A 57,671-nucleotide genomic window follows, 5' to 3' on the forward strand; every position below is an offset into this window, starting at 1 on the left:
CGGCGAACCATGTCGCGAACGCTTGCGCGCTTCGTATTGCGAGTCATTTGCACCCGACCGCACATACGATGGCCGAGACACCCGCCACTGCACCAACGATTCCGCCAAGCGCAAACGTTTCCACCGAATTGGCGCAGGCTTGAAGATTAAGTATGCAAAAGAGCATCGCGATGTAAAGGCAGCGCCGCAAGATTTTTCTCCCTCGAACGTCGTGGCTGCGGTTTGGACTGGCTGAGATTCCGCGGTGCCTGACGTGGCTTCCCGTAGTAGACCTGATATGTGATTGAAGGAGCCGATACAGCGCAACTCCATGCACGCGTAGAGAGATTAGAGCGCTTTGAGGACGAGCATTTGGGCAATTACGGGCGGTAGATGCCATCTGCTTACCAGACATTACCTTACCGGAAATGCGAACGCGACGAGGCCGCCGGCGCTCGTTTCGCGCCCGGCACGTGTCAGATATCGGGTGTGTTTCAACGCCGGAGAGGCATGAAGTTTTGGCTGTGCAGAGTCACGCTGAAATTGCCGCGACTCACTAGTGTGCTTGAGTAACCCGCGACAGTCCGCGACCACGCACGAGGACCATGCAAGGGCTCACGACTCGCCCTGCGTTGCTTACACGAAGGGGCCGGTCTGATTTAACCAAAGGTCGTTTAGTTGCGGCAGGTTCCACTGCCTGGGGTCTTCAATAGCGACTATCCGGTCCGCGCCTTTCAGTTTCTTCAGGTCTACTATGGCCGGAAAAACAGGTTGATTCGACTTGCATGAGAAGAACGTCTTGACGATCGGCGTCAGAATGGAGCCGTTGCCCTGGTCGATCACCACGGCAAGGAAGCCGGATTCCAGCCTGACCAGCGCACCCACAGGATAGATGCCGATCATATTGATGAATGCGGCGAGAATGGCCTTGTCGAACTGCCCATCCCACGACGCCATGCTGCGAAGCGCGTGGGTAGGATGCCAGGATGATTTATAGGGCCGCTCGGATGTAACGGCGTCGTACACGTCACAGACCGCGCCCATCCGGGCAAGCAGAGGAATGGCCTTGTCCTTGAGTCCATGCGGATACCCGCCGCCATTGACCTTTTCGTGGTGGTGCAGCGCGACCTCCAGCACCCCGGCACTGACATCGGCGGACTGCAGCATTTGCCAGCCGTCGAACGAGTGTTTCTTGGCGACCTCGAACTCCTCCACACTCAATTTCCCGGGCTTGTTAAGCACGGCGAGCGGCATCAGCGCCTTGCCGACGTCGTGCAACAACCCGGCCGTACCGGCCTCCAGGACGCCCTGCTCGTCAAGACCGAGTTCGCGTGCGAGTGCGGACATCAGCGCGCACACGGCGACGGAATGCATATACGTATAGCCATCGTGGTGCTTGAGGCGCGCCACGCTCGTCAACGCGTACGGGTTGCGCATGACCGATGCCGCAATGCTCTGGACCAGCGGCATCATGCTTTCTCCCGACACCGCCCTTCCCATGCGGGCTTGCTGAAACACCACCTTCATTTCATTGGACGCCGACTCGAACAGACGCCTCGCGTGCCCGATTTCCTCGCTGACCGGTCTTCTCGGCAGTTGTGTCCGTGTTGTGACGAGCAGATGACCGCCGTCGGTCTGCGAAGCGGTGCTGCCTGAATCGAACAAGCCGTTCGACTCGACCGGGGAATCGTCAGCGCACCCCAGGCCTCTGTCCGTATCGATCACAATCGATGCAATTCCGCTGGCGACGATCTTTTCGATATCGATAGCGGTGAGCAAAAACGAATTCTTCCAGAACGGGTGATCGAGCCAGCGCCGATCCAGACTGTGCAGGAACATGCCAGGACGCAATGATGCTGCTGCGACCGTTTTCAACATAAGCCAACTCCGATGAGCCATGTTTTGGAACCAGCGTGGGGAGAAGCGACGCTACCGTCAGCTTCGGCCCACACTCACGCGCTCCACCAATGCACTGATCAGATCCTTTGATTTCTTTCACCGGCAGCTTGTTTGCCCGGGCAAACGGTTGCGACCGTGAGGTTCAATCCGGGGCATTGGCCTTGAGCGCCGTACCCTTGATGATAATGACACTCTGCGCGCCCCGCTTCATGCTCAGGATCCCCGTTGCATTGTCAGCGCAGAGGCTTGCCGCACATGCCTGATACCGCCAAACCTGTCTTTCGGCACGAATGATCGCGCGCAACAGCATGTGAGCATTGGAGAATGACCGCAATATTTCCCGGACTCCTTACCTGAGCTTACAGCCCGTTCAATATAGGGGGCGAGCCTTCATTCCTTTAGCCGTAGCGTACTTGCGTGCTAGCGTAACTCAGGCAGCTTGAAAAAAAACCACATTGATCAGTTGTTTGCGCACTCTTTGGACAGCAGCGCGGTCAATCCGGAATATTTGGTAAGCACTGACCGAACCCCAGTTCTTTTCTTTGCATTCCAGACATCGAATCCAGCCGAGTATGGGTGAAAGATCCATTCTTACAGCGATAACGATGACCCTCTTCAAGACCACCCTGATCTCCCTGATTCTAATGAGCGGTCCGCTCGCAGCCCACGCCACCAGCTTCAATTGCAACATTGGCCGCTCAGCGACTGAACAGATGATCTGCCACGACCCGGATTTATCGAAGCTCGACGACGAACTCGGAAAGCTCTATTGGAAAGCGCGCCGCGCGGTGCCGGACGAACGTTCATTCCGTGCCGACAGCGACGCCAAATGGATGTGGCGCGAAACCCATTGCGCGGACCAGGCGTGCCTCACAACGTGGTATTCCGGCCGCATCGGAGAGCTTCAGCAACTGATCGATGACCTGCAACCCATCTCCAGGCCCTCGCCCGTTCGCACTGCCCCTGAGCGTACGTTGCAGGAGCCCGCGATTGCGATAGGTCAATGCACCGTTGCGCAGCCGGGCATGGTTTCGCTTGATAACTGCAGGTCGCTGATCAAATCCAATATGCACTGGAAATACGACGTGCATGGAGGCGACTGGTTCTGCGGAGTCGCCGTGCTGGATGCATCGAAACTGCCTGCGGTCACGCTGCAATGAGCGGCCGGGCTTCCGTCCGGCCTTGACCCGGCGGCGGCCAATGGGCCGCCCGGACGCTGCGTGTCAGCCGGGCTTGTTATGTAAAAATTTCAATAATCGCAGGGGTCGATCCCGTCAATCCAGGCCTCGGCCTAGCGCCGCTGGGCTCCCCAGAACCCGTGCATGCCACCGCCAGATCGCGAAGGTCCGCCATGAAAACCGGACCCCATCGGCGCGCCGACGTGCACATGGCTCATTTGATGAAAATGGTCGGCGTGGAAATGGTGATGGAAGCGATCGACGAAGATAAAGCTCACACCCGCGCCAATGAAAAGCGGCGGCCCCCAATACCATTGATCCGGATACGGGTAGTACCCGACCGGGTACACAAGAACGCTGTCGTCAGGGCTCTCGACAATCTGCCACGTCCCATCACTCTGCAGGCATGCCCGTTCCACGACTTGCTGCGTCGAGCCATCAATATCGGCCTGTCCCAATACGGCGCGGCAAGGGGTTCCGGAGTCAACGTCCGCACCAACGGGGTCGTCGTAAGCTTGTGCAAACGCGGGAGCCGCAAAACTCATCACGGCGAGCACTATTCCCAACCGAATTCCCAACTGAAGTAACTGGCGCATCATCGTCTCCTGCGCGAACGCCAAGCGCATCCGTGCCAACAGGCAAGGCCGCGCGCGCTCGCGCCGCTTAGGGCGTACTACATGGATTAAACGATTGAAGCCCTGAAAATATTCCGGCGCCGCGCGCAACGAGCCGCAAGCGGGCGGCGGTAAACGAAGCGTTTGCGGGGGTCTAACACCGCTAACGGACTGGCGCGGCTTTATCGTGGAAATCCTTAGAGCGGCCGAACTTGGTATGCGCTTGATTTGGCATAAGCTTAATGTCAGGCAACCCTCGTTGAGCCGGCGTCATCCTGTTCGCCGACGCCGCTCCTATCGTGATGGAACGCTATCCGTCCCGCTTGTTTCACCCGGATGCCGTGCACGCGCTTTCCGGCACAGCGAGCCTCCTGTTGCGCAAAGCTGTCTCCTTTTTCGCAGGGCTGATGCTCTGCGGCGCGGCAGCAGCCACCCCTGTCGTCGTGGTCATTCCGCTTGACGGTGCAGTCGGTCCGGCCAGCGCCGACTTCGTCGTTCGCGCGCTTACCCGTGCGGCTGAGCAACGCGCTCAACTGGCCGTGCTCGAGATCGACACGCCCGGCGGACTCGACCAGTCGATGCGCTCGATCATCAAGGCCATTCTCGCTTCGCCCGTTCCCGTCGCAGCGTTCATTGCTCCGGGAGGCGCACGAGCGGCCAGCGCGGGCACGTATATCGTCTATGCAAGCCATATTGCGGCCATGGCGCCCGGCACCAACCTGGGTGCCGCCACACCCATTCGTATTGGCGCGGGCGGCGCCACGGAGCCTGAGCCAGGCCCGGCGAAGACAGACCAGGGCGCATCAGCGGCCGCCGGCTTGAACCCGGGATCGACCGAGACCACCAAGCAAGTGCAGGACGCAGCGGCCTACATACGCGGCCTCGCGCAACTGCGTGGCCGCAACGTGCAGTGGGCGGAACGCGCCGTGCGTGAAGCGGTCAGCCTGTCGGCCAGCGAAGCGCTCGCACAGAACGTGATCGACCTGAACGCGTCCGACGTGCCCGACCTGCTCGCGAAACTGAACGGCCGGCATGTGCACACGATCGCGGGCGATCGTGTGCTCGCTACGTCCGGCTCTGTCGTGGTGACGATCGCCCCCGACTGGCGCAGCCGCTTTCTCGCGACCATCACCGACCCAAGCGTCGCACTCATTCTCATCACGCTCGGCATGTACGGACTGTTCTTCGAGTTCGCGAATCCCGGCCTCGCATTGCCCGGTGTTGCCGGCGCGATCAGCCTGATGCTGGGCCTGTTTGCATTGCAACTGCTGCCCGTCGACTATGCCGGACTGGGGTTGGTCCTTCTCGGCATCGCCTTTCTCGTCGCGGAGATTTTCTTGCCCACGTTCGGCACGCTCGGCTTCGGCGGCATTGTCGCTTTTGCTATGGGCGCGCTCATGCTGTTTCGTACCGATACCCCCGGCTACGGCATTCCGGTACCGCTGGTGATCGGCCTGACCCTCGCCACCGCGCTGTTCGTGTTCGTCGTCTCGAGCATCGCGTTGCGGGCACGCCGGCGGCCGGTCGTGAGCGGCTCGGAAGCGTTGCTTGGCAGCATTGGCGAGATGCTGGAGGACGTGGCGCCAAGCGACAGCGGCTGGGCTCGCGTGCATGGTGAGCGGTGGCGTGTGCGCTGCCAGGAAGATCACGCAGACCGCCCCGACCACGCGGACCACGCAGCCCCTGCACTGCTCGCACGCGGGGAGCGGGTGCGAGTGCTTGGGCGTCACGGGCTCACGCTGAGCGTGGCGCGGCTGGACGACGTAAAACAAGGAGAAAAATGATGGTCGGATTCACGTTTGGTTTTAGCGGCGTCTTGCTGGCGCTGGTCATCCTCATCCTGTTCTCGGCAATACGGATCTTTCGCGAATACGAGCGCGGCGTGGTCTTCATGCTTGGCCGCTTCTGGAAGGTCAAGGGGCCAGGTCTTGTCCTCATCATTCCGGCGGTGCAGCAAGTGGTGAGAATGGACCTGCGCACCGTGGTCTTCGACGTCCCGCCGCAAGACGTGATCACTCGCGACAACGTGTCCGTGAAGGTGAACGCGGTGGTCTACTTTCGCGTGGTCGATCCTGAGAAGGCCGTTATCCAGGTGGCCCGTTTCTTCGAAGCAACCAGCCAGTTGTCACAGACAACCCTGCGCGCGATTCTCGGCAAGCATGAGCTCGATGAACTGCTGGCGGAGCGCGAACGCCTGAACATGGACATTCAAAAGGTGCTCGATGCGCAGACCGATGCATGGGGCATCAAGGTGTCGAATGTCGAGATCAAGGACGTCGACCTGAACGAAACCATGGTGCGCGCGATTGCCCGCCAGGCCGAAGCCGAGCGCGAGCGGCGCGCGAAGATCATTCATGCAGAGGGCGAACTGCAGGCATCGGAAAAGCTGCTGCAGGCGGCGCAAATGCTTGCGCAAGCGCCGCAAGCCATGCAACTGCGCTATCTGCAAACACTGACGACCATAGCGGGCGACAAGAACTCGACCATCGTTTTCCCGATGCCCATCGATCTGATCAGTTCGCTGCTTGAACGGCTAAAGGGCTCTGCGCAAAGCGGATCGTAGCCCTTGGACAAATCACGGGAATCATGCGCCAAGCACATTAATTAAAAAAATAAATGAATTTGACGCCTGATTCCTCGAGCGGTAGATTCGGGTTCACGCTAATTGCGGTTTTTAACTATGCTTGTCCGGTGAGCGCAAGGATGCTCAGCCGGATGCCCCTTTCATTTTCATCTCACTGACATTCGTCGATGCTCGCTCAATCACCCCGCCCGCGCGTTCCCGGCAGCCCACTCATCAGATTCGCGGTGGTCACCGTTCTTACCGGGATCGGCGCCGGCTTGGGCGGCATGACGCTGGCCTTGCTCCTGCATTTTCTTCAGCATGTCGCGTACGGCTACAGCATCACGCATCTGGTCGGAAACGAGAGTTTCTATGAGGGTGTCGAGGCTGCATCGGCTGGCCGCCGGATCGCCGTGCTGGGGCTCTGCGGTCTCATTGCAGGCTGCGGCTGGTTCGTCATCTATCGTTATGGGCGGCCACTGGTCAGCATCAAGAAAGCGGTTGCATCCGACGACCCGCGCATGCCTCCCGTCACCACGACCGCGCATGCGGTGCTCCAGATCATTACCGTCGCGCTTGGCTCGCCGCTCGGCCGCGAAGTCGCGCCTCGCGAGATCGGCTCGCTGCTTGCAGGGTGGCTGGCGCATTACGCCGGGCTCACCGTCGAGCAAACCCGCCTGATGGTGGCCTGTGGCGCAGGCGCCGGTCTTGCCGCCGTGTACAACGTTCCGTTTGGCGGAGCGATCTTTGTACTCGAAGTATTGCTGCGGTCGTTCGAGATGCGCGTCGTGATTCCCGCGCTGGTCACCTCGGTCATCGCGGCCGTGGTCGCGTGGCTTGGCCTTGGCGATGAATCGCAATACGTCGTGCCGCACTTCGGGCTGAGCGCAAACCTCGTGACATGGTCCATTGTCACGGGTCCTCTGTTCGGCATGGCCGCGTTCGCGTTTGTCCAGTTGACGACAAAGGCCCGCGCGGCAGCACCGAAAGGATGGGCCCTGCCGCTTCTCTCGCTCGTCAACTTCCTGATCATCGGCTTGCTTGCGGTGTGGTTTCCGCAAATCCTCGGCAACGGCAGGACACCTGCGCAACTGGGCTTCAGCAATGAGTTGACCATTGGCCTTGCAGCAACGCTGTTGGTCATCAAGGTGGCCATCACCACCAGCAGCCTGCGCGCGGGCGCCCAGGGCGGCTTGCTTACCCCCGGCATGTCTAACGGCGCGCTGCTGGCCATTGTGCTGGGCGGCACCTGGACGTTGATGTGGCCGGGTACGCCCATGGGTGCTTTCGCCGTTGTCGGAGCCACGGCCTTTCTCGCTTCATCGATGAAAATGCCGATCACCGCGCTCGTCCTCATGGTCGAATTCACGCGCGTCGATCACGATTTCCTCGTGCCCATGTTGTGCGCGGTGGCCGGATCAATTGCGATCAACCGCTTGCTTGAAGTCCGGATGCAAGCCAGCGCGCGAGCTTCCAGGCCTGGCGCCGAGATCAAGGGCGCCGCCATATCGTGAGGCTGGGGGGCTTGATCTGCAGCGGTCCACGAACGCGCAGGATCGTTGTTTAAAGCTGTTCCCGATTCATACCAATGCTTAAGCACGTTCCCGCTCAAGGCGTCCGCAACAATTGAGTAAGGAATCGAGATATGGGGAAAGACCTGTTTCGGACGGAACCGCTTATGCTTGGTTACGTCGTCACCGGGTCCCCCTTCTCCCTGGTGGCGACGCTCCGGAAGCTTTAACCCGCGCCTTCGAGAGGGGCGCGGGTTTTTTTTTGCGTGTCGTTCGCGCGACTAGTGCGAAACCGTTCCTATGTCGCTAATCTTGGCGTTTGCGGATCGCGGTTGAACGGCCTGCTTGATCAGCAACGCAATGCAGGCGATCACGCCGGGCACCGCCACTACAGCGAAGATGTTTTCGAAACTGAAGTGCTGCCGGGTCAGTTCAGCGACCAGGAACGAACCTGCGATGCCACCAAACCGTCCGATGCCGAGCATCCATGCAACGCCGGTGCCGCGCCCCTGCGTCGGATAGAACGCAGCCGCCAGTGCGGGCATGGATGACTGCGCCGTGTTCATCAGCACACCCGCCGCAAAGACGACGACGATCAGCAAGCTGATATTGCCGACCGCGTGACTAATGCAATACACGCTGATAGCGGCCAATGCATAGCATGCGCCAATGATGCGGTTCGGATTGAAGCGGTCCATCAACACGCCGCACAGTACCGCGCCCACACCGCCAAGCGGGAACAGCGCGGAAATCAGCGTGGCGCGCTGCGCACTCAGACCCGCCTCTTTAAGCAGGATCGGCATCCAGTTGATCGATGCATAGAAGATAACCAGTCCCATGAAATAGGTCAGCCAAAGCATCACCGACCCGACGATGTACTCGCGTGACAGCACTAGCCGGATCCCGCTTTTCCCCGGCACGGCCTGAGCCTGTTCCGTCATCACGAACGAAGTCGCGTCGACGGCGCTCCGGCCAATGCGGCTGAGCGTTGCGCGAATCTTGTCGACCGGATGCGCATGAGCGACCCGGTAACGCACCGACTCCGGAAGCGCGATGAGCAGCAAGACCGCCAGCAGCAGCGGAGTCGTGCCGCCGAGAACCAGAACGCTGCGCCATCCGAAAGCGGGAATCATCCACGCCGCGAGAAAACCGCCGAACGCGGCTCCGAGCGGGAAGCCGCAGAACATCAGGTTGATCAGGGTTGCGCGTCGGCGATCAGGGCAGAACTCGCTCATGATCGTCACCGCATTCGGCATGGCTGCGCCCAGTCCGAGACCGGTGATGAAGCGCAGTATCGTCAGGTGCGTGAGGTCTCCGGAGAAAGCGGAAACCAGGCAGGCAACACCGAAGATCACAACCGATGCAATCAGAAGAACGCGCCGTCCCAGGCGGTCGGAAAGCGGACCGGCGAGGAGCGCACCGAACGCCAGCCCGAACAACGCGGCGCTAAGCACCGGAGCAAGTGCAGGCCGGCTGATATTCCACTCGGTGATCAGCGACGGGGCGATGAACCCGATAGCGGCTGTGTCGAATCCGTCCAGCAGGACGATGACAAAACACATTGCGAAAATCAGCCATTGAAACCCGCCGAACGGGTGTTCATTGATGAAGGTCTGAACGTCGACTGACGAACTCCTGCGCATGTCTCTTCCTTTTTTTGTTACGTTGTCTCGGAGCATGCCGGACGACGCGGGGTTGCTGACTGCTTGAACGCTTACTACAAACGATAACCGGCACTGACGAGGATTGGGTGAACGGCAAGGCCGTCGGACACGCTGCAGGTCTGCCGAGCCGCACTCAGTTTAGTCCGGTGCATCCGAGCCTGAAAGTTCGCACTAACGCTGAAAACACCCCTGCTTGAGGAGCGGCGCGGTCCTTGCCGCTTGCTCCGCGTTCCCTCTTCTATTCCCGCTTGGAACGCATGACGGATGCCTGCCATCAAACCGGTCTGGTTTTGTCCGGCAGCAGGCGTAGTGCCCCCGCCCGAGCTAAGGGAGTATCGCGCCTGCGAGCTGTTGCTCAGATACGAACCCTGCAAATACACCGCCGTGGCCCTGGAGAGCGAATACGTGCCGTGCAGCGTGCCCATGGTGGCGCGGGTATCCTGCTCAGCGTTGGTGGTACGGAAGACCTCGCCGTCGAGCGTGAACGCCAGGGTGATCTGATAGGCCGCGCGAGATAGAACAGGTTCGAATGCACGTTAGGCGTGGCAGGCGTTGCGGTATCGACATGCCTGCCTACCCAACCGCCACCGATCTTCACGCCGAAAACATTCGCCCATCCGTTCAATTGCATGCGCGTGCCTTTATCCGCACCGCTGGTCAGCGGGAACGGTGCGGCACCGTCGAAGGAGTTGGCGGGGATACTAGTGGCGGTGTGTTGGCGTCGCCTATGCGGGGCAACCCCTAAACACAGGCGCGTTTGTCCGGCCGGTCGGCTTTGAGCCGCGTGGCATAACGCTTCTCAAGCACTATCCGGGATTTATATAGTGCGTATCGCCACGTGAGGGTTCTGTTGAAGCGCGGACAGTGAGGTCCGGCGGGAAGCTGCGAAGAAGGACGCTTGACGATAGCGCCAGGCGCCATGTTTCCCGGACGGGACCGGAAGGTGACGTTATGTCTGTTGTGGACCTTGCGGTCGTCACCCGCGCTGCCGCATGGCCCCTGGTCATCTGAGCGCGTCGGCGTGGATTTCACTATAGTGCACACAATGAACGGCGGATTCGGGGTTTGCGTCCGCTTGACGCCGGGATTTTCGAACCCGCGCCCTGATGCGCCTTCGTCTGCGACAGCCGCTGTATCCGCCAACGCGCCGCCTGGCTCCCTTGCCAGTGCAGAAGCCTCACGCTGCAACGGGCGTCCTGACGGATGTCGAAATAGTCAGCGCGGGCAATGTCGATTTATCAGGGCGCCGTTCGTCATGCAGGTAGGACCGCAATCCGGCAATGCGCCTTTGGGTGCGCCGCATCACGCCCCCATTTTTATTCGCGCGTAATACCGCACGGCGCACACATGACCCGGCAGGTTTCGACTACCATGCCGCCACTCTTTATTACCGGTAAATGATGACACGACGCTTTCTTCAACTTGCCATTGTGCTGGGCCTGATCACCGCGGTGGGCCCATTCGCCATCGACATGTACCTGCCCGCGCTGCCTTCCATAGGAGGGGCGCTGCACGCCACTCCGGCCGAGGTGCAGATGAGCCTCATGGTGTTTTTCATCACGCTCGGGGTCTGCCAGCTCGTATACGGGCCGCTCTCGGATATCTTCGGCCGCAAGATGCCGATCTACGTCGGCCTCGCGATTTTCACGATCGGCAGCGTGGGCTGCGCCTTCGCGCCGGACGTGCATGTACTGATCGGTTTTCGTGTGCTCCAGGCGTTGGGTGCGTGCGCCGGCATGGTCGTTCCGCGCGCCATCGTGCGTGACCTTTACACCGGTCACGACGCCACCCGCCTCATGTCGCTGCTTATGCTCGTTGTGAGCGTGTCTCCGCTCCTGGCGCCGCTGACCGGCAGCTTCATCATTGCGGCGTTCGGCTGGCGCGGCGTCTTCTGGGCGCTGACCGTGGCGGGCGGACTTGCGCTCGTGCTTGCGGCTACGCAGTTGAAGGAGACGCGGGAAGTCCATCACCGCGCCGGCAGCTCGTGGGCAAGTGCGTTCGCGGGATATCGAAAATTACTTAGTGATCCGATGTTCCTTGGGCTCACGTTTGTCGGTGCATTCGGCGTCTCGTCGTTTTTTATCTATCTGGCAAGCGCCTCGTTCGTGATCATCAACCACTATGGCTTGTCGCCCACCCTGTTCAGCTTGTGCTTCGCGCTTAACGCGGCGGCGTTTTTCGGCTTCAGCCAGTTGACTGCCCGCCTCACTGCCAGGTACGGCCTGCCGCGCGTCATTCGCGTGGCGGTTACAGGCTTCGCGATTGCAATGAGCATCGTAGCCGTGCTGTTTCTGGCGGGCGCCGACAGCCTCGCGCTGATGATGGTCTTCCTGTTTATCGGCTATGGCTTCCTGGGGCTGGTATTACCGACTGCCGCAGTGTTGTCGCTTGAAAGTCATGGGGCAATTGCGGGTACGGCTTCGGCGCTGATGGGTGCATTGCAGTTTGTAATCGGCGCTGCGGTGATGGCCGTGTCCGGTCTCTTCGCCGATGGTGCACCCAAGCCGATGATGGTCGCAATCGCACTCTCCGCGTTGCTGGCGTTTGCCATCGCCCGCCTCACGCTGCGCACCGAAAACGTGCAACTGCCTGCGGCCGCAGAGTAACGAACCCGCATGGGATCGAGGGGCAAATGCATTGCGCAGGCCCTCATGCCACCTTCACGGTGCGGTGCCCTGACGTCAAGGGGCCTTGCAAAGAATCGCCGTCATCACTGGCGTGACTTCGTGAACAATAGCGTCGCTGCCTATTTGATGCAGGCGGTCCCTGACGTCGTCGGACGCGCCTGTCACCACTACGCCGTAGGCCCAGTCCGCAACGGGATCTCCCTTGCCCGGCTTGAAGAGCGGATCATCCTTCTCATAGCCGAGCACCACAAAGACCGGGAAATCGAACGCCGTCAGCTTCACGCCATGGGCGGGCCGGAACGCGTTGATTGAATTCTTCTCGACGTGCATGGGCTTCTGCTGTATCTCACCGCTCTGCATCAGCGAGCTGATAAACACATGACCCGTCGATTTGCAATTGAGCTGCTCTTCTACCGCGCTTGCATGTGCAGACGTCGACAAACACCCGAAGGACGCAAGCGCGACCACGGCGACAACTCGAATAAGCTTACTGACCTGCCTGGGGACCCGCATGGTTGGCCTCTGTTTTTTCGATGTTGCATCAGCCGCGACGAACTTCCTGGTCGCGGAGTTTTACTCTACCTGCACCGGCAAATTGTTGCCGGATTGCCAGATGTCCCTGAGCCCCTTCAAACAATCGCCGTCGGCACGTCCAAACCTCCGCTTGCAGAGTCACCCCCATTGCGGACGTTATTGCCAGATGTGTCCGTTCTCTTTCGAACTTTCAAAGATTCTTACCGGCCCTGTTTCGAGGTTTTCCACTAACTCCGAAGCGAGGCCCGCACACACGGCTACCGTCAAAAATGTGCCTTTACATTTTCGATTTTGTTCACTAGCATTCGAATTCGAACATTATCAGTTCGATAGATTTTCTTAATTGACATGAGTGAATGACGTGAATCAAGGCGCAATAGCTGATCTCTCACCAATGATGCGGGTATTCAGCCACGCCGGCATGATGTGCGTTTCTCGCGGGTCCACCATGCCAGTGTTCTTTTGCGAACAAGGCGAGTTCGATGAACCACGCCTTCATCCCGCCCTTTTGGCGGCCTTTACCCGAACTGCATCAAACGGTTAGCCGGATTTAACGCCGCAATCAAAACGTAATTTTCGCAGAAGCACCGTCTCACCGAAGCCGCAGTCAAAACAAGAAGTCAGCAACGCCGCGAGGCATCATGCAAGAAGCGGCGATCCATTTAAAAACCAGTGGAGAAGACACAATGCAGGAGCAATATATCCTCGCGCTCGACCAGGGCACGACGAGTTCACGCGCAATGGTGTTCGATCGCCAAGGTAACGTAGTGTCGGTGGCACAGAAGGAATTTGGCCAGATCTATCCTCAGCCGGGCTGGGTCGAGCACGACCCGCAGGAAATCTGGTCGACCCAGGCCGGCGTCGCTGCCGAAGCCGTCACCCGCGCAGGGTTGAACGGCGCGTCGATCGCCGCCATCGGCATTACCAACCAGCGCGAAACCACCATTGTGTGGGACCGCGAAACCGGTCAGCCGATCTATAACGCCATTGTCTGGCAAGACCGCCGTACCGCCGACTTCTGCGACCAGTTGAAGGCGCAGGGGCTGGAAGAAAAGGTTCGCGCCAAGACGGGCCTGCCTATCGACTCCTACTTTTCCGCGACCAAGATCCGCTGGATCCTCGACAACGTGGAAGGGGCGCGCGAGAAAGCCAAACAAGGACGCCTTGCGTTCGGTACGGTCGATAGCTGGCTGGTGTGGAACTTCACGAAGCACGGCCTGCATATCACCGACGTCACCAACGCGTCGCGCACCATGCTCTTCAATATCCACACCCTCAAATGGGACGACGAACTGCTCGACGCGCTCGACATTCCGCGCAGCATGCTGCCTGAAGTGCGTGCTTCGTCGGAGGTGTACGGCCCGACCAAGACCACGGTCTTCGCCTCCAAGATTCCGCTTGCCGGCATTGCAGGCGACCAGCATGCCGCCCTCTTCGGCCAGATGTGCACGAAGTCCGGCATGGTGAAAAACACCTACGGCACCGGTTGTTTCCTTGTGATGAACACGGGCGACAAGCCGATCGAATCGAGCAACAACCTGGTCACCACCATTGCATGGCAGATCGGGGACCAGGTCAACTATGCGCTGGAAGGCAGCATCTTCATTGGCGGCGCTGTCGTTCAATGGATCCGCGACGGGCTTGGCATCATCAAGAGTGCGAATGAAATTGAAGCGCTTGCACGCAGCGTGCCGCATAGCGATGGCGTGTATATGGTGCCCGCCTTTGCTGGCCTGGGCGCACCGCACTGGAATGCACGTGCGCGCGGCACGCTGTTCGGCGTGACACGTGGCACGACCTCCGCTCATATTGCGCGGGCGGCGCTGGAGAGCATCGCTTTTCAATCAATCGATGTACTGAAGGCCATGGAAGCCGACTCCGGCATCCGCATTGGCGAATTGCGCGTGGACGGCGGTGCGGTCGCCAACAACCTGTTGATGCAATTCCAGGCCGACATGCTGGGCGTGGACGTGGTGCGTCCGCAGATCAGCGAAACCACTGCATTGGGCGCGGCGTATCTGGCCGGGCTGGCAGTCGGTTACTGGAAAGACGTGAATGAACTGCAGAGCCAATGGAAGCTGGACCGTCGTTTCTCGCCGGATATTGCGGCCGACGAGGTCAAGCGCCAGATGCACGGCTGGCAACGTGCGGTGAATGCCGCCAAAGCGTGGGCCGACGCCACCTGAGCTCTGCCTGAGCTCTACCGGAGTGCCACCTGAACATCAGGTTGAACCTGAGTTCAGCGTGCACCTCGGTCGCGTCTGTTCGGGTGCCTTCTGCCGTCGCTCAGTTCCTCTTTTAAGGATTCCTAATGTCATCAACTATTGCAAAACCTGCTGGCAGGCAATTTGTCGGCGAACTCATCTCCGAGGCTATCGCCGTTCTTATCATCATTGCGTTTGGAGATTCGGTGGCGTGCATGTACGTGCTGTACGATCCCAGCCCGTATGTGAACGCTTACTGGGGTGTCTGCATGTCGTGGGGCCTGGCCGTGACGCTGGCCATCTATGTCACAGGCTCCATTTCGGGCACTCATGCCAACCCCGCGGTGACACTGGCCCTTGCGCTATTCCGCGGTTTCTCGTGGAAGAAAGTGTTGCCCTACTGGGCAGCGCAGCTCATTGGCGGCATATTGGGCGCCGTCATTGTTTATGCGCTGTTCGGGCCGGTGATCGACCATTACAACGCGATTCATCACCTGTCGCGGGCCGACGGCGGCGCAGCGGGCGTGTTCTTTACGCATCCGGGCCTGGCCATCACCCCGATGCACGCGTTCTCCGATGAAGTCATCCTGACCGCGTTCCTTCTGTTCGGGATTTTCGCGATTACCGAGCAATTCAACGAAATGGCACCCCAGGCAAACGCGGGTGCGCTAATGATCGGGTTCCTGGTGGCAATACTTGGGTCATCAATGGGTTACCTGGAAGCCTGGGCAATGAATCCGGCTCGTGATCTCGGCCCGCGTCTGTTTGCGTATTTTGCAGGCTGGGATTCATCCGCGCTGCCTTCGCCGGACAACTACTGGTGGATTCCGGTGGCGGCCCCGTTGATAGGCGGCGTGATTGGCGGCGGCGCTTACCAACTGCTGATCCACCCCTTCCTGCCGGCGCGCGTGCGTGCATTGCAAGCGGAAGCCAATGGCGAGGTTTGCGAGCAAGGCCAGCGCACCTGATGCGTTGTTGACAGGCTAAGCTGGAGCCAGGTTTGTGCAGCCGCTAAGCGCCGGACGTTGATTGGTCCGGTACTTAGCGGTTCAGTACTGTCACTCGGTACCGTCATCTGCGCCGTTGTTTCTGTCGGCGGCCGCGACTTCTTTCATTCGCAGCAATGCCCGCTAAGTGGCACCATCCGATCCGGTTAAAAATCCGGAAAATCACCCCTCAGGCAGACCACGGCTAACCAGGCCGCCCGCGAAAATACTGCGGCATCGCATGAACCGCGCTCGCTGGCGCACTCTGCACCACCGTCCGAACTACTGACCAGCCGGGGCCACCGTGGTTCCGCTTGTCGACGGCTGCGACATTGACGTTCCGTTGTCCGTGACTCCGCCGTAACCGGTGGCGGCAGTGTCTCCGGCATGCACGCGTGCTTCAGCAGCCTGAATATCATTCGGATAGTAAGCGTCCTGCGCACTTGGGCGCCATCCCGCGTTCTCGAGCTGGACGAGATCAGCTCGCACCTGGGCACGCGTGACGGGCTCATTCGTGGATTGTTGGGCGAACGACATGGCGGGTGCAGCCAGGACAAGCGCAAGTGTTGTGCAGATCAGTGCTTTCATGATGAGTCGCCTCTTTAAAAAGTGGCTTCACTCTCAATGAATGAAGCCGATGCTTCACCGTCCGGTAAGCAACGGTAAGCGACTTCATTTTGCGCGGCATGTCCTGACTCAAAGCTGACGCCAAGATGACAAGATCGTCATGTTGCGGATCCCGGCATTTGAAGATAACAGCTTTGTAACCTTGCGGTCAGAACCGGGTAAAGGCCGGTTCGTCACACTGGCCGCACGTTACGAAGTCTCCGCCTTTCACGCGCTGCTTATCTTCCGGGAATACCCATGTGGATTGTCAGACTGGCCCTACGCAGGCCCTATACCTTCATTGTGCTCGCGATCCTGCTGTTCCTGATCGGACCGCTCGCCATCATGCGTACGCCTACGGATATTTTTCCGAATATCAATATTCCGGTGGTCAGCATTGTCTGGTCGTATAACGGGTTCTCCGCGGAAGACATGGCGAACCGGATCACGTCGAACTATGAACGTGCACTGACTTCGGATGTTGACGACATCGAACATATTGAATCGCAGTCGCTGAACGGCGTCTCGGTCATCAAGATCTTCTTTCATCCCGGCGCGGACATCAACCGCGCCATCGCCGAAGCCGGCTCGAATTCCGAGTCCATTCTGCGCGTGCTGCCGCCGGGCACATTGCCGCCGAACATCATTACTTACAACGCGTCGACCGTCCCTATCCTGCAACTGGGGCTGTCGAGCAATACGCTGCCTGAGCAAACACTCTATGACCTGGGCAACAGCTTTATTCGCACGCAGCTTGCCACGGTGCAAGGCGCTGCCGTCCCGCTCCCCTTCGGCGGCAAGATCCGCCAGATCATGGTCGACATCGATCCCCGCGCGCTGCAGGCCAAAGGCTTGTCGCCAAGCGACGTGGTCAATGCCGTCAATGCGCAGAACCTGATCCTGCCGGGCGGCACGGCCAAGATCGGAGCACGCGAATACAACGTGCAGATGAACGGCAGCACCGACAGCGTCGCGGCGCTCAACAACCTGCCGATCAAGACCGTCAAAGGTGGCGTGGTGTATGTCCGGGACGTCGCGCAGGTGCGTGACGGGTATGCGCCGCAGACCAATATCGTGCGCAGCGACGGCAAGCGCGCCGCGCTGCTTACGGTGGAAAAGACCGGCAGCACGTCGACGCTGACAATCATCGGGCAGATCAAATCCATGCTGCCGAAGATCGCGGCAGGACTGCCGAAAGCGCTGCACATCACGCCGCTTTCCGATCAGTCGGTATTCGTGAAGTCGGCGGTGACCGGCGTCGTGCGGGAAGCGCTGATCGCGGCATGCCTGACTGCGCTGATGATCCTGCTGTTCCTCGGCAGTTGGCGCGCAACCCTGATCATTGCGGTCACCATTCCGCTCTCGGTGCTGACCTCGCTGATCGCGTTGTCCGCGCTCGGGCAAACCATCAACATCATGACCCTCGGAGGGCTGGCGCTGGCGGTCGGGATCCTGGTCGACGATGCAACGGTTGCTATCGAAAACATCACGCACCATCTGGAACGGGGCGAGCCGCTGCACGACGCCATTCTCAACGGATCGGGCGAGATCGCGGTCCCGACCTTCGTTTCAACACTCTCCATCTGCATTGTGTTCGTGCCGATGTTCCTGCTCTCAGGGGTGGCCCGCTATCTATTCGTACCCTTGGCCGAAGCGGTTGTGTTTGCGATGTGCGCGTCCTATTTCTTCTCGCGCACGCTGATTCCGACCCTCGCCATGTACCTGATGAAAATGCCTTCGAAAGACGGCAGCCCCGCACGCGGACCGTTCGCTTTCCTGATACGGTTCCAGGCCGGCTTCGAACGCCGTTTCGAAAGACTGCGCCACGGCTACAAGGCGGCGCTTGGCCGCGCCATTGAAAACCGCCGCCGGTTCCTGCTGGTGTTCATGCTGCTTTGCGTGGGGTCGCTCGCGCTCGTGCCCTTCACAGGCCGCGACTTTTTCCCGGCTGTCGACACCGGTGAAATCCGCCTGCACATGCGTGCCCCCACCGGGACCCGGATCGAGCAGACCGCGCGTCTCGCGGACGAAGTCGAAGCGAAGATCCGCACCGTCATTCCGAAGTCGGACGAGGGCGCGTTGCTCGACAACATCGGCGTGCCGGTGAGCGGCATCAACCTGACCTATGACTCGTCGGCGCCGGTCGGATCGGCTGACGCGGACATCATGATCACGTTGAAGAAGGGACACGCACCCACGGCGGACTACGTGGCGAAATTGCGCAACGTATTGACCGCGTCGTTCCCCGGCACCACCTTCGCGTTCCTCCCGGCGGATATCGTCAGCCAGATCCTGAACTTCGGCCTCCCCGCGCCAATCGACATCCAGATCGTCGGCAACAAGCTCGACCAGAACCGCGTGGTGGCGAACAACTTGCTGGCAAAACTGAGGACCGTGCGTGGTCTGGTCGATGCCCGCATTCAACAGCCCGGCGACGAGCCCGCGATCAACGTCAACGTGGACCGGACCAAGGCGATGCAAGCCGGCCTCACGCAGCGCGATGTCGCGCAGAACCTGCTGATCGCGCTGTCGGGCAGCTCGCAAACCACGCCGAACTTCTGGCTCGATCCGAAAAACGGCGTGAGTTATCCATTGATGACTGAAGTGCCGCAATACGACATTCATTCGCTGCAGACGCTGGCGAACGTGCCGCTGACGAAGGACTCGACCTCACCGTCGCCGCAAAACCTGCTTGGTTCATTGGGCACGATGTCACGCGGCACGCAGCAAGCCGTGGTCTCGCACTACAACGTACAGCCCGTGCTCGATATCTTCGCTTCAGCACAAGGGCGCGACCTGGGCGGCGTGGCGTCAGACGTGACCCGGCTCGTGGACCAGGCGCAGGCACAGCCGCCCGCCGGCTCGTCGATCGTCATCCGCGGCCAGGTTCAGTCGATGAACGAATCGTTCAGCGGCCTGGGACTGGGACTCGTATTCGCCATCGCGCTGGTCTACCTGCTGATGGTCGTGAACTTCCAGTCGTGGATCGACCCGTTGATCATCATCAGCGGCTTGCCCGCGTCGCTGGCGGGTATCGCGTGGATGCTGTTCGCCACGCACACCACGCTCAGTGTTCCCGCGCTCACGGGCACGATCCTGTGCATCGGTATTGCAACGGCCAACAGCATTCTTGTCATCAACACAGCGCGCGAGATGCTGCAAGGCGGCGCGGCGCCGCTGACTGCGGCGCTTGAAGCCGGCTTCAAGCGCTTCCGGCCCGTGCTGATGACTGCGCTCGCCATGCTGATCGGCATGTTGCCCATGGCGCTCGGCCTGGGCGACGGCGGCGAACAGAATGCGCCGCTTGGGCGTGCCGTGATCGGCGGCCTGGCGATAGGCACGGTCTCCACCCTTCTTTTCGTCCCGGTCGTATTCGGCATGGTCCACGCGCGTGGATCGAAAGGCGCCGCTTGCAGAAAGCGGCGCACCAGGCCACTCCGTCCGTTCAGTGACTGCCTTTAAACGAGCCCAGACCATGAACCATCACAACGACATGCACGAACTGCCGCCGCTCGCTGGCGAGACCACCACCAAGCCTTCCACACGACGGCGCTTCATGATGCCGCTGGCATTCGGCGCTATCGCGGCGGCATTGCTTGTGATTGGCATTGTTCCGAGACTGCAGGCCAGCACCGCGCTGACCTCGCAAGCCGCCGCGCAGCATGCGCTCAGTGTCTCGGTCATCAAGCCGCGCAGCGCCCCTGCGGTCCAGGAACTCCTGCTGCCCGGCTCGGTGATGCCCTACGCCGATGCATCGATCTACGCCCGCACCAGCGGTTACCTCGAACACTGGTACGCCGACATTGGCGCCCGGGTGAAGGCAGGGCAAACGCTGGCCATCATCCAGACACCTGAACTCGATGCGCAGCTTCGCCAGGCTCGCGCCGACGCGGCAACGGCGCAAGCCAACTTCGACTACGCCCGAGTCAGCGCACAACGCTGGCAGGACATGCTGAAGACGCAGTCGGTCTCGCAACAGGACACCGACACGAAGGTCAGCGACATGGAGGCGAAACGCGCCATGCTGCAGTCCGCGCAGGCCAATGTGCAACGCCTGTCCGAGCTTGTGTCGTACGAGAAGGTGAGCGCGCCCTTCGACGGCGTGGTGACCGCTCGCAACGTGGACGTGGGTGCGCTGGTCACGGCGGGCGGCTCGCCGGGGCTGGCTCCCATGCCCGGTGAACTCTTTCATGTGGAGCAGACGGACACGTTGCGAGTGTTCGTCGATGTGCCGCAAAACGATGCGCCCTACGTCACGCCGGGCACCGAGGTCTATCTGAGCGTGCAGCAATATCCCGGCAGGCGTTTCGCCGCGAAAGTCGCCCGCAGTGCCGGCGCGATCGATCCGGTCAGCCGCACGATGCACGTGGAAGTCGATGTCGACAATCACGACGGCGCGCTGCTGCCCGGCGCCTACGCGCAGGTACATCTGGAACTGCAGAATGCCAGCCCGGCACTCGACCTGCCGGTGAGCGCGCTCCTGTTCAGACCCAATGGCGTGACCGTCGCGGTCGTCGACAGTGCGGGTAAAACCGCCCTCAAGACCGTGACCGTCGGACGTGATTTCGGCACCCACATGGAAATCACGACCGGGCTCACGGCCACCGACCGTGTGATCGACAATCCGGGCGACGCCATCAGCCCTGGCGAGCCGGTGCAGATCGCTTCGTCCGCTTCCTGAGGATCGCGTCCATGCTTACGTCACCCTCCGCCCTCGCCCGCAAGACCCTGGTCGCCTGCCTGACCGTCGCGCTCGGCGCTTGCTCCACCATGCCGGCTTACCAGAAGCCGGCCGTCTCCGTTCCGGCGCACTATGCCGGTGCCGCGGGTTGGGCGCTCGCAGCACCTGCCGATACCCAGCCACGCGGCCCATGGTGGACCGTCTTCGGCGACCCGGCGTTGAACGCGCTCGAAAGCCGTATTGACGTATCGAACCAGACGGTGAAGAAAGCAGTCGCGCAATTGCAGCAGGCACGCGCGCTCGTCGACTATCAGCGCGCTGGCTTCTTCCCGACCGTGACCGCGGGCACGTCCGTGAGCCGGTTCCGTACCTCGCAGAACGTGGAAGGCCATTCGCTTGCGGGCAAGACCGTACCGGACTATTCGGCGGGCCTGAGCGCTTCGTGGGAGCCCAACCTGTTTGGCCGTGTGAAAGACGCAACCGTCAACGCGCAGGCGAATGCGGCTGCAAGCGAGGCAGATTTTGAAGCGGTGCGCCTCTCGATGACAAGCGACCTGGCTGTCGATTACTTCGACCTGCGTTCGCTCGATACACAGAAGAGACTCCTCGACGACACCGTCAATGCCTATGCCGATGCATTGCGCATCCTGGAGCAGCAACTGAAGAATGGCGCAATCGACGCCTCGGCGGTCGCGTTGGCCTCTACCCAACTGGAAAGTACGCGGACACAGGACACGGACATCGATGTCCAGCGTGCGCAGCTTCAGCACGCGATCGCTACGTTGATCGGCGAGCCCGCATCGACGTTCTCCATTGCGGCCAAACCGCAATCCTTCGTTGTGCCATCTATCCCTCCCAGCTTGCCCTCGCAGCTTCTCGAACGCCGGCCTGATATTGCCGCTGCCGAACGACGCGTGTTTGCAGCCAATGCGCAGATAGGCGAGGCGCACGCCGCATTCTTTCCCGATCTCGCCCTGTCGGCAAGCGCCGGGCTCGAAAGCACGTTTTTTGCGCCGTGGCTGACCGCCCCCAGCCTCTTCTGGTCCATCGGTCCGCAACTGGTGGGCACGTTGTTCGACGGTGGCCGGCGAGATGCCACGCTGACGAGCGCGCACTCTCAATACGACGGGGCGGTCGCCGACTACAGGCAGACGGTGCTCGTCGCGTTTCAACAGGTCGAGGACAATCTCTCGGCGCTACAGTCGCTGCAGAGCGAGGCCGCCTGCCAGCAACGTGCAACGTCCGCTGCCGGGCTTGCGTTGACACTGACGACCAACCGGTTTCGGGCGGGTGCAGTGAGCTATCTGGATGTAGTGACCGCGCAGACCATTGCGTTAACCAACGAGCGTACCGCCGACCAGATCGATGCACGCAGGCTCGATGCAAGCGTGTTGTTATTGAAGGCGCTTGGCGGTGGATGGCAGGGGCTCGCATCCGGCCAAGCGTCAGGATGAACGCCTGCACCGCGAGAGCTTATCGCCTGGATTTATCACCTGTGGAATGGGCGTGATCATCGTGCTCTTGCGATTGGCGCCGGGAATACTTCAGCGTGTCGAATATTCCCCAGAGAGCAATCGCAAGCCCAGCTCCGAACCCGCAAGCCAACAACACATAGGTACTCATTTACGACCTTTGAATGGGTGAAGCGACGCCTGCCTACCGTGTCAGCACAGGTTCGCAGAAGCATCGCTGTCCCGGATACTACCGATGCATCCTTTCAAAACCCATGCCATACCCCAGGCGTGCCGGCACGCGGTCATGCCGACAGGCTGTGACGCGTTGTCAGTCGGGCACGGGCACGGTATCGAGCGCTGCCCAGCTAACGCTTGATACGCCCTTGTCCATGCTGAGCCGGCTCGCAACGGCCTCAACCTTTGACTGATATTTCGGATGCGTTTCGAGCGTTGCGATCACTTCCACACGCCCCGGGTCGCCGTCGAGGTCCGTGCTGCTCAGTCCCTGGAACGACAGCGGCGCCGACACCATCGAGTTGGTGATCATCGCCCGAATGTTGACCTCGTCCTCCGCTCGGCAGACTACCTTCAGCACGTATTTGCGCACGAGGTCGGCGGAAGAGACCGGCGTGGTATTGATCGTGCGCCCTATCTCGCGCAGCACGGTGTTGGTGAAGAGAATCACCAGGGTTCCCGCGATGGCGGGCCCATAGTGCGACGCCCCGCAAAGAACGCCAACGGCCGCGGAGCACCACAGAGTGGCAGCCGTATTGATACCCTGGATTGCGCCCTGCTCGCGCATGATGACGCCGCCACCCAGGAAGCCCACACCGGACACCACGTACGACGCGATCTGCGTCACGGTCGTGGTTCCGTTCCCGGTCATGGCGCCAAGGATCACAAACAAGCAGGCGCCGCTGGTCACCAGCGTAATGGTGCGCAGGCCAGCCGTTCGCTGCCGCAACTGCCTCTCCAGACCGATGGCAATGCCGCACGCTAAAGCCGCGATCATTGGAAGAATGTACTCATGGATCATAAAGCGATTCTTTGAATTGTCGTGTTCGCATGCATTGCCTGACCAAGACCGCTCAGGCACTCTCAATGGCCGCACCGGCGCAATGCCGGCGCGGCCCACCGTATTGTCTGCGTGTGACAGTCCTATGACAGTCAGGCAAACTCTCCTGTCGGACGGGTGCTGGATTCGGCATGACTTATACGTGAATCATGCCGCCCCCGTTCCTCGACAGGGACAGGCGCCAGGCAAAAGCAGCCGCGAGTATGGGCTCGCGGCAAGGCTCCATTCAGACGCGCGCTAACGCTGCGGCCGATTGGCGCTAAGGGATGCACGGGAAAAATACTGCGACACGCACCGTCTGCCTGATGGCAAGACGGCGGCTGAGAATTCAAGCGCGGAGTCCTGCCGGTCAGGCAGCTAAATAATCCAGAGGTCGACGACTACAAGTGTCCAAGGCATTAGCCCGATTTATGACAATGAGCGAATTTTAGGCAGCGGCTAATTCACAAGTCAACTGTATTCTCCGGACAGCAAAGAAATAGCGAACGGCTGTTGTATGCCTCTTTACGCTTGCTCGCCGGTAAAACACATCACGCGCGACACATAAGCTCGTGACTTGAATTATGAAAGCCCGGAGAAAGACTCTTGCGATGCCGGGCTTAAAGAAGCGCCGCTATTTTGATCACGCGCCAATGTCGCTAGCGAGCCTTCCAAGCCGCTGCAATGCATCGTCCACGGCTTGATCGAATGGCTGCGGACAGCTCAAACGAATGAACGAAGCGAAGCGCCGGGAATTGGAGAAAATAGTCCCGGGCGCAATGCGAATGCCTTGTGTCAGCGCCTCTTCGAACAGCCGGCTCGAATCCGTACCGGCCGGCAGCTCCACCCAAAGCACTACGCCGCCCACCGGCACGCTAAGCCGCGTGCCGGTGGGGAAATAACGCGCGATCGCATTGGCGGTAGCTTCCCGTTGCGTCCGCAATCGCTCCCGCAACTGGAAGAGATGCCGGTCGTACACACCTGACCCGATGAATTCCGCGGCAACGAGCTGAGACAAACTTTCGTTGTTCCGGCTCTGCGCATACTTGGGCATCTTGACGCGCTCGTGCCATCGCCCCGACGACATCCACCCTAGCCTCAAACCAGGCGCCAGCACCTTATTGAACGACGCGCAATGAATCACGCCGCCGTCGCGGTCCCATGCTTTCAGAGGTTTGTTCTGACCAGCGTCATCAAGCAGTTCCCTGTACGGCTCGTCCTCGATCACCGCAACCTTGTGCCGGGCGCAAAGCCGGACGAGGCCGGCCTTACGTTCATTGGGCATGACGCTGCCCAGTGGATTCTGCAGATGCGGCACGACCACCACGGCCTTGATGTTCCCGTAGGCGAGCAGCGCCATTTCAAGCGCTTCGAGCGACATGCCGGTTGTCGGGCTGGTGGAAATCTCCAGCGCGCGCAAACCCAGACTCTCGATAATCTGCAATAAACCAAAGAACGCCGGGGATTCGATCGCGACCGTATCGCCTGCCCGGGTCACCGCGCGCAGCGCCAGGTTCACCGCCTCCACACCCCCGGTCGTGGCGGTCACCTCATCGGGCGAAAGCGTCATGCCCGCCGAAAGAGCCCGTTTTGCAATCGCTTGCCGAAGCACGGCCCCGACTGTTTCCCCTCCGACGTCCGTGAGCAGCGTCGGCTGGTGCCGCAGGATCTTTATTGTCAGTGCTTGTAGCCGTGCGGTCGGGTAAAGCGATGCCGCGGCCGTTGCGCCCGCCAGGTTCAGCGCCTCCGGAAACCGTTGGGCTTGCGCAATCACTTTCGAAATGGCTTCGTGCAGGCCGACGAACTGCGCTTCCATTGGAGCAGAAGGGTTTTCCGGTTCATCGACACTGGGTAAAGCCGGTACCGTCCGCCGGCGAACGAAATATCCGGAACGTGGTTTAGCTTGCAGCCAGCCCGCATCTTCGAGTCGCCGGAAGACTTGCAGCGCCGTCGAGAGGCTGACCTGATGCCGAAGCATCATGGCCCGGACAGACGGCATGCGATCACCCGGCACGAGCGTACCCGAGGCAATCACCCGGCGGTAGTGCTCGGCAAGGCGTTCATATAACGGCTCGCCCGCCATGGGCAGGTCGCGCGGCGGCATTTCAAAAGACATGGTCATTGTCCAGATGCTGCGGGTAACACGTCGCTCGCGCCAGACACAGACGCCGGGAATCTGGACGGAAACAGATGGGTAATAACGGCTCTGTTGCGCAACAGATTGTACAGCGCTGAATCTGTCGCCAAGCGAGGCAGCTCACTAAGCTTGAGCTGTGCTTAAGAGGGCCGGCGCACACCCAGACAAACGCGGAAGGACCCTCTTATGCAAGCGATCAGACAATGTTTCTATCCCGGACAATTGAATGCCGGACATCGGCGTGCCGGAACACAGGTTGTCGCCATCGACGGCGTGCTTCGATTGACCTGCCGTGATCCTGCTTTGGACTGGCTCTTGAATGTGACGTCCCCCGTTGTGGTAGACATACAGGAAGGCACGTGCCATGTGCTGCCGTACGACACGTTCGTGGAAATCGAAGCAGTCGGAAGTTCAGCGGTCAATGGACTGGTCAACGTGCCCGGGCGGCAATATGCCTTTATTGCGGCTATCGGGAGAGCGTTCGCCTGGCTTGGATATCCTGTGCGCGCCGGCGCTCAAAGATCGGACCAGCAGCGGTGAACCCTATGCTTATGCCTGAAGCAAACTTGGCGGTTGCTAGCTGAATCCGCGGGAAAAGCGCAGGTGCCAAGGTCGGGTCCTCAAGCTGGATCAAGCGTGGCGACGGGGTTTCCATACCGTTTGCTTGCAGTCTCCACCCAGTGGGCCTGATGTTGCCCGTCTTTCCCGCACTCGGCGAGCAACCATCGGACCAATTGATCCCTTGCCTCGCCGAACCGGTCCGTCGGAGGCACGAGCAGGTAATAACCGCCGCTCGTTGTCATGGTCCTATTGCTTGCTATTGCCAGACTGCGATTCTTGATAAGCGGGTCGATCAACGGAATCCATCCGAGGGCGACACCTTGTCCCGCTACCGTCGCCTCGATCACATTGGAGTAACTATTGAATGTGAAGTGCCGGCTGTCGGGCGCGGGGGTGAAGTCGTGCTCGTTGAACCAGTCCGCCCACGTAAGCCATCTCGAGGGAACAGCGCTCTCCAGATGCAGGAAACGCTGTGCGGCCAGATCCTGGCGGCTCAGTTGATCTTCCTTGTTCTTTAGCAGCGAAGGAGCGCAGACCGGCACGACCGTCTCCGCAAACAATCTCTGAACCGTGCAGCCCGACCACCGGCCGGAGCCAAACGTGATTGCGAGGTCTGCGTGATCACGCATGGCGTCGAAGTCCTGTTGCGACGACGTAATGCGAACGTCGAACTCCGGCATCAGGCTGCGCAACTCCGCAAGCCGGGGCAAAAGCCAGTACGACGCAAAGCCGAAATCGGTTGCAAGGGTCAAGGTGCGGCGCCGGCGACGTGACCGTATGTCAGACACGCGGGAGCGGATGCTGTCCAGGCTCTCGAACACGGCTTCGAACAGGCTGGCTCCTTCCTCCGTCAGTTCAACGCCTCGGTGCAAGCGCTTGAAAAGCGGCATGCCAAGGTCTGCTTCAAGCGCACTGATCCGATGGCTTACGGCCGGTTGCGATGTGCCGAGTTCACGCGCCGCCGATGTGAAATTCAGATGGCGGGCGGCTGCATCGAAATACGCCAGGGTCTGTAACGGTGGGAGACGTCCGCCGCCGTCGGTAAGAATGGGTGCGCTAGCCATGAAAGTTCGCCCGATAATCGTTAGCGCATCTTAACGGCTGGCAGTCATTCTCCGTCTTAACAAAAGCAGATATGCATATTCGTATCTGCGATGTGTTAGCGGTCTTGGTACGGGCTAAGCGTTGATCATGGTGCCACGGCTACAACGGTCGCTACGGATAACGGGACTGCCCATAGCTGCCTCTATGAGATTGGACCCGACGCTCTACCGCTTAAACATCCTGCCACTGCCGATAAGTCGCAGCCTGCCCGCAATAGATTCCCTCGCGATTGATCAGGTTCCAGACCGTCACGTCCTCGATCCAGAAGCGTCTTCCCGACCTGGCGATCCGAAGGCCGCGGTATCCGCTTGCATAGCCTTTGGTGCGCACCGATTCAAGCAAAACATCGCGCTCATTACGATTGGGATGTTCCGCGGACAACCGGGAACGCAATGCCGTCATTTCGTCCCACGTGTATTCGAAACATTGCAGCGCCGCCCGGTTTGCGTAGACAAACCGCGGGTCGGCATCCGTGTTGTGCGCGACTACGCAAAATGGTGCGTCTTCGTATAACCATCGTGCGGCATCGGCCTGCAAGACTTCCGGATCGAGCAACGGCGCACCAACCACCCGAAGGTGGCTGTCCGTCAGCAGATCGCAAAAGTTGGGGTCGAGGGCTAATGACATTGTCATGGGTCGAGTCTTAAGAGGTGAGCGTGACGTTTGGATTCAGCCGGCAATGTTACCGTGCCGGACAAAATCCCGTCTCTGCACGGGTAGGACGAAAGCCATTTTTCGAATGCGCATTCGTGTCACACTGCATGCCGCTAAGCCAGGGCTCCGCTTAGCAACGTCGGCATCGCCTTCAGTGGAGCGATCAGGTTTGCGTCGACCTTATAGTCCAACTCAAGCGTTGCTGTCACGTCCTGATAGTCCACCCATACCGCGCTTCCGCTGTCTTCCCAGACAACCGCCTTAAGCGGCAACTCAAGCGCTGCGTGCGGGTTGGCTTCCATCACCGGCGTACCCGCTTTCGGATTGCCGAACAGAAGGAACCGCGTGGGCCTCAAGCTCGCACCGGCCTTCGCAGCGGCTGCGCTCTGGTCAATATCGGCGAAGAGCGTTACGCCATGCGCAGCCAGCGCTGCCTTGAGCCGGGAAACGGTCTCCTCGAAGTCGTATTTGCTTTGCAGCGTAACGACCGATGAAGGGAATGCGGCGGCTGTATCAGTTTGTGCGGTCATGGCAGGTGTCATCCAGTAAGCGGCAGAAACAAAGACATTCGTCACCCTACCCGTTCATATGATTTCCTATGGTCCGTCGCGCTGAAGCCGGGTGGAAAGCACGCCCCCATGGAAATCACTGGCCGGTGTTTAACGCAATGTCCGGATAGAACTGCTCAATCGCCTGAGCAAATGAAGCGCGTGAAAACTGCCCCAGGTGGGCCGACAGCAAGCGGCCTTGTGCATCATAAAAGAGCGTCGTGGGATAAGCCGTAGCCGACACCGCTCTTGCCACCGCAAGACCTGGGTCCAGCAATGCGTTCTTGATGTGAAGATCATGTGAATTCAGATAGCTGCTTACTACATCGCGCGTCTCGCCCTGGTTCACGAACACAATATGAAGATCCGGTGTACCCGCCTGAGCTTCCGCCAGCACCGGCATTTCCGCCTGGCATGGCGGGCACCACGTCGCCCAGAGGTTCACCACGGTTGGCCGGCCGTCGCCTTTGGCGAGGGACTGGCGAACGCCATCGATATTCAACAGCGAAACAACCGGTACATTTGCCGGCTGCCTCGACAAACTGACCACCACGGTGGCCGAACTCCAGACCACTGCACCTGCCACCACGGCAGCCAGCAAAGGTATGCGCATTGAACGGCGGCGCAGGAAAAACCAGCCGGCCACGCATCCTCCTGCTACAAGGCCGGGAACCAGGTCGAACCCCTGATCCCGGAAATCGAGCATCTTCACCCAATCGTCTTTATAAGCGGGCAGGTAGCGCAGGACGAACGACAGACGAGCCACGACCAGCCCGGTGAGCACACTGCCGAAAACCGCGCCATCCACATTCGCCCTGTTCCTGCGAAAGAGCCAACCGGCAAACAACGAGACCATTACGCTGATAAAGAAAATCAGCGGTGGCACGGGGAGCGAAAAAGGACCGACGTTCATTTGATGCTGTCCGGCGTTTTAAAGGGTGGATGGCGCAAAAAGGAAACGGTGGTGCGCAAACCATTATCCAGCAATGTCCCGTGCCGATCACGTTCTGAATGCCGCCCGGGCAGGACTGTTACAGCAGTCGCCGGCTGCAGCCCGAGTGTAAATGGAATCGTTGCATGCCCCTTTACGACACCGTCTCATCGTCCTGCCCGTTTGTCTCAAATAGTCCATCGTTTTCCCGATAGCGTTTTTGAATGTTCATTTCAATACCCTGAATCGTCATTCGAATGTCAACTGTGCTGACTATAGTTGCGCCCACTTCTCTTGAACACCTTTTCAATAATCGATGAATCTTTCCACACGTTTTTGCGCCAGATCAATATAATAAATAACTCCGGATATAGACTCATTTCCATTCATTTCGGATAACATAATAATGAAGCAAAAAATCAATGCCACGGTTACGCTGACGGGAAGAACACCGGTTCCACGGCCTGCGTGTTTGCGCGTCGCTGCGCTTGCACTGGCGATCGTCATCGCGCTCCCACTGACGCCCGCGCTTGCCGCGCCGTTTGTCATCGCGCATCGGGGTGGCACCGGGGATACGCCGGAGAACACGCTACAAGCGTTCAGCACCGCCCTCGAGAATGGCGCCGACGCACTCTGGATGACTGTCCAGGTAACGAAGGATGGAGTCCCCGTTCTCTATCGCCCGGCCGACCTGGGTTCTCTGACTGACGGACAGGGCCGCCTGGACGAGATCACGCTCAGCGACCTTCGCAAGCTCAACGCGGGTTATTCGTTCAGCCGCAAGGACGCCTCGGGCCAACTCAGCTACCCGTATCGCGCCAACCCGCTGCGCATTCCTACATTGCATGAAGCACTGGACGCGGTGCCGCGGAATGTACCAATCATGCTCGACATGAAGCAAACGCCCGCGGCGCCTTTGGTCGAAGCGGTCGCGCAGGTTCTGGACAGCGCGAACGCGTGGTCGCGCGTGCGCTTGTACTCCACTGACGCCGAAGCGATCGAGTTGATGAAAACGCACCGCCAGGCACAGGTGTTCGAGACGCGCGATGCGACCCGCAATCGCCTGGTCGATCTCTCGCTGGGTGGGACCTGCGACAACCCGCCTCCCGCCGGAAGCTGGGTGGGGATCGAGCTGCATCGTCAGGTTGAAGTGATCGAGCGCTTCACGTTGGGAACGGGGGTGTCGAAGGTGGATGCGAAGTGGTGGACCCCTGCTGCCGTCAAATGCTTCAAGACCAACGGCGACGTAAAGATCGTCGCATTCGGTGTGGACTCGGCAGACGCATACGCAACAGCAGCCGCTCTCGGTATAGACGCGGTAATGACGGATTCACCGCGCGCCATGCGCATCGAAAAGAAATCGCAGTAACAATCGCCGTTGCACCGGCTCAAGTGTCGAAGCCGTACAACTGCCCGGGATTGTCGACGAGAATCTTCCGGCGCACAGCACTGTCCGGAGCCCAATACGACAGAAGCGCAAGCATCTCTGCATCATTGGGCACGGGCTTGCGGCCCGGATGCGGCCAGTTGCTGGCCCACAGGCAACGCTCCGGGTACGAGCCGGTCAGTGCGCTGGCGAGCTTGCTGACATCGTCGTAATGGGGCGGTCCGAGCTTCGAGGTCTCGTACGGAGCCGATACTTTCACCCAGGTCCGACCTGCATCGAGCAGGCCAAGCAGGCTCCGGAAACCGGAGTGGTCGGTGGCGACCGGCTCCAGGAACTTGCCAATGTGATCAATGGTAAGCAGGCACGGCAACGCGCGCAGACGCGCCTCATGCTGCGCTAAATCGCGGCCATCGAGTTGAAGATTGATCACCCAGCCAAACTCCGCAATGCGGCTCGCAACGGCTTCCAGGTCGTCCCATGCAAGCACGCCGCCGCTGCCGGGAATCATCATGAAACGCACGCCTCTTACCCCTGCGTCATGCATGGCCCGCAACTCGCTAGCGGGTGTGTCGGGTCCGATCACCACAATCCCGCGAGCTGCCCCGCCGGCCTGTTTCAATGCATCCAGCAGGCAGCGGTTGTCATAACCGTAACCTGTAGGCTGCACGAGGATCGCGCGTGCAAGACCCAGGTGCCGCTGGACTGCCGTGTAGTCGCTCCACGACGCCTGTGGCGGTCCGTAAGTCGAGGTACTGGCGAGAGGAAAACGTTCGAAGTCGTAGATGTGAACGTGGCAATCGCACGCATTGTCAAGCATGTTCAGGGACGTGTCGATCACGAACGCTCTCCTTGCAAAACGCCGGAAAAACCCGGCAAACGCGTCAGCCGCGCGGCGCATTCCGCGTTGACCGCATGCTCAGGTATGACGCCGTCGAGCAGCGCCCGGACCTGCCGCACCGTGTCCATCGCCTGATGCTCGATGGCGGGCGGCGTAAGCCCCCCCACGTGCGGACTAGCGACAAGTTTCGGATGAGCTGCCAGCGCCGGGCTCGGCATCTGATCGGCGGCACGGCCCACATCCACCGCCGCGCCGGCGATCACACCGGCATCGAGCGCATGAAGCAGCGCATGATCGTCAACCAGTTCGCCTCGCGACGCATTGATGAAAAATGCGTGAGACCGCATCTGCGCAAACGCCGCGCTATTGAACAAATCGGCTGTCTCCGGCGTGGCCGGTGCAAGACAGACAACGTAATCGCCACGCTTCAGTACATCGTCGAATGAAGCCTGTTCAACGCCCGGCTGCGTGATCCTGATCAGCGGATCGTTCACCACCACCTGCATGCCCAGCGCGATGCCAAGCTCTGCGAGCCGCTGACCGATAAACCCGTAGCCCACAATGCCCAGCACCGAGCCGCGCAATTCGCGTCCCATTGCAATGACCGGCGCGCGTTGCTGCCAGTACGCCGCGGCTGCCGCGCTGATGCCGCGGCTCAGGTCGATCATCACGCCCACGACCCATTCCGCGACCGACGTGTCGAAGCCCGGCGTCGCGCGTGTCACGAGGACGCCGTGACGGCTTGCGGCACTGACATCGATATTGCGGATATCCACCGCCACGCGGCAGAACGCGATCAGCTCGGGCAACTGGTCGAAGAGCGCGGCTGGAGCCGCTGAATCGCGGCTTGCCACGACAATATCCTGCCCCTGCGCTTCACGAACAAGTTCGTCCAGTGACAACGGCCGGTCGAACGGATTGAGCTTCACTTCACCGAGCGCAAACAGTTCGGCAAGCGCCCGGTCTCCGTAGTAGTTCTTGAGCGCATCGGGCGAGTGGGTCAAATAGATCTTCGTCATGTCGATGAGGCCGCCTTTTTGGCGCGCGGCGGTTTGGCAACCGACTGACGCGCGATTAACGCAGGTTGAAAAAGAAAATCGGCAGCCGGCAAATCAGGCTGCGTCGAGCGGGCGATGGCGCGTTCAACCATGGTGCCGGCCATCTCCGTCAATGGCATCGCGACCGACGTCAAACCCGGATTGGTGAACGCGGCGACCGACAAGCCGTCCATGCCGACGACGGATATATCGTCGGGTACCCGCAGATTCAGTTGCTGCAGCCCGGACATCAAGCCGATCGCGAGCATGTCGTTGACGGTCACAATGCCCGTGGGCATCGGACGCATCGCGGCAACCTGGCTTGCCATCGCAAAGCCCAGGTCGGGCAGTTCTGAATCGCCGAACGCCTCCGACACGCGCCCTTCGACCACGCTTGCGCTATAGCGCGGCCCTTCGCGTGACACTCGTTCGCGGAAGCCGTCGATCTTCTCGCCGCGGCTAAGCGTCTTGCCGCCGGGTACGAGGAACGCAAGCCGCCGGTGGCCGTACGCGATGAGGTGGTCGGCCGCAAGATAACCGGCCTGGTAATTGTCGGCCGATACATGGTCGACCAGCGAATGGCTGCCGTCGTTCGCGCTGCGGTCGTAGCTGACTACAGCCAGGCCACGAGCGACGGCGTCTTCGAGATGACGCTCGTCATTGAGTGACGACACAATGATCACCGCGCGCACCCCGAACGAAAGCAGGTCTTCGAACATGCGCGCTTCCTGTTGCTTGTCCCGATGCGTGTTGCCGAGCAGCAGCCGGTAGTTGAATCGCGACTGCGCCGCGGCCTCCACGTTCAGCGCGAGTTGACCGTACATCGGGTTCGCGGTGGAAGGCACCAGCAGCCCGAGCATGGGCGTATGCCCGGTCTTCAACTGGCGTGCCGCGCGATTGGGACGAAATGCGAGCTTGCGGATCGCCTCCTCCACGCGCGAATAAGTGGCGGCGCTCAGCTTCTCGGTGCGTCCGTTAAGCACGTTCGACACCGAACTGGTCGATACCCCCGCGAGCGCCGCAACGTCATGAATCGTAGCCATGGTATGTCCGTATCAAGCCATGTTGAAATGCCGCGGTAACCATAGCGAAATGGACGGCACGAGGATCAGCAGCACCAGCATCACCACAAGCAGCGCCAGGTACTTGAGCATGCGGCGCGAGACGTCCTCGACCCGCGTGCCTGTCATGGCGCAGGTTGCGCACAAGCCCAGGCCGAACGGCGGCGAGAACAGGCCGAACCCCATTGCGGTGACCGCGATCGTGCCGAAATGCAGCGGGTTGATGCCGACCTGCACGGCAATGGGCACCAGCAAAGGACCGAAGATGATGAGTGCCGGGGCGCCTTCCAGCACCGCGCCGAACACGATCATGATGAGCACGGATACCGCCAGGAACGCGACGCTTCCGTAGGTATGCGCAAGTGCGAGCATGCCGGCAGACAACATGGAAGGGATCTGCAGGATGGTCAGTGCGAACGCGACGCTGGACGCCGCCGCGATGATGAACAGAATGCCCGCCGCCATGGCTGAAGCGCGCACGAACAAGCGCGCTATCGCACGTGGCGTCAGTTCCCGGAACGCAAGGCCGCCGATCACGAGAGCATAGACCACGGCGAACGCGGACACTTCGGTGGACGTCGCGATCCCCGAGGTCACGCCCTTGCCGATCATGATGACCATCACGAGCGCGACCAGCGCCCCGCCGAGCAGCCTGAAAATGGGCTTGCGGCTGGCGAAGGCCGTGCGTGGATCGACCTTCTTGCCGAAGATCACCACCATTGTGGCAAGAGCGAGCGCCATTACCACCGCCGGCACAATGCCCGCTAGAAACAGCCCGCCGATCGAAATGTTGGCAACGAAACCGATGATGATCATGTTGATGCAAGGCGGGATGGTTTCAGCCATCACACCCGATGCAGCGAGCACCGCGGCGGTCTCGTTCGGGTCCTGCCGCGTACGTCGCACGGCCGGCACGACGATGCCCCCGACCGCGGCAATATCGGCGAGCTTGGAGCCTGATACGCCGGAGAAAAACGCGGTGGCAAGAATGGCGATGAGGTTCATGGAGCCGCGCACGCGGCCGAAGATCCGCACCAGCAACTCAATCAGGCGGGAGGACATGCCGTTCACTTCCATCACCAGTCCGGCCAGCACGAAGAACGGAATAGCGAGGAGCACGAAGTGATCCATCCCGGCCATCACCTGCTGCGAATAGATGATCATGGGCAGGGTCGGGTCGCTGATGAAATATAGCAGCGCCGACAAAGCCAGCACAAACGCAATGGGTACGCCGACCATCAAGCCGGCGATAAAACCCGCTAGCAGCAAAGCCCACGGCGCCACCGCATATTGCGGGAAAGCGGTGTTCCAGCCCCACACCGCAGCGGCCGCCACGCAGCAGCAAGCCAGGGTCAGCCATGTCGTGCGGGTCGCGCCGGTGATCGCACTGGCTACCGCCGCGGCTGTCATCAGCACGGCGCCCAACAGCACGGGCAATACGTTGATCCATTGCGGCAAGCCCATCGGCGTGGTGACGTTGGCCGAGTCTTCCAGCAACAGCCACGCCGAATATGCAAGGCCGCCCGCGGTGCCCGCAATGCCCCAGTAGCCAATCTGCAGCGCGGCTGCACGCCACGACCGCGGCAGCAAGGTGCGGAAGAAATCGATATTGACGTGCTGACGGCGTGCAAGCACGGTCGCGCCGCCCAGGAACACCATGGTCACCATGAGACCGCGGGCAACTTCCTCCGCCCAGTCGACGGGATGGTGCACGAAGTATCGAAGGATCACCGAGACGAACACCACCAGGACATCGACGGCAAGTACTATGCCGCAGAGACGTTCTATGAAAATGCACAGCGTGGCGAGCAACCGGCCGCTAGTGGTCAGCGTGCCGAAGCCCCACGTGCCTGCGCTAACGGCCGGGCTTCCCACCGCTGGCCCTGCCACGTCGTGCGGACCATCGGCCATGCGCAACTCGTGGGGCGCCATCTTGCTGAGTGATTCATTCATGTTTCGGTTCTCTGTTCATGGTCCGGAAGCGGACACCACGAGCGGCGCAGGCACCTCAGGCACGTGCGGCGTCAATGGCGGCCAGTACCGGCGCCGTCACCGGATTGCTTTGCGTGAACGGCACCCAGAGCTTGTCGCGCATCAGCTTGCGAACGCTGTTGCGCTCGGCATCGGCCATCGGGTAGAAGGTCATGCCGGCCTTCCTGAGGGCGCCAAGCGCGTCCGCTCCCTTCGTTGCCGCCTCCTGCCGCTGGTACAAGCTCGCCTCACGGGCCGCGTCCAGGAACTGGGGCTTGATAGCGTCCGGAATCTTCGCGAGTCCCCGCTTGCCGATCACCGTAATGCATGGGCTGAACAAATGATTCGTCTGCCAACTGTTCTGCACCACCTCATTGAGTTTGTTTGACAGTACGCTGGCCGCGTCGTGTTCGAAACCTTCGACCACGCCTGTCTGCACCGCGGTGTACACCTCGTTGAAAGCAATCGGCGTGGGAATGGCGCCCATCAGCTTGAAGGTTTCGATAAAGGCCTGCGTGGGCAGCACGCGCAGCTTGACGTTCTTCAGCGCGGCGAGGTCCTTGATCGCGGGCTTGGTGTAGACGCTGCGTGCGTTGAAATGCGAACCCCAGCCGATGATCGAACATCCCGTACGCGATTGCATCAGCTTGTCGTACACATCGGCAACACCGTGATCGACGGACTTGCCGACGTGCGCCCAGTTATCGAAGAGGAAACCCAGGTCCAGCAGCGCGAGTTCCTGAAGCGCGGTTGCCCAGATCGAGCTGCCCGTGATCATCATGTCGATCGAACCCAGCCGAACCTGCTGGACAACGTCAGCCTCCTTGCCCAACTGTCCATTCGGAAAAAAGTCGACACGAATCTGATCACCCACGCTCTTCTTGAGGTTGGCCTGAAGGCGCTGGTAATAGATGTAGTGCGCAGAATTTTCGTCGGCGGTCATGGTGGATGAAAACCGCAACTGGACGGGCGGCGCCGCACGCCCGATCACCGGAAGCGCGAGCGTGGCAAGCGCTGCGCCAGCGGTCTGCACAAAGCGGCGGCGCGATAGAGAACGACCTGATAAATAAGGTGAAAAGCAATGATCTGATCCGGGCATTTCCTTGTCTCCGTCTGTCATCCGTCTAATTCTTGTGATTTGGTAGAACGTTTTACTAAATCGTTGCACCGATCATAAGGACATTCACAGAGGGCTTCAATATCCTGGGGTTAACACGGTTGATTGGGGAATACCCCGGCTCGAGGGAGGGGGTTAGCGGGCTGCCTTGACGGCGCAAGGCATGCACGAGCACTGTGCGCCGGGTGCTTTAACGCGGTGCGCCAAGGCCCAAACCCGAGCACCTGTTTCGAACCGGCTCTTTAAGAAACAAGCACTCAGGCTGATGGCACGCTTATCGCTTAAGAACAAATGCAAGGAGCCGGCGCAGCATCCGGTCAAAGCACACAATCTGGAAATGGATGACTAGGGTTCCGGCCTGCTTGGCTTAGTCGAGCGGGTGCTGGTCCGAGAGTTGTCGACCTCAGGCGAGGTTACACGGCGGGATAAAAGCCCGGGAGAGAACGCGATATTCGCGCTGCTCCTGGCCGCCCGCTAACCGTCCCCTCTGAGGTCACACTCATGCGTAAGCTTGTTCGCTTTTTCGGCATCGCCGCCGTCTCTCTCGTCACCCTCGCCTCCACCCCCTCATTCGCCGCCGGCCGCACGGACTTCAAGGTCTGCTGGACTATCTACGCTGGCTGGATGCCGTGGGGCGAAGCCAAGACCCAGGGCATCGTTTCCAAATGGGCCAAAAAATACGGCATCAACGTGGATGTCGTGCAGCTCAACGACTACGTCGAATCCATCAATCAATACACCGCGGGCAAGTTCGACGGCTGCGCGATGACCAACATGGACGCGTTGACCATTCCCGCGTCCGGCGGCGTTGATTCGACTGCGTTGATCGTCAGCGATTATTCGAACGGCAACGACGGTGTGCTCATCAAGGGCAAGGGCAGGAAGCTCACGGACCTCAAGGGCCAGCAGATCAATCTGGTCCAGTTCTCCGTCTCGCATTACCTGCTCGCACGCGCCCTTGAAAGCGCCCACATGACCGAGCGTGACCTCAAGGTCGTGAACACGTCGGACGCTGATATCTCAGCGGCATTCGCCACGCCCGAAGTCCAGCAGGCGGTGACCTGGAACCCGATGCTCGCCGACCTCAAGGCTCAGCCGAACGTCACCGAAGTCTTCGACTCCAGCAAGATCCCCGGCGAAATCATGGACATGATGGTCGTCAACACGAAGACACTGCAGGAGAACCCGGCGCTCGGCAAGGCACTCACCGGCGCGTGGTTCGAGATGGTCGCGCTGATGCATGCGAACAGCCCCGGCAGCACGGCTGCGCTGACCGCAATGGCCAAGTCTTCCGGGACCGATCTCGCGGGCTTCAAGGGTCAGCTCTCCACCACCGCCCTCTTCTACACGCCGCAAGCCGCACTCGATTTTGTCAGCAGCCCCAACCTGCCGGTGATCATGACGCGGGTCGCCAGATTCTCGTTCGATCACGGCCTGCTCGGTCAGGGCGCGCCAAGCGCGGATGCGGTCGGCATGGCGTTCGACAAAGGTGTCGTGATTGGCAGCAAGAGCAACGTCAAGCTGCGCTTCGATCCGTCGTATGTCGCCATGGCGGCTGCGGGCAAGCTCTAAGCCCAGGCATTTCTCCAACCAAGGTGCGCGCCATGCGACTCATCAATCAACATCCCGGCCGAAGCGGCGGCCTCATGCTGCTGTTGCTGCCGTTCATCGTGCTGGTGGCGATCTATTTCACCGGGTCGTCGCTGCGGCTCAAGGTCAATCCCGACGACAAGCTGCTGCCAAGCGCCGCACAAATGAGCGACGCCATCAAGCAGGTCGCGTTCACGGAAGACAAGCGCACCGGCGAATACCTGCTCTGGGACGACACGGTGTCGAGCCTCAGGCGGCTGGGCATCGGGCTCGCGGTCAGCGCAGCTATCGCGTTGGTCGCGGGGATCGCAACGGGCGCGTTGCCGCTGGTGGGTGCAACCTTCTCGCCGTTCATCACGGTGCTCTCAATGATTCCACCGCTCGCGGTGCTGCCTATCCTGTTCATCGTGTTCGGACTGGACGAACTGTCGAAGGTCGTCCTGATCGTGATCGGCATCACACCGATGATCATTCGCGACCTGCAGTCACGTACCCGCGAGATTCCGGCCGAGCTGTGGGTGAAGGCCCAGACCCTGGGGGCCACGAGCTGGACGTTGATCCTGCGTGTGATCCTGCCGCAGTTGCTGCCGCGTCTCCTGGTCGCAATGAGGCTGTCGCTTTGCTCCGCGTGGCTGTTTCTCATTGCGGCCGAAGCCATTGCATCAACCGACGGTCTCGGCTACCGCATCTTCCTGGTGCGCCGTTATCTGGCAATGGACGTGATCCTCCCGTACGTGATGTGGATCACGCTGCTCGCCTGGCTGATGGACGAAGCGCTAAGACGCCTGACGCAATGGATGTTTCCGTGGTTCGGCGGAGGCGCGCGATGATCGAAGTACGCAACGTATGGAAGAAATATGGCGACCAGGTCGTCCTGGAGCGGCTGAACCTCAGCATTGCGGAAGGCGAATTCTGTTCGATGGTCGGGGCTTCCGGCTGCGGCAAGTCCACCTTCCTGCGCCTCTTGCTGGGCCAGGAAAAGGCGACACGCGGCGAGATCCTGCTCGACGGCAAGCCTTTGCCCGCCGAGCCTGATGAACATCGCGGCGTAGTATTCCAGCGCTACTCGGTATTTGAACATCTGAGCGTGGTTCGCAATGTCCTGCTCGGACTGGAACTGCCACAGGCAAAGTTCACCGGCAGGCTGTTCGGTGCACGCCGCCGCGCGGCGCTGGACGAAGCGGTCGCCATGCTCGAACGCGTCGGCCTGGGCGCGGCGCTGGACAAGTACCCGCGGCAACTCTCGGGCGGCATGCAGCAACGTCTGGCAATCGCACAAGCGCTGGTGATGAAACCACGCGTGCTGCTGCTCGACGAGCCTTTCGGCGCACTCGACCCCGGTATCCGCCGGGACATGCACGAACTGCTGCTTGGTCTCTGGCGCGAATCGAACCTGACGATCTTCATGGTCACGCACGACCTGAAAGAAGGCTTCACGCTTGGCAGCCGCGTGCTCGTATTCGACAAGGTGCGCGTCGATCCTCAAGCACCGGGTGCCTATGGCGCGCGTATCACCTACAACATTCCACTCGATCACACCCGCGATTCAGCGTCGTCCCTTCACGTGGCGCAGGCCGCCGTGCAAGGCGCCCTGCGCGCGGACGTGATCCCGGTTTAAAGGAAACCCAAAATGGATTGGCTACTGGAAGAAACCGTCCCAGGCGGCGGCCATGCTTCGCTGATGGTGAAGCGCGGTCAGTGCCTGCGTCTTACCGACTTGCGTGGCGGGGCAAACGTCAGCCTCATGCTCGTCAACGCCGCCGAGAAAAGCGAACGGCTGAACCTCCCGGATACGCTGAAGTGCCAGCACACCGCGAAGCTGACCGCCGGCCACTGCCTGTATTCCGACATGGGCCGTGTGCTCGCCGCCATAGTCGCCGACACATGCGGCTGGCATGACGCATTAGGCGGTGTGTCCAACGCCGACGAGGTGAACAGCAAATACGGCGTGGGCCGCTATCAGGAACTACGTAACGCGTTTTATCGCAATGGCACGGACAACCTGCTGGTTGAACTCGGCAAATGGGGACTCTCCCTCTCCGACCTGCTGATGACGCTGAATCTCTTCAGCCGCGTTGATGTCACGAGCGAAGGCGCGCTGAATTTCGTCCCGGGCAATTCAAAGGCCGGCGACTACGTCGAACTCTACGCCCCGATGAACACACTTGTCGTGCTGACTGCAATCCAGCATCCGCTCGATCCGAATTCCGACTATGCGCCCAAGCCGGTCAAGCTTTCGCTCACACAGGCGGATAGACAGGCCGCCGAATTCTGCCGTACCTCGTGTGAAGAAAACGTGCGCGGTTTCATCAACACCGACCGGTTCTTTCTCTAAGCGGAATTGACACCATGACTACAACGCTCAAGCACAGCGACAAACTTCCCGAACACGCCGTCTTGCGCGAAACGCTTGCGGCCGGGGAACCTTGGCTTCACGAAGTGAGAGCCGGCCAGACCCTGCGCATTCTGGATCTCGAGGGCAATCAAGCGGTGGATACGCTGTTCTACAGTCTTGCCGATCCTCGCGAACGCTTCGATCCGCAACGCACGCTGCGGCGCCAGAAGAGCCTGTATCTCACCACGGGAACCGTGCTCTATTCAAACCTCGGCAATCCGATGCTCACCCTTGTGGCGGACACCTGCGGCCGTCACGACACGCTCGGCGGCGCGTGCGCCCAGGAGAGCAATACGGTGCGTTATGCGCTGGAAAAACGCTACATGCATAGCTGCCGCGACAATTACCTGCGAGCCTGTGCGCACGACGGACGCCTGTCGAAACAGGACATTGGCGCGAACATCAACTTCTTCATGAACGTGCCGGTCACGTCCGACGGCAGCCTTAGCTTCGAAGACGGTATTTCGGCGCCGGGTAAATACGTGGAACTGCGTGCGGAGATGGACGTGATCGTGCTGATCTCCAACTGCCCGCAACTGAACAACCCTTGCAACGCCTACAACCCCACGCCTGCGGAGTTGCTGATATGGAACTGAAGCATTGGCGCGACTGGCTCTATTTCGTGTTGCTCGTGCGCTCGGGCCGCTCCTGCACCCGCAAGCGCGAAGAACTGAAGCTCAAGTAGACGCGGCGTCCAGCGACTCAGCGACGCCTTTTGCCGTGGACGACCGCGGCATGCATTTTCCCGTGGCGGGACGGCCCGCCCACGCATCCGTCATCCCTCATGTTCGAGAAAGTCCTTATCGCCAATCGCGGTGCCATAGCGTGCCGCATCCTTCGAACCCTTCGCGCACTCGATGTCAAGGGTGTCGCGGTCTATGCGGAGGCGGATCGCGCCAGTCTGCATGTCAGCGAGGCCACGATTGCTCATGGTCTCGGAGACGGACCGGCGTCGGTCACCTATCTGGACGCCGCGAAGATCCTCGACATCGCGCGCCGGGAAAACGTGCAGGCGATCCATCCGGGCTACGGTTTTCTCTCGGAGAATGCGGAGTTCGGTGAAGCGTGTGAAGCAGCGGGCATTGCGTTTATCGGACCCACGCCCGCGCAATTGCGCGCCTTTGGTTTGAAGCACACGGCCCGCGCAATCGCAGCGGAACAGGGCGTGCCGATGCTCGAAGGCACGAGTCTTCTTGAAGACGTGAACGCCGCGTTGCAGGCCGCCGAAAGAATCGGCTACCCCGTCATGCTGAAAAGCACGGCGGGCGGTGGCGGCATAGGCATGCGTGTCTGCTGGAGCGCGACCGAACTCGGTGCGCATTTCGATGTAGTAAAGCGCCTCGGCCTGAACAACTTCAGCGACGCGGGCGTGTTCCTTGAAAAGTACATCGAGCGGGCGCGGCATCTTGAAGTTCAGGTGTTCGGCGATGGCCGCGGCAACGCCATAGCACTTGGCGTCCGCGACTGCTCGGTGCAGAGGCGCAACCAGAAGGTGCTGGAAGAAACGCCCGCGCCCTGTCTGCCGGACGGCATGCCGGAGGCGCTCTGCGAAGCCGCGATCAAGCTCGCCAAGGCCGTGGAGTACCGCTCGGCGGGCACGGTCGAATTCGTCTACGACAGCGCCGCGCAACAGTTCTATTTCCTCGAGGTGAATACGCGCTTGCAGGTCGAGCACGGCGTGACCGAGCAGGTCTGGGGAGTCGACCTGGTGCGCTGGATGATCGAACTGGCGGCGGGGACGCTCGCGCCTTTGAGTGATCTGGCCGCGACGCTAAAGCCTGTTGGTCACGCGATCCAGGCACGCGTTTACGCCGAAGATCCGGGCCGCGATTTCAAGCCGAGCCCGGGCCTCCTGACCGACGTTGCGTTCCCTCTCGCCGACGGTCGCACGCTTCGCATCGACACCTGGATTGAAGCCGGTTGCGAGGTGCCCCCGTACTTCGACCCAATGCTGGCGAAAGTTATCGCGTGGTCCCCCACGCGCGACGCAGCCCGCCGTGCTCTCGCCAATGCGTTGCACGACACGCGCCTCTATGGCGTAGAGACGAACCGTGACTACCTGCGCCAGATTATCGACGACACGCCGTTCGCTTCCGGCCAACCCTGGACACGCTGCCTTGAACGGCTGCGGTATCACGCAAGCACGGTAGAAGTGGTGAGCGGCGGCACGCAAACCACCGTACAGGATCACCCGGGGCGGCTAGGTTACTGGGCCGTGGGCATTCCGCCATCGGGCCCAATGGACGACCGCGCGCTGCGGCTTGGCAACCGCCTGCTGGGCAACGACACGAACGCTGCCGCTCTTGAGATCACCATGAGCGGTCCGGCGCTGCGCTTCAATACAGATGCTGTTGTGGCTGTCACGGGCGCGAGCTTGCCCGTGTTGCTGGACGAAGTGGAACAACCGCTGCATACCACGCTGTTCATTCCCGCCGGTTCGACCCTCACGCTCGGCACGATTCGCGGCGCGGGCGCGCGGGCTTACCTGTGCGTGCGTGGCGGCTTCGACGTCGCAGTCTATCTAGGCAGTCGCAGCACGTTTACGCTCGGCCAGTTCGGCGGTCACGGCGGCCGTGCGCTGCGCGCCGGCGACGTGCTCCATCTCAATCCCCTGACCGATGTCAGCGCAGGCGCCGCCCTGCTCTTCGTGCCTGAACTGGAGACCGTGCGCACGCTGCGTGTGATCTACGGCCCTCACGGCGCGCCTGAATACTTCAGCCCGCGCTATATCGAGCAGTTCCTCGCAACCGAATGGGAAATCCATTTCAATTCGAGCCGCACCGGCGTGCGCCTGATCGGGCCCAAGCCCGAATGGTCGCGCGAGGACGGTGGCGAAGCCGGGCTGCACCCATCCAATATTCACGATAACCCGTACGCGGTCGGCGCAATCGATTTCACCGGGGACATGCCCGTGATCCTCGGACCCGATGGTCCCAGCCTAGGCGGTTTCGTTTGTCCGGTCACGATCATCGAGGCGGATCTCTGGCAGATCGGGCAGCTGAAAGCCGGCGATAAAGTCCGCTTCGTACCCGTGCAGATTGACGCGGCTCGTCAGGCCGCAGCCGCCCGGCTGCATGAACTGGAGACGCTGGAAATTCAGCGCGAGCCCGATTACGCTCCGTGCGAATCACTCACTTCGCCAATCGTTCTCGACACCGGAACCGACGCCGCAAAGCTGGTCGCAAGGCTCTCGGGCGACACGCATTTGCTGCTCGAAATCGGGCCGCCCGAACTCGATCTCGTGCTGCGTTTTCGCGGTCACGCGTTGATGCAGTCACTTGAAGCACTCGCGTTGGCCGGCGTGATCGACCTGACACCGGGCATTCGCTCCCTGCAGATCCACTACCAGCCGGAACGCCTGCCGCTCAGGCGCCTGCTTGCCGAGATCGAGCGAGCGTGGCAGGAGGTACTGCTGCAAAAGGATCTGCGCGTGCCATCGAGGATCGTGCATCTGCCGCTCTCCTGGGATGATCCCGCGTGCCGGCTCGCTATCGATAAATACATGACGACGGTGCGCCGCGACGCGCCATGGTGCCCCAGCAATCTCGAGTTCATCCGTCGAATGAACGACCTCGATTCCATCGGCGCGGTCAAGCAGATCGTGTTCGACGCGAGTTATCTGGTGATGGGTCTCGGCGATGTCTACCTGGGTGCGCCAGTCGCAACGCCGCTCGATCCGCGCCACCGTCTGGTAACGACCAAGTACAACCCCGCGCGGACGTGGACGGCGGAGAACTCAGTGGGGATCGGCGGTGCTTACCTGTGCGTGTATGGCATGGAGGGGCCGGGCGGTTACCAGTTCGTCGGGCGCACATTGCAGATGTGGAATCGTTATCGCGAGATCACGGATTTCGCGGGGCGCCCTTACCTGCTGCGTTTCTTCGATCAGATTCGCTTCTACGAGGTTTCCGCCGACGAACTGACACGCATCCGCGCGGATTTTCCGCTGGGGCGCTATCCACTGAAGATCGAGGAGACAGAGTTGTCTCTTGCCGGTTATCAGGCATTTCTAGCCCGCGAAGCAGATGGCATAGCGCACTTCCGCGAGCGTCAGCAAGCGGCCTTCCAGGCTGAGCGCGAACGTTGGCGTGAAGCCGGAGCATCGGAGGAAAGCCTTGAAGCGCCGGCACCGGAAAGCACTGAAATAGCGCCGCTGGAAAACGGTCAGGTGGCGGTTGACAGCGAGATCGCAGGCAATCTCTGGCAGGTCCGCGTGGCGACCGGCGAAACGGTTTCAGCGGGGGACGTACTGCTTATCATCGAGTCGATGAAGATGGAGATATCGGTATGTGCGCCATGCGCAGGGACCGTGAGCGACGTGTATGTGTCGCCGGGCTCGCCTGTACGCGCAGGCCAGCGGGTTGTAATCATCGAACGGTCTTAACCAGTCAGATCAGGAAAAACAATGTCTTCTTTCGACCTGCGCATGTCAACGCTGCGCGCCGCTTATCGTGCCAAAGAAATCACGCCTCGCAAACTGATTGCCGGACTGCTCGCGAAAGCCGCCGACCTCAATCCCGAGTTCCATCTCTTCATTCATTTACTGAGCGAAACCGAAATCGCGCCCTATCTGGATGAACTGGAAGGGCGGGATATCAATACACTTCCGCTCTATGGCATTCCGTTCGCGATCAAGGACAACATCGATCTGGCCGGCATTCCCACCACCGCCGCGTGCCCCGCGTTCGCCTATACCCCCACCGAATCGGCAACGCTCGTTGCGCAATTGATTGCGCTTGGCGCCGTGCCCATCGGCAAGACCAATCTCGATCAGTTCGCCACCGGCCTCAACGGCACGCGCTCGCCCTATGGCAAGTGCCGCAACAGCGTGCATCCGGATTTCCCTGCGGGCGGATCGAGCGCGGGCTCGTCGCTGGCGGTGGCATTAGGCGTGGCAAGCTTCGCTCTGGGTACCGACACGGCAGGCTCCGGCCGGGTGCCTGCGGCATTAAACAATCTCGTCGGCGTCAAGGGAACCAAAGGTCTGCTGTCGACCGCGGGTGTGGTGCCAGCTTGCCGGACCCTCGATTGCGTGACCTACCTCACCGCAACCGCCCGGGAAGCCAGCGAACTGCTGGCGCTCACAGCAAGGCCTGACCCGCACGACGCCTATAGCCGCGGCAACCCGCAGTTCAATGACGCAAGTGCGTTTGGTGAAGTATCCGCATTTCGATTCGGCGTACCCTCCGCACTCGAATTTGCAGGATGCACTGAAAGTCCCACGCTTTTCGAACAAGCCCGGAAGGCACTGGAAGCCGCTGGCGGAACCGCCGTTGAAATAGACTTCGCGCCGTTTGCCGAAGCCGCCAGATTGCTTTATGAAGGGCCATGGGTCGCGGAGCGCTACAGCGTCGCGGGAGAGTTGATGGAAGCCCGGCCCGACTCCGTATTGCCCGTGATTCGCGACGTACTCGCCAAAGCGCCCGGCACGACCGCCGTCGATGCATTTCGCGCACAGTACCGCCTTCAGGCGCTCAAGCAAGTCTGCGACGCGGTTATGGGCCCGCTAGACTTTGTCCTGACGCCGAGTGTTCCCCGGCCCGTTACGCTGGCTGAACTGGAGGCGGACCCTATCGGCCCTAACTCTTTGCTGGGGTACTACACCAACTTCATGAATCTGCTGGACTATGCAGCCGTAGCGGTTCCGGCTGGATTCATGGTGAATAAACTTCCCTGGGGCGTCACGGTATTCGGTCGCCCGTTCACCGATCAATATTTACTCAGCATAGCTGATCGATTGCAACGAATCTACGGATTGCCTGTTGCCGGAGGCAGCGCTCCCGATCTGACGCCACTACCACGGCGAGCTCATGCTGATCGCGCCCGAATCGTAGTCTGCGGTGCGCATATGGAGGGACTGCCCCTGAACTGGCAGTTGCTTCGCCGCGGCGGACGGTTGGTTGAACGCACGTTGAGCGCACCTCGCTACCGCCTGTTTGCGATCGAAGGCACTGTGGCGCGGCCCGGGATGACCCGCGTTGCCGATGCGAATGGCTCCGCTATCGAGGTCGAGGTGTGGGAACTCCCCAGCACGGAACTGGGGTCATTCCTCACGGGCATTCCCGCGCCCCTGGGGCTCGGTAAGGTCGAACTCTCCGACGGCCGCTGGGAGGCCGGTTTTATCTGCGATACCTTCGGGCTGGAAGGCGCGCGCGAGATTACCTCGTTCGGCGGATGGAGACGGTGGATCGCCGGCACCGCTTCTCTCGCCGCGAGCGGCGCGGCCGCAGAATAACGTGCTCGAGCGCCGGGCGTTGTCAGCAATCCCTGCTCTATGGCATTCTTACGCCATGTCCGCCATCAACCCCGCTACCGCTCGTACCTGGTGCCGCTCCTGAAGGAGCGGCATTGTCACGCCTTTTTTAATGACCATGACCGCCGCAGTCCGGCCGACGTGGTTTCATCTCCCGGTTCGCTCGTGCTGCGGTGGTTCTCCAAGAGAATCCGTTTATGCACGATTTGCACGACACCCCGTCATCCGCACCACGCCTCACCGTCCTGACTGGCGACCGCCCGACCGGCCCGCTGCATCTGGGCCACTATGTTGGCTCGCTGAAGACCCGGCTCGAACTTCAGGAAACGCACACGCAATACCTCCTCGTCGCCGATACCCAGGCCCTGACCGACAACGCTCATGACCCGGACAAAGTGCGCCGCAATGTACTGGAGGTGGCGCTGGATTATCTGGCTGTCGGTATCGACCCGGGCAAGACCACCATCGCGGTCCAGTCGGCTCTGCCGGCCCTCGCGGAATTGACCCTGCTTTACCTGAACTTTGTCACGGTCGCGCGCCTCGAACGTAACCCGACGATCAAGGAAGAGATTCAGGCCCGCGGTTTTGGACGCGATATTCCGGCGGGTTTTCTCTGTTACCCCGTGGCGCAAGCCGCCGATATCACCGGGTTCAAGGCTCATTTTGTTCCGGTAGGAGAAGATCAGGCTCCGCTGATCGAACAGACAAACGAGATCGTTCGCCGCATCAACCGGCAAGCGGGCGTCGACGTCCTGCCGGAAGCCCAGGCATTGATCCCGACAATGGGCCGCCTCCCCGGCGTCGACGGCAAAGCGAAGATGAGCAAATCGCAGAACAATTCAATTGCGCTCTCGTCCTCGCCCGATGTCATACGCGAAGCGGTGAAACGCATGTATACCGATCCGAACCACCTGCGGGCATCTGATCCGGGAACCGTGGAGGGCAACATGGTCTTTACATACCTGGACGTTTTCGATGACGACCGCACCGAAGTGGAACGCCTGAAGGCAGCGTATCGCGCAGGAGGGCTTGGGGACATGACACTCAAGCACCGGCTTGAAGACAAGCTGCAGGCGCTGATCGCCCCCATGCGTGAACGGAGGGAACGATTCGCCCGGGATCCGGCACACGTCTTTAGTGTGCTAAGGGAAGGCACGCAGCGCGCCAAGGCTGTCACGCAACAAACACTGGACGAGGTACGGGCGGCGCTAGGGACGTTTTTGTTTGATTCGGTAAGCCCTTAGCAATAAACATGCAGCGTTGGAGAGCGCCCCTCTGCGCAATCGATATGGTTATCTTCATTTGATATTTAACCTTTACAGACCCGGGTGCTAGCCTCTGGGACTGTTCACTGGTGTCGGCCGATCGAGCGTTCTGCCGGTTCGCACCAGGGACACTCGCCGGGACCCGTCTTGGCCGCTAGCGGCACAAGCTCATCCGGACGAGTCAGAACGCCGCTTGAACGCCAAAGGACATCAAACAATGAGCACCCTCACCGACGCGCCCGGCCTCACCCTGCACGCCACGCCCGTCCGCAAATTCTGGTTCGACGAAGTCCCGGCTCCTGCAACGCCCGCCGCTGAACGCCGGCATCGGCTGGAACGGCTTGCCGGCGCGTTTCGCCTGTTCGCCCGCCGCGGCTTCGATCAGGGCCTGGCCGGCCATATCACTGCACGCGACCCTGAATGGCCCGATCATTTCTGGGTCAATCCGCTTGGCAGGCACTTCGCACGCATGCGGGTTTCGGACTTGCTGCTGGTGAATAGCGCCGGCGAGATCGTGGTCGGCAAAGGGCCGGTCAATCAGGCCGCGTTCGCGATTCACGCGGCCGTTCACGAAGCTCGCCCGGATATTGTGGCGGCGGCGCATACACATTCCCTGTATGGAAAAGCGTGGTCGACACTGGGACGCAAGCTCGATCCGCTCACGCAGGATTCGTGCTCCTTCTATGAGGATCACGAACTATTCGACGATTTCCAGGGTGTGGTGCTCGACACCAAGGAAGGCGCGCGCATTGCGGAAGCGCTGGGTTCGAGCAAGGCGGTGATCCTGAAGAACCACGGCATCCTGACCGCGGGTCCGACGGTGGAAGCGGCTGCCTGGTGGTATCTCGCGCTGGATAACGCGTGCCACACGCAACTGCTCGCCGAAGCAGCCGGTACGCCGCAGCTCATCCCGCATGACGTGGCAGCCCTGACGCATGAGCGCACCGGCCGCCCCGGAGGTGCGCTGTTTTCGTTCGAGAGTTTGTATGAAGGGCTGGTCGAAGCGGAACCCGATCTGCTCGACTGATTCGAAACGGTCTCAGTGGTGATCGAGAGGCGGTGCATCACGCATCGCCTCTCGATCACCGGTCACTGTCAGGCCTTGGCGATCCGCGTATCCGAGATGGCACGCACATCGATCCGTCTTGGCAGGATGGCATCGCGGAAAGCAATATCCGCCACCCGCTGCAACGCGACAATATCGTTGTCGGCAACAAAGCGTTGTTTCAACGCGGATCGCGCGGTAATGGTTCTGGCCGCATCCAAAGGAAGCCGCGTCAGCGACGCATAGACATGCGCGTACGCATCGGGATTGGTGATCGCCCAATCACCCGCGCGCTGCAAACGCTGCAGCACATCCGCAATGGCAAGGCGCTTCAGGGGATCGGCCGCTGCCGTGCCGGACGCCGTCACAAAACCCAGGCCGCTATTGATCCCGGTGCCATCCCGCAGCACCCGCGCACCCCGCTGAACCGCTGTTCCGAAGTATGGATCGAAGGTCGCCCATACATCGATGCTTCCCGATTCAAACGCGGTGAACGCGTCGACCGGCAATACAAACCGCACCGACACATCATTGCGTGAGAGACCGGCTTCCGCCAGCGCACCATAAAGCTGGAACTGCGAAATGCTCCCGCGTGCCGACGAAACAAACACCGTACGTCCCTTGAGCTCCGCCACGCTGCGCAGCTTCGAATCCGCCGGGACGAGAATGCCCAACTGCGCCCCCGAGCCAACGCGCGTCGCGACTATCTTGAGTGTCGGATCTCCAACGGCCGCCGCCAGCACCGGCAGATCGCCTGCTGGCGCCAGGTCCACCGCGCCCGCGCGCTGCGCTTCGAAGAGCGGCGCGGCGCCCTGGAAGTTGGCCCACTTGAACGCATACGGCGTGCTGTCGAGCACCTTGGCAGCCTCGGCCAGCGCTCGCGTGCCGCCAGCCTGATCGCCCAGCACCAGCGTGACGGAACCCAGCGCGGCATCCGCCGCCCTGACCTCTTGCGACGCAAAACCGCCAAGCGCGGCGACAGCCGGCGCGGCACCCAGCAGGCGCAATACGCGCCGCCGACCAGCGGAAACATTGAAACCATGCATCTGCAACCATCCTCGTGGGCGAAATCAGCGCCCAGAGTAGCGACGCCTCGCTGACTTGAGAATTATTCAATTCCGATATGGTTATGACCCGCGGATACTTAAGCATTGCAGGTTTCAGCGCGACACTTGAGGCCGGCGGAGGCACGCGTCGACCCGGATCCATCCACCGGAACGCAACGCCGCCGACCGCTCCCTACGCGGGAGGCCCCCGTCTCGTCCCCCGAAAAACCTCTCCGAAAAATATTGACAACGTATCTTAAGATATATATCTTAAGATCTGTTTTACGATACCTACGGAGTTTTACGATGAGACATCACCGAAATCGAGAGTTCGCTCCCCCCCAAGCTGGATTTGAATCTTCAGACCGTTTTTCCATGCACGCGCTGTGGCATGCAATCGGCCGCCGCCACCGCCATGACGACGATGGCCGTTTCCCAGGCGGTCCGGGAGGCTTCGGCGGCCGCGGTGACGACGGCATGCCGCGCGGCCGCAAGTTCACCTCCGACGACCTCCAGTTGCTCCTGCTAGCCCTTCTGGCCGAAGCACCGCGCCATGGCTACGAGCTGATCAAGGCACTCGAAGTTCGTTCGAACGGTTTTTACAGCCCGAGTCCGGGCATGGTTTATCCCGCGCTGACCTACCTGGAAGAACTGGGCTATGCAACGGTCGAAGTGGAAGGCAATCGCAAGCGTTACGCGTTAGCCGAACCGGGCCGCGAGCACCTGACGGCCAACCGCGAGCGCGTTGACCTGATGCTGGCCAAGCTAAGCCATTTCGCCCGCAAGATGGATTCGGTGCGCCGCGCCTTTGCAGGCGAAACAGGCGATGAAAACGCGGACGCAAACGGCGACAGCAACGCATGGCTGCCTGAGTTCATCCAGGCGCGCCGCGCCCTCAAGCACGCGCTGCTGATTCGAACCGACGCACCCGCTGGCGAGCAACGCCGCATTGCCGCCATTCTTGCGCGCGCGACTGCGGAGATCGAAGGGAAGCCCTCCGGCGATCCGGCCTGAATCAACACTCGAGAGAACACACAATGCAAAACAGACCCGATCTGGCGGTCGGCCGCGTCCGCCATGAACTTAAATTCCGCCTGGCTCAAGTCAGGCGCGTTCAACCGCTTACGCGCCACCTCGTGCGCATCACGTTAAGCGGCGACGATCTCCACGACTTTCAATCAGCATCCTTCGACGACCATATCAAGGTCTTCTTTCCACCGCCCGGAGCCGACAAGCCGGTCATGCCCACGGCGGGCCCGAATGGCCCAATATTCCCGGACGACCAGCCGCGGCCGATCGCACGCGACTTCACCCCGCGCCGGTACGATCGCGAAGCGCGCGAGCTGGATATCGAGTTCGCGCTGCATGAGGCGGGACCCGCCGCGACCTGGGCGGCGCAAGCCAAGGTAGGACAATATCTGGGAATCGGCGGCCCGCGCGGCTCCTTCACGATCCCTACGGGATTCGACTGGCACTTGCTGATCGGCGATGAAACCGCGCTGCCCGCCATCGCACGCCGGCTGGAAGAGTTGCCGCCGGGAACCCGCGTGGCTGCGCTGATCGAAGTGGAAGATCCATCGGCACGTATCGACTTCACGACGCAGACCGACCTGTACGCCGAATGGCGCTATCGCAGTGAAGCGGATTTTCCCGGCGCGGCCTTGTTGCTGGCCCTTCGGGAAATGTACCTGCCAACCGGTGAGGGTTATGTCTGGGCCGCTGGCGAAGCCACGATCATGCGTGCAGTACGCCAGCACCTGTGCACGGAACGCGGTGTCGACAAGACCCGGATTCGCGCGGCAAGCTATTGGAAGCGCGGTGCGGAAGCGGTTCACGAGAACATCGACGACTGACTCGCAGCGTCTTCGCTTTAGTCTTTAGCCGCTGGAAACAATTTAATCAGGATGGCTATATGTATAGTCTAGACGCGAGTCGCGAGCGGCGCTTACTCTGGCTGCTTGCGCTTACGCAGTTCACCATCATCATGGACTTCATGGTCATGATGCCGCTCGGTCCGCAGATCATGCGGAGTTTTCAGATATCACCGGCGGCGTTCGCCACTGCTGTTTCAGTCTACTCGTGGTGTTCCGGTCTCTCGGGATTGCTTGCGGCCACTTACATCGATCGCTTCGATCGGCGCCGTCTCATGCTGGCGGTCTATGCGCTGTTCGCGCTGTCGAACCTCGCCTGCGCCTGCGCTACCAGCTTTCCCATGCTGCTGATCGCGCGCGCTTTTGCCGGCATCACGGGCGGCGTGCTGGGATCGATCATCATGGCAATTGTCAGTGACCTCATTCCCGTCGCCCGGCGCGGCGCCGCGACCGGCACGATCATGACAGCCTTTTCGCTTGCCGCAGTGGCGGGCGTGCCGGCAGGCGTCCTGTTAGGCGCGCACTTCGGCTGGTTCACGCCGTTCATCTTGCTGGCTGGTTTGTCCGTGGTGATCTGGCTGGGTGGAATGCAACTCGTGCCTTCGCTTACCGAGCATTTGAGCCGCAAGCAACCGCCGTTACGCAGCGTGCTGCCCACGCTGTGGCGGCTGGTGTCGAACCCGCGTTACGCCAATGCGTTTGCGCTGACGTTCATCGTGATGGCGTCGCAAATGCTGGTGATCCCGTTCATCTCGCCCGTGCTCGTGGCCAACCATGGCGTGGCCCCCGCACAGTTGTCATGGCTCTACATGGCGGGTGGCGCCGCAACGTTCTTCACGGCGCGGCGGGTCGGCAGGCTCTCCGACCGCTATGGCAGCCGCCGGATGTTCCGTGTGATGGTAGTGCTGTCGCTGTTGCCGGTGCTGTTCATCACGCATCTGCCGAGCCTGCCGCTCTTCGCAATGGTGTTGCTGTTCCCGGTATTCATGGTGATCGTGTCCGGCCGCATGGTGCCTTTGCAAGCGTTGCAGACGACCGTTCCCGAACCGTCCAACCGCGGCGCTTTCCTCAGCACGAACAGTGCACTGCAAGCACTCGGTGCCGGGTGCGGTGCATGGCTCGGCGGACTGTTCCTGTCGTTCGATGCGCATGGCACTATCCGGGGTTATGGCGTCAACGGCTTGCTGGCTGTCGCGCTCGTGTCACTCGCGGCAATCTGGGCCGGCCGAGTAAAAGCAGCGTCGGAAAGAGCGGCTACACCGCCCGTTGCCGCAGAGCCGCTCGGTAAAGCGTAGCCGTTTCAGCATGGCCGGCCGGAGGCTTCGGCAGGACTTGAATAAGTTGCGAAGCGCAAGTATATTAGTTGCGAAGCGCAACTTATTGGAGCAGCTATGGACTACGTCGAGTTGTCTGAGAAATCGCGGGATCACACCATCCTCGAGCTTCGCGACTTTTCGCGAAAGCTGGTACGCGAGCTGGGTTTCATGCGCAATACACTTGCCGACAGCGACCTCGCGCCATCGGCCGTTCACGCGGTAATAGAAATCGGGTTGGCGCCTGGGCTTCCGGCGCGCGATCTTGCTGACATCCTGCGGCTCGACAAGTCGAACACGAGCAGGCAGTTGGCGAAACTCGAATCACTGGGACTGGTGACACGGGAAACATCGAGCGATGACGGCCGGTCGTCCCGGCTATTCCTGACGGCAGCCGGCAAGAAGTTGCAGCAAAAGATCGACCGGTTTGCAACTGATCAGGTCTCCCATGCACTTCGGCAGCTGGTGCCCGCCGATCAGCAAACGCTGGTCCGCTCCCTGGCGCTTTACGCGGATGCTTTAGCGCAGGACAACGTCAACAAGAAACCAAGACCAGCCGCATCCATCGATGAAAAAATCCAGGAGGGTTATCTGCCTGGATGCATTGGCGACATAGCAAGCCTGCATGCCCGCTTCTATTCGGAGGCGGCAGGCTTTGGCGTCTTCTTCGAAAAGAAAATGGCTACCGAGCTGGCGGAGTTTGCGATGGCCTTGCCGTCTCCGGGCAAGGCGCTGTGGCTCTATGTCGAAAACGGCCGGTCGCTTGCTTCAATCGCCATAGACCCGGACAACGGCCACGACCGGCTTGCTCATCTGCGATGGTTTATTGTCGACGAATCCTTGCGCGGCTCAGGTGTCGGACGGCGCCTGCTCTCCAAGGCGCTGGATTTTGTTGACCGGGAATTCGATGAAACCTATCTCTGGACCTTCAAGAGCCTTGATGCCGCACGGCATCTGTACGAATCATCAGGCTTTCAATTGACCGAGGAAGCAGAAGGTTCGCAGTGGGGCACGCATGTGATCGAGCAGAAATTCATCCGTCGTTCCGGCGGGATGTCCTAGCAATCGCGCTCGATAAAGACTGACACTCAAGCGCGTATTTGGCTCCTTGTAAAACATGCAGTCAAATACTTGCATTTCCGGATCGCACTGGCTAATATGCAGTCAGGAGGCTGCATATGACATCATCAACTGATCGTATCGAAAGACAGATCCTGATCGAGGCGCCGCGTTCGCGGGTCTGGCGTGCGTTGTCGAATGCTGAAGAATTCGGCGACTGGTTCGGCATGGATTTCAAAGGGAAAACCTTTGTCCCGGGCATGCCTGTCCAGGGGCGGATCACTCACCCCGGATATGAACATCTTGTCTGCGAGATGTTGATTGAACGCATTGAACCTGAGCGGCTGTTTTCCTGGCGCTGGCATCCGGGCGCCATTGAACCGGGCGTCGACTATTCCGCTGAGCCCACCACGCTTGTCGTATTCGAGCTTGAAGCGCTAGACGCGGGTACGTTGGTGCGCATAGTCGAAACCGGCTTTGACAATATCCCGCCGGCGCGCCGCGTGAATGCGTTCCGCCTGAACAGCAAGGGGTGGGAAGCGCAAATGACGAACATCGAGAAACATGTTGCCAAGGGCTAAGACTCCTTCGAACAAAGCGCTGCTCAAGGGCGCGGCGCAACGAAACGCGGCGGCGGTTTTCGCCGCGCTAGGCGACGAGACACGGTTGCGTCTCGTCGCTGTGCTGTGCGCGGGCAGCGCAATGTCGATCGCGCAGCTCACGGCGGGAACGGACATCACGCGGCAATCGGTCACGCAGCACCTGCAGGTGCTGGCGAATGCGGGTCTGGTGCGCGACGTCAAGGTAGGGCGCGAGCGCTTGTGGGAATTCGAACTAACGCATCTTGAAGCCGCCCGGCAATCTCTTGAAACGATCGCGCAGCAATGGGATCACGCGCTGATGAAACTGAAGCTGGCCGTGGAGCGTTAAAGCTCCTGGCGATCCGGCAGGTTTGTTGTGCGTTCGCAAGCTAAGTCCAGGCGTGTTTTCGTCTTGGATCGCCTTGGACCTGCCAAGTCAGGTTCGTACCCGGCGAGGATTTTCTTATAGCTCTGCTGTGGCTGGGTATCGTGATATCGGCTTTCGCGCAGTTGCTTTTTTATAACTTGATGCGGGCCGGTAACCTGGTCAACGTGACAAGCCTCTTTTATCTCGCGCCCGTGGTCACCGCCGTCATGGACTATCTCGTGCTCGGCAATCGCCTGGCGCCTCTTGGCCTGGCTGGAATGGTCTCGATCCTCGCGGGTCTGGTGCTGATATTTCGCGCCGCACCCGCACCGAAACGCCAAGCGCTGAAAGTTTCACACGCGGTTCTGATACCCGGTTCGTTGTCCGGGTATCAGATCCGAACCGGCAACTAGCAAACGCGTGCCTCATCGTCGCGCGGTTGCGCTGGCGTCACCGCAATAGCGGCGTTGCGTCAGGACTTCACGGCAATCACATCGACTTCCACCAGCCACTCCGGCCGGGCCAGCGCCGTCACGGTGAGTCCGGTCGACACTGCATGAACACCCTTCAACCAGCGCCCTATCACGCGATACACGGCTTCGCGGTAACGCACGTCGGTCAGATAGATCGTCACCTTGCAGATGTCTTCCAGCTTGCTGCCCGCCTCTTCCAGCAGCATCTTTACATTGGCCATGGCCTTCTCGGCTTGCGCAGCCGCGTCACCGATACCGACCGATTCATACGTGTCGATGTCCTGGCCAATCTGGCCTCGAAGGAAAATCATGTTCCCCGCAACGACCGCTTGTGCGAGATCGTTGTCGAGGGATTGTTCCGGATAGGTTATTTTCGTGTTGAATGGACGAATGCGAATGTGTTCCATGAATGCTGTCCGGGGTAAGTTCAATTCATAAAGATGCGTGATCCGTCACATCAACGGCGGTTATCGAAATAACCCGCGCGGATTGCGCTGCCAATCAGGTTGAGAATCAACCGCCCCGCCGTGATGCACGAGATCTGGTTGACGTCCTTCTCAGGCTGAATTTCAACAATATCCATGCCCACCACACGGCCCTTCTTCACCAGACCATGAATCAGCTTGCGTGCTTGCACGAAGGTCACGCCACCCGGCGCCGGGCCCGCTACGGCCGGCATCACCGACGGATCGAGCCCGTCGGCATCAATGGTCAGGTAGTAGTTGCCGCCATCCGGAATGCGTGCGAGCACGGCGTCCATGCCAACGTCGTGAAGCTCGTACGCGGTGATCAGCTCTGATCCATAAGCCTTGGCCGCGCGTAATTCTTCGGGACGTCCGCTGCCCTGCGCACGCAACCCGATCTGCACGATCTTGGCGACATGCTTCATCTCCGAGGCGCGCCGGATCGGGCTCGAGAGCCCGTCACGCACGCCATTCACTTCATCGCGCCAGTCGAGATGCGCGTCGACATGAACCAGCGTGATCGGGCCGAGGCTGTCGAAGGCGCGCAGTACCGGCGTCGTGATGCCGTGGTCGCCCCCCATCACGATCGGCAACGCGCCCGCAGCGAGAATTTTCCGCACCACCGCTTCCACACGTTCATAGTGACTGCCCGGCGCCGCCAGGTCCGCCATCACATCGCCGCAATCCACAAAGCGGATATCGTCGCGTTCCTGCAAGAGCGGTCCGTCGATATCGAAATCGTAATGGCCGGGCGAGCGAACCACACGGTCGGTCGCCTGCCGGATTGCGGTGGGCGCGTTGGTCTGGTCATTGGTGAAGTCAGCGGCGGAATAGGCGGAACCGTAGGGCATGCCGAGCACGGCGATATCGGCCTCCAGATTGTCCAGATCCATCGCGAGTTGCGAGTACAGCAAAGTCTTGTGGCCGGTTTTAGGAGGGACGGTCAGCGGTTTTGTCATGATCAGGTATCCTTTATTTAAGATCCATGCACCCGGCATGGCGGCCAACATCAGGCGCGCCGGTAACGGGTCGCGTAACGCTCCGACCAC

Annotated in this window: 48 protein-coding genes, 2 pseudogenes and 1 riboswitch (2 of these 51 cut by a window edge); of the genes and pseudogenes, 29 read left to right on the forward strand and 21 right to left on the reverse strand. The window is 60.6% G+C overall.

Annotation, left to right across the window (positions count from 1 at the left end; genetic code table 11):
* A protein-coding gene (locus ABH944_RS10085; protein ID WP_404606651.1) for a hypothetical protein crosses the window boundary here: on the reverse strand, positions 1-47 show its 5' end (the start). 193 nt of this gene lie to the left of the window's left edge; the window shows 47 of its 240 coding nt (coding positions 1-47); its start codon is at positions 45-47; its stop codon lies beyond the left edge, outside the window.
* Between the two features lie 568 nt (positions 48-615).
* Positions 616-1,857 (reverse strand): cyclic di-GMP phosphodiesterase, encoded by a 1,242-nt coding sequence (locus tag ABH944_RS10090; protein WP_404606653.1) that lies wholly within the window; start codon positions 1,855-1,857, stop codon positions 616-618.
* A gap of 626 nt (positions 1,858-2,483) precedes the next feature.
* Here ABH944_RS10090 and ABH944_RS10095 point away from each other — a divergent pair.
* Positions 2,484-3,038 (forward strand): lysozyme inhibitor LprI family protein, encoded by a 555-nt coding sequence (locus ABH944_RS10095; protein WP_404606654.1) that lies wholly within the window; start codon positions 2,484-2,486, stop codon positions 3,036-3,038.
* Positions 3,039-3,169: 131 nt separating this feature from the next.
* Here ABH944_RS10095 and ABH944_RS10100 read toward each other — a convergent pair whose 3' ends face one another.
* Positions 3,170-3,652: a hypothetical protein gene (locus ABH944_RS10100; RefSeq protein ID WP_404606655.1), complete on the reverse strand. Its 483-nt coding sequence runs from the start codon at positions 3,650-3,652 to the stop codon at positions 3,170-3,172.
* Positions 3,653-4,077: 425 nt separating this feature from the next.
* Here ABH944_RS10100 and ABH944_RS10105 point away from each other — a divergent pair, with 425 nt between their 5' ends.
* From ABH944_RS10105 to ABH944_RS10115, 3 genes are all read left to right on the forward strand, one after another.
* Positions 4,078-5,454, forward strand: coding sequence for an NfeD family protein (locus ABH944_RS10105; protein WP_404606948.1), 1,377 nt, complete (start codon positions 4,078-4,080; stop codon positions 5,452-5,454).
* Positions 5,454-6,233: a slipin family protein gene (locus tag ABH944_RS10110; protein ID WP_404606949.1), complete on the forward strand. Its 780-nt coding sequence runs from the start codon at positions 5,454-5,456 to the stop codon at positions 6,231-6,233. Before ABH944_RS10105 ends, ABH944_RS10110 begins: the two co-directional genes overlap by 1 nt.
* Before the next feature lie 188 nt (positions 6,234-6,421).
* A complete protein-coding gene (locus ABH944_RS10115) occupies positions 6,422-7,747 on the forward strand; it encodes a chloride channel protein (RefSeq protein WP_404606657.1) in 1,326 nt (441 codons plus the stop codon).
* Positions 7,748-8,025: 278 nt separating this feature from the next.
* Here the strand turns inward: ABH944_RS10115 and ABH944_RS10120 are convergent, their stop codons facing one another.
* Positions 8,026-9,387: an MFS transporter gene (locus ABH944_RS10120; protein ID WP_404606658.1), complete on the reverse strand. Its 1,362-nt coding sequence runs from the start codon at positions 9,385-9,387 to the stop codon at positions 8,026-8,028.
* A gap of 285 nt (positions 9,388-9,672) precedes the next feature.
* Here ABH944_RS10120 and ABH944_RS10125 point away from each other — a divergent pair, with 285 nt between their 5' ends.
* Positions 9,673-9,909, forward strand: coding sequence for a hypothetical protein (locus ABH944_RS10125; protein WP_404606659.1), 237 nt, complete (start codon positions 9,673-9,675; stop codon positions 9,907-9,909).
* An 899-nt stretch (positions 9,910-10,808) separates the two neighbouring features.
* Positions 10,809-12,014 (forward strand): multidrug effflux MFS transporter, encoded by a 1,206-nt coding sequence (locus tag ABH944_RS10130; RefSeq protein ID WP_404606660.1) that lies wholly within the window; start codon positions 10,809-10,811, stop codon positions 12,012-12,014.
* 75 nt (positions 12,015-12,089) lie between these two features.
* Here ABH944_RS10130 and ABH944_RS10135 read toward each other — a convergent pair whose 3' ends face one another.
* Positions 12,090-12,503, reverse strand: a complete 414-nt coding sequence (locus ABH944_RS10135) for a hypothetical protein (protein WP_404606661.1) — start codon at positions 12,501-12,503, stop codon at positions 12,090-12,092.
* A 752-nt stretch (positions 12,504-13,255) separates the two neighbouring features.
* Here ABH944_RS10135 and glpK point away from each other — a divergent pair.
* Both glpK and ABH944_RS10145 read left to right on the forward strand, forming a co-directional pair.
* Positions 13,256-14,755, forward strand: a complete 1,500-nt coding sequence (glpK, locus tag ABH944_RS10140) for a glycerol kinase GlpK (protein WP_404606663.1) — start codon at positions 13,256-13,258, stop codon at positions 14,753-14,755.
* A 125-nt stretch (positions 14,756-14,880) separates the two neighbouring features.
* Positions 14,881-15,741 carry an MIP/aquaporin family protein gene (locus ABH944_RS10145; protein ID WP_404606665.1) on the forward strand — a complete coding sequence of 287 codons (861 nt, stop codon included), beginning with the start codon at positions 14,881-14,883 and terminating at the stop codon, positions 15,739-15,741.
* A gap of 300 nt (positions 15,742-16,041) precedes the next feature.
* Here the strand turns inward: ABH944_RS10145 and ABH944_RS10150 are convergent, their stop codons facing one another.
* Positions 16,042-16,347 (reverse strand): DUF4148 domain-containing protein, encoded by a 306-nt coding sequence (locus tag ABH944_RS10150; RefSeq protein WP_472975130.1) that lies wholly within the window; start codon positions 16,345-16,347, stop codon positions 16,042-16,044.
* A gap of 276 nt (positions 16,348-16,623) precedes the next feature.
* Between ABH944_RS10150 and ABH944_RS10155 the strand changes: the two are divergent.
* The 3 genes and pseudogenes from ABH944_RS10155 (at position 16,624) to ABH944_RS10165 (ending at position 22,500) form a co-directional block, all read left to right on the forward strand.
* Positions 16,624-19,817 (forward strand): annotated as a pseudogene (locus ABH944_RS10155) (efflux RND transporter permease subunit).
* A 23-nt stretch (positions 19,818-19,840) separates the two neighbouring features.
* A complete protein-coding gene (locus ABH944_RS10160) occupies positions 19,841-21,046 on the forward strand; it encodes an efflux RND transporter periplasmic adaptor subunit (RefSeq protein WP_404606666.1) in 1,206 nt (401 codons plus the stop codon).
* 11 nt (positions 21,047-21,057) lie between these two features.
* Entirely contained in the window at positions 21,058-22,500 is a 1,443-nt protein-coding gene (locus ABH944_RS10165; protein WP_404606667.1) for an efflux transporter outer membrane subunit, read from the forward strand.
* A gap of 328 nt (positions 22,501-22,828) precedes the next feature.
* On the opposite strand, the gene ABH944_RS10170 is transcribed toward ABH944_RS10165, so the two are convergent.
* Positions 22,829-23,536, reverse strand: a complete 708-nt coding sequence (locus tag ABH944_RS10170; RefSeq protein WP_404606668.1) for an MgtC/SapB family protein — start codon at positions 23,534-23,536, stop codon at positions 22,829-22,831.
* A gap of 661 nt (positions 23,537-24,197) precedes the next feature.
* Complete coding sequence (locus tag ABH944_RS10175) at positions 24,198-25,676, reverse strand: aminotransferase-like domain-containing protein (RefSeq protein WP_404606669.1); 1,479 nt, start codon at positions 25,674-25,676, stop codon at positions 24,198-24,200.
* Positions 25,677-25,877: 201 nt separating this feature from the next.
* Here ABH944_RS10175 and ABH944_RS10180 point away from each other — a divergent pair, with 201 nt between their 5' ends.
* The gene (locus ABH944_RS10180; RefSeq protein WP_404606671.1) at positions 25,878-26,231 is read left to right on the forward strand and encodes a hypothetical protein; all 354 of its coding nucleotides are present in this window, start codon (positions 25,878-25,880) and stop codon (positions 26,229-26,231) included.
* An 80-nt stretch (positions 26,232-26,311) separates the two neighbouring features.
* Here ABH944_RS10180 and ABH944_RS10185 read toward each other — a convergent pair whose 3' ends face one another.
* From ABH944_RS10185 to ABH944_RS10200, 4 genes are all read right to left on the reverse strand, one after another.
* Entirely contained in the window at positions 26,312-27,316 is a 1,005-nt protein-coding gene (locus ABH944_RS10185) for a choline sulfate utilization transcriptional regulator (RefSeq protein ID WP_404606673.1), read from the reverse strand.
* A gap of 211 nt (positions 27,317-27,527) precedes the next feature.
* Positions 27,528-27,989 (reverse strand): MEKHLA domain-containing protein, encoded by a 462-nt coding sequence (locus tag ABH944_RS10190; RefSeq protein WP_404606674.1) that lies wholly within the window; start codon positions 27,987-27,989, stop codon positions 27,528-27,530.
* 134 nt (positions 27,990-28,123) lie between these two features.
* Positions 28,124-28,540: a DUF302 domain-containing protein gene (locus ABH944_RS10195; RefSeq protein WP_404606676.1), complete on the reverse strand. Its 417-nt coding sequence runs from the start codon at positions 28,538-28,540 to the stop codon at positions 28,124-28,126.
* Between the two features lie 115 nt (positions 28,541-28,655).
* Positions 28,656-29,471 (reverse strand): prolipoprotein diacylglyceryl transferase family protein, encoded by an 816-nt coding sequence (locus ABH944_RS10200; RefSeq protein ID WP_404606678.1) that lies wholly within the window; start codon positions 29,469-29,471, stop codon positions 28,656-28,658.
* A 436-nt stretch (positions 29,472-29,907) separates the two neighbouring features.
* Here ABH944_RS10200 and ABH944_RS10205 point away from each other — a divergent pair, with 436 nt between their 5' ends.
* The gene (locus ABH944_RS10205) at positions 29,908-30,858 is read left to right on the forward strand and encodes a glycerophosphodiester phosphodiesterase family protein (RefSeq protein ID WP_404606952.1); all 951 of its coding nucleotides are present in this window, start codon (positions 29,908-29,910) and stop codon (positions 30,856-30,858) included.
* A 19-nt stretch (positions 30,859-30,877) separates the two neighbouring features.
* On the opposite strand, the gene ABH944_RS10210 is transcribed toward ABH944_RS10205, so the two are convergent.
* The 5 genes from ABH944_RS10210 to ABH944_RS10230 form a co-directional block, all read right to left on the reverse strand.
* Complete coding sequence (locus ABH944_RS10210) at positions 30,878-31,693, reverse strand: amidohydrolase family protein (RefSeq protein ID WP_404606954.1); 816 nt, start codon at positions 31,691-31,693, stop codon at positions 30,878-30,880.
* Positions 31,694-31,710: 17 nt separating this feature from the next.
* The gene (locus ABH944_RS10215; RefSeq protein WP_404606679.1) at positions 31,711-32,733 is read right to left on the reverse strand and encodes an NAD(P)-dependent oxidoreductase; all 1,023 of its coding nucleotides are present in this window, start codon (positions 32,731-32,733) and stop codon (positions 31,711-31,713) included.
* Positions 32,730-33,794, reverse strand: coding sequence for a LacI family DNA-binding transcriptional regulator (locus ABH944_RS10220; protein ID WP_404606680.1), 1,065 nt, complete (start codon positions 33,792-33,794; stop codon positions 32,730-32,732). The genes ABH944_RS10215 and ABH944_RS10220 overlap by 4 nt, the downstream gene beginning before the upstream one ends.
* Positions 33,795-33,806: 12 nt before the next feature.
* Positions 33,807-35,723 carry a TRAP transporter large permease gene (locus tag ABH944_RS10225; RefSeq protein WP_404606956.1) on the reverse strand — a complete coding sequence of 639 codons (1,917 nt, stop codon included), beginning with the start codon at positions 35,721-35,723 and terminating at the stop codon, positions 33,807-33,809.
* Between the two features lie 97 nt (positions 35,724-35,820).
* Positions 35,821-36,882, reverse strand: a complete 1,062-nt coding sequence (locus ABH944_RS10230; protein WP_404606682.1) for a TRAP transporter substrate-binding protein — start codon at positions 36,880-36,882, stop codon at positions 35,821-35,823.
* A gap of 352 nt (positions 36,883-37,234) precedes the next feature.
* A riboswitch (guanidine-I (ykkC/yxkD leader) is annotated at positions 37,235-37,342 on the forward strand.
* Between the two features lie 59 nt (positions 37,343-37,401).
* On the opposite strand from ABH944_RS10230, the gene ABH944_RS10235 reads away from it, so the two are divergent.
* From ABH944_RS10235 to ABH944_RS10275, 9 genes are all read left to right on the forward strand, one after another.
* Positions 37,402-38,472, forward strand: coding sequence for a putative urea ABC transporter substrate-binding protein (locus ABH944_RS10235; RefSeq protein WP_404606684.1), 1,071 nt, complete (start codon positions 37,402-37,404; stop codon positions 38,470-38,472).
* 32 nt (positions 38,473-38,504) lie between these two features.
* Positions 38,505-39,320 carry an ABC transporter permease gene (locus tag ABH944_RS10240; protein ID WP_404606686.1) on the forward strand — a complete coding sequence of 272 codons (816 nt, stop codon included), beginning with the start codon at positions 38,505-38,507 and terminating at the stop codon, positions 39,318-39,320.
* Positions 39,317-40,108, forward strand: a complete 792-nt coding sequence (locus ABH944_RS10245; RefSeq protein ID WP_404606687.1) for an ABC transporter ATP-binding protein — start codon at positions 39,317-39,319, stop codon at positions 40,106-40,108. The genes ABH944_RS10240 and ABH944_RS10245 overlap by 4 nt, the downstream gene beginning before the upstream one ends.
* 12 nt (positions 40,109-40,120) lie before the next feature.
* A complete protein-coding gene (locus ABH944_RS10250) occupies positions 40,121-40,825 on the forward strand; it encodes an urea amidolyase associated protein UAAP1 (protein WP_404606689.1) in 705 nt (234 codons plus the stop codon).
* A 14-nt stretch (positions 40,826-40,839) separates the two neighbouring features.
* The gene (locus ABH944_RS10255) at positions 40,840-41,481 is read left to right on the forward strand and encodes an urea amidolyase associated protein UAAP2 (protein ID WP_404606691.1); all 642 of its coding nucleotides are present in this window, start codon (positions 40,840-40,842) and stop codon (positions 41,479-41,481) included.
* 188 nt (positions 41,482-41,669) lie between these two features.
* Entirely contained in the window at positions 41,670-45,269 is a 3,600-nt protein-coding gene (gene uca, locus ABH944_RS10260; protein ID WP_404606693.1) for an urea carboxylase, read from the forward strand.
* Between the two features lie 21 nt (positions 45,270-45,290).
* A complete protein-coding gene (gene atzF, locus ABH944_RS10265) occupies positions 45,291-47,120 on the forward strand; it encodes an allophanate hydrolase (protein ID WP_404606694.1) in 1,830 nt (609 codons plus the stop codon).
* A gap of 215 nt (positions 47,121-47,335) precedes the next feature.
* Entirely contained in the window at positions 47,336-48,382 is a 1,047-nt protein-coding gene (gene trpS, locus ABH944_RS10270) for a tryptophan--tRNA ligase (protein WP_404606695.1), read from the forward strand.
* Between the two features lie 238 nt (positions 48,383-48,620).
* Positions 48,621-49,430 (forward strand): class II aldolase/adducin family protein, encoded by an 810-nt coding sequence (locus tag ABH944_RS10275; RefSeq protein WP_404606697.1) that lies wholly within the window; start codon positions 48,621-48,623, stop codon positions 49,428-49,430.
* A 68-nt stretch (positions 49,431-49,498) separates the two neighbouring features.
* Here ABH944_RS10275 and ABH944_RS10280 read toward each other — a convergent pair whose 3' ends face one another.
* On the reverse strand, positions 49,499-50,494 hold the full coding sequence (locus ABH944_RS10280; RefSeq protein WP_404606698.1) for an ABC transporter substrate-binding protein: 996 nt from the start codon (positions 50,492-50,494) through the stop codon (positions 49,499-49,501).
* A 306-nt stretch (positions 50,495-50,800) separates the two neighbouring features.
* Here ABH944_RS10280 and ABH944_RS10285 point away from each other — a divergent pair, with 306 nt between their 5' ends.
* From ABH944_RS10285 to ABH944_RS10315, 7 genes and pseudogenes are all read left to right on the forward strand, one after another.
* The gene (locus ABH944_RS10285; protein WP_404606700.1) at positions 50,801-51,508 is read left to right on the forward strand and encodes a PadR family transcriptional regulator; all 708 of its coding nucleotides are present in this window, start codon (positions 50,801-50,803) and stop codon (positions 51,506-51,508) included.
* A gap of 23 nt (positions 51,509-51,531) precedes the next feature.
* Complete coding sequence (locus ABH944_RS10290; protein WP_404606701.1) at positions 51,532-52,347, forward strand: siderophore-interacting protein; 816 nt, start codon at positions 51,532-51,534, stop codon at positions 52,345-52,347.
* A gap of 59 nt (positions 52,348-52,406) precedes the next feature.
* Positions 52,407-53,660: an MFS transporter gene (locus tag ABH944_RS10295; RefSeq protein WP_404606702.1), complete on the forward strand. Its 1,254-nt coding sequence runs from the start codon at positions 52,407-52,409 to the stop codon at positions 53,658-53,660.
* Positions 53,661-53,756: 96 nt separating this feature from the next.
* Positions 53,757-54,740 (forward strand): helix-turn-helix domain-containing GNAT family N-acetyltransferase, encoded by a 984-nt coding sequence (locus ABH944_RS10300; RefSeq protein WP_404606704.1) that lies wholly within the window; start codon positions 53,757-53,759, stop codon positions 54,738-54,740.
* Between the two features lie 116 nt (positions 54,741-54,856).
* The gene (locus tag ABH944_RS10305) at positions 54,857-55,318 is read left to right on the forward strand and encodes an SRPBCC family protein (RefSeq protein WP_404606705.1); all 462 of its coding nucleotides are present in this window, start codon (positions 54,857-54,859) and stop codon (positions 55,316-55,318) included.
* Positions 55,302-55,667 carry an ArsR/SmtB family transcription factor gene (locus ABH944_RS10310; protein ID WP_404606707.1) on the forward strand — a complete coding sequence of 122 codons (366 nt, stop codon included), beginning with the start codon at positions 55,302-55,304 and terminating at the stop codon, positions 55,665-55,667. Before ABH944_RS10305 ends, ABH944_RS10310 begins: the two co-directional genes overlap by 17 nt.
* A gap of 110 nt (positions 55,668-55,777) precedes the next feature.
* Positions 55,778-56,098: pseudogene (locus tag ABH944_RS10315) on the forward strand (EamA family transporter); the annotation flags it as partial.
* Positions 56,099-56,157: 59 nt separating this feature from the next.
* Here the strand turns inward: ABH944_RS10315 and ABH944_RS10320 are convergent.
* The 3 genes in view from ABH944_RS10320 to ABH944_RS10330 are tightly spaced (at most 50 nt apart) and all read right to left on the reverse strand, a layout consistent with a single transcriptional unit that may run on beyond the window.
* A complete protein-coding gene (locus tag ABH944_RS10320; protein WP_404606709.1) occupies positions 56,158-56,565 on the reverse strand; it encodes a RidA family protein in 408 nt (135 codons plus the stop codon).
* Between the two features lie 50 nt (positions 56,566-56,615).
* Positions 56,616-57,581, reverse strand: a complete 966-nt coding sequence (locus ABH944_RS10325; protein ID WP_404606710.1) for an agmatinase — start codon at positions 57,579-57,581, stop codon at positions 56,616-56,618.
* Positions 57,582-57,631: 50 nt separating this feature from the next.
* Positions 57,632-57,671, reverse strand: the final stretch of a protein-coding gene (locus ABH944_RS10330) for an amino acid ABC transporter permease (protein WP_097273853.1). 623 nt of this gene lie beyond the right edge of the window; the window shows 40 of its 663 coding nt (coding positions 624-663); its start codon lies off the right edge, out of view; the stop codon is at positions 57,632-57,634.

This window comes from Caballeronia udeis, assembly GCF_044909315.1.
GTDB lineage: Bacteria > Pseudomonadota > Gammaproteobacteria > Burkholderiales > Burkholderiaceae > Caballeronia > Caballeronia udeis_A.

Coding starts and splice junctions, on each gene's coding strand:
- atzF (WP_404606694.1), top strand. CDS start 45,291: ATGTCTTCTTTCGACCTGCGCATGTCAACGCTGCGCGCCGCTTATCGT.
- ABH944_RS10150 (WP_472975130.1), bottom strand. CDS start 16,347: ATGAAAGCACTGATCTGCACAACACTTGCGCTTGTCCTGGCTGCACCC.
- ABH944_RS10160 (WP_404606666.1), top strand. CDS start 19,841: ATGAACCATCACAACGACATGCACGAACTGCCGCCGCTCGCTGGCGAG.
- ABH944_RS10130 (WP_404606660.1), top strand. CDS start 10,809: ATGACACGACGCTTTCTTCAACTTGCCATTGTGCTGGGCCTGATCACC.
- ABH944_RS10200 (WP_404606678.1), bottom strand. CDS start 29,471: ATGAACGTCGGTCCTTTTTCGCTCCCCGTGCCACCGCTGATTTTCTTT.
- ABH944_RS10285 (WP_404606700.1), top strand. CDS start 50,801: ATGAGACATCACCGAAATCGAGAGTTCGCTCCCCCCCAAGCTGGATTT.
- ABH944_RS10245 (WP_404606687.1), top strand. CDS start 39,317: ATGATCGAAGTACGCAACGTATGGAAGAAATATGGCGACCAGGTCGTC.
- ABH944_RS10225 (WP_404606956.1), bottom strand. CDS start 35,723: ATGGCCGATGGTCCGCACGACGTGGCAGGGCCAGCGGTGGGAAGCCCG.
- ABH944_RS10185 (WP_404606673.1), bottom strand. CDS start 27,316: ATGGCTAGCGCACCCATTCTTACCGACGGCGGCGGACGTCTCCCACCG.
- ABH944_RS10300 (WP_404606704.1), top strand. CDS start 53,757: ATGGACTACGTCGAGTTGTCTGAGAAATCGCGGGATCACACCATCCTC.
- ABH944_RS10125 (WP_404606659.1), top strand. CDS start 9,673: ATGCCTGCCATCAAACCGGTCTGGTTTTGTCCGGCAGCAGGCGTAGTG.
- ABH944_RS10170 (WP_404606668.1), bottom strand. CDS start 23,536: ATGATCCATGAGTACATTCTTCCAATGATCGCGGCTTTAGCGTGCGGC.
- ABH944_RS10290 (WP_404606701.1), top strand. CDS start 51,532: ATGCAAAACAGACCCGATCTGGCGGTCGGCCGCGTCCGCCATGAACTT.
- ABH944_RS10090 (WP_404606653.1), bottom strand. CDS start 1,857: ATGTTGAAAACGGTCGCAGCAGCATCATTGCGTCCTGGCATGTTCCTG.
- ABH944_RS10190 (WP_404606674.1), bottom strand. CDS start 27,989: ATGACAATGTCATTAGCCCTCGACCCCAACTTTTGCGATCTGCTGACG.
- ABH944_RS10095 (WP_404606654.1), top strand. CDS start 2,484: ATGACCCTCTTCAAGACCACCCTGATCTCCCTGATTCTAATGAGCGGT.
- ABH944_RS10180 (WP_404606671.1), top strand. CDS start 25,878: ATGCAAGCGATCAGACAATGTTTCTATCCCGGACAATTGAATGCCGGA.
- ABH944_RS10145 (WP_404606665.1), top strand. CDS start 14,881: ATGTCATCAACTATTGCAAAACCTGCTGGCAGGCAATTTGTCGGCGAA.
- ABH944_RS10105 (WP_404606948.1), top strand. CDS start 4,078: ATGCTCTGCGGCGCGGCAGCAGCCACCCCTGTCGTCGTGGTCATTCCG.
- ABH944_RS10230 (WP_404606682.1), bottom strand. CDS start 36,882: ATGCCCGGATCAGATCATTGCTTTTCACCTTATTTATCAGGTCGTTCT.
- ABH944_RS10215 (WP_404606679.1), bottom strand. CDS start 32,733: ATGACGAAGATCTATTTGACCCACTCGCCCGATGCGCTCAAGAACTAC.
- trpS (WP_404606695.1), top strand. CDS start 47,336: ATGCACGATTTGCACGACACCCCGTCATCCGCACCACGCCTCACCGTC.
- ABH944_RS10240 (WP_404606686.1), top strand. CDS start 38,505: ATGCGACTCATCAATCAACATCCCGGCCGAAGCGGCGGCCTCATGCTG.
- ABH944_RS10305 (WP_404606705.1), top strand. CDS start 54,857: ATGACATCATCAACTGATCGTATCGAAAGACAGATCCTGATCGAGGCG.
- ABH944_RS10210 (WP_404606954.1), bottom strand. CDS start 31,693: ATGCTTGACAATGCGTGCGATTGCCACGTTCACATCTACGACTTCGAA.
- ABH944_RS10320 (WP_404606709.1), bottom strand. CDS start 56,565: ATGGAACACATTCGCATTCGTCCATTCAACACGAAAATAACCTATCCG.
- ABH944_RS10280 (WP_404606698.1), bottom strand. CDS start 50,494: ATGCATGGTTTCAATGTTTCCGCTGGTCGGCGGCGCGTATTGCGCCTG.
- ABH944_RS10250 (WP_404606689.1), top strand. CDS start 40,121: ATGGATTGGCTACTGGAAGAAACCGTCCCAGGCGGCGGCCATGCTTCG.
- ABH944_RS10165 (WP_404606667.1), top strand. CDS start 21,058: ATGCTTACGTCACCCTCCGCCCTCGCCCGCAAGACCCTGGTCGCCTGC.
- ABH944_RS10325 (WP_404606710.1), bottom strand. CDS start 57,581: ATGACAAAACCGCTGACCGTCCCTCCTAAAACCGGCCACAAGACTTTG.
- ABH944_RS10275 (WP_404606697.1), top strand. CDS start 48,621: ATGAGCACCCTCACCGACGCGCCCGGCCTCACCCTGCACGCCACGCCC.
- ABH944_RS10255 (WP_404606691.1), top strand. CDS start 40,840: ATGACTACAACGCTCAAGCACAGCGACAAACTTCCCGAACACGCCGTC.
- ABH944_RS10220 (WP_404606680.1), bottom strand. CDS start 33,794: ATGGCTACGATTCATGACGTTGCGGCGCTCGCGGGGGTATCGACCAGT.
- ABH944_RS10235 (WP_404606684.1), top strand. CDS start 37,402: ATGCGTAAGCTTGTTCGCTTTTTCGGCATCGCCGCCGTCTCTCTCGTC.
- ABH944_RS10310 (WP_404606707.1), top strand. CDS start 55,302: ATGTTGCCAAGGGCTAAGACTCCTTCGAACAAAGCGCTGCTCAAGGGC.
- ABH944_RS10195 (WP_404606676.1), bottom strand. CDS start 28,540: ATGACCGCACAAACTGATACAGCCGCCGCATTCCCTTCATCGGTCGTT.
- glpK (WP_404606663.1), top strand. CDS start 13,256: ATGCAGGAGCAATATATCCTCGCGCTCGACCAGGGCACGACGAGTTCA.
- ABH944_RS10295 (WP_404606702.1), top strand. CDS start 52,407: ATGTATAGTCTAGACGCGAGTCGCGAGCGGCGCTTACTCTGGCTGCTT.
- ABH944_RS10100 (WP_404606655.1), bottom strand. CDS start 3,652: ATGCGCCAGTTACTTCAGTTGGGAATTCGGTTGGGAATAGTGCTCGCC.
- ABH944_RS10175 (WP_404606669.1), bottom strand. CDS start 25,676: ATGACCATGTCTTTTGAAATGCCGCCGCGCGACCTGCCCATGGCGGGC.
- ABH944_RS10110 (WP_404606949.1), top strand. CDS start 5,454: ATGGTCGGATTCACGTTTGGTTTTAGCGGCGTCTTGCTGGCGCTGGTC.
- ABH944_RS10120 (WP_404606658.1), bottom strand. CDS start 9,387: ATGCGCAGGAGTTCGTCAGTCGACGTTCAGACCTTCATCAATGAACAC.
- ABH944_RS10115 (WP_404606657.1), top strand. CDS start 6,422: ATGCTCGCTCAATCACCCCGCCCGCGCGTTCCCGGCAGCCCACTCATC.
- uca (WP_404606693.1), top strand. CDS start 41,670: ATGTTCGAGAAAGTCCTTATCGCCAATCGCGGTGCCATAGCGTGCCGC.